The organism is Janthinobacterium sp. TB1-E2, from assembly GCF_036885605.1.
Taxonomy (GTDB): Bacteria; Pseudomonadota; Gammaproteobacteria; order Burkholderiales; family Burkholderiaceae_D; genus Janthinobacterium; species Janthinobacterium aestuarii.
In genome coordinates this window covers 5,772,892-5,830,562 of sequence record NZ_CP142523.1, presented here as the reverse complement: position 1 = coordinate 5,830,562, position 57,671 = coordinate 5,772,892, and the positions used below count along the sequence as shown (strand labels likewise).

Below are 57,671 nucleotides of genomic sequence, written 5' to 3'. Positions count from 1 at the left end.
GAGGCGCAGCAGGCGCTGCGCCACGATGCCGTTCAGGGCCGCCGCAAAGCTGTAGGCGTCGACGCCCATGTGCAGGAAGCGGCCCACCACATCAAAGACGTTGTTCGCGTGCACGGTGGTAAACACCAGGTGGCCCGTGAGCGCGGCTTGCACGGCGATCTGCGCCGTTTCATCGTCGCGGATTTCACCGATCATGATCTTATCGGGGTCGTGGCGCAGGATGGAACGCAGGCCGCGCGCGAACGTCAGCCCCTTCTTTTCGTTGACGGGAATCTGCAGCACGCGCGGCAAGCGGTATTCGACGGGGTCTTCGATGGTGACGATCTTGTCGCGTCCCGTATTGATTTCCGTGATGGCCGCGTACAGGGTGGTGGTCTTGCCGGAACCCGTGGGCCCCGTCACCAGCAGCATGCCGTGCGGCTTGGCGGCCAGGCGGCGGATCTGCTCGATGGCGTCCTCGTTCAGGCCCAGGCTTTCCAGGCGCAGCGCCTGCGCCGCCTCCGTCAGCGCGCGCCGGTCCAGCAGGCGCAATACGGCGTCTTCGCCAAAGATATTGGGCATGATGGAAACGCGAAAATCGATCTCCGCCCCTTTCACGCGCACCTTGAAGCGGCCATCCTGCGGGACGCGCCGCTCGGCGATGTCGAGATCGGCCATGACCTTGATGCGCGAGATGATCTGCTCGGCCATTTGTAACCCCTGCACCTGGCCCGCCTGCACCAGCACGCCGTCGACGCGGTATTTGATGACCAGGCTGGCCACGTCGCATTCGAGGTGGATGTCGCTGGCCTGGAATTTCAAGGCGTCGTAGATGGTGGAGTTCACCAGTTTGACCACCGGGCTGCTGTCTTCGCTGATGCGGATCAGCGAGATGTCTTCGATGCTCTGGTCCAGGCCCGGCACATCGTCCCCATGCTGCATTTCCTGCATCGCCTGCTGCACGCTTTCCTGCTGCAGCAGATAGGCGCCCAGGTCGTCCGGGTGCGCCAGCGCCACCGTAAAAGGCGTGGACAGGGCGAAGTCGGCCCACTGCAGCAAGTCTTCGGCAAACGGGTTGCCGATGACGAGCACGGGCGGCGCGCCGGGAACGCCAGGCTGCAGCAGCACGCAGTCGCGCTGGGCGCAATCCGTGTAGGGCAGCAGGCCGAAAGCGGGCAAGGCGGCCTGCAGCTCGGCCATCGTCCAGGCCGGGTAGCGGAACAGGGCGGCCAGCTGGCGCAAAAAGACTTCGGGCGGCAGGGCCGCCGTTTCCTGCAGCACGGCCATCTGCGGGCGCCCCTGTTCCAGCGAGCTGGCGTGGGCGCGGCGCAGCATGGCCGCATCGAGCACGGCCCGTTCTTCGTCGCGTGCGTTCATGGCATGCTCCTCACGATAAGCTCCCGGCCAGTTCAAAGATCGGCATGTACATCAGCACCACCACGCCGCCGATGACGACGCCGATGATGGTCATCAAGAGCGGTTCGAGCAGGCGCGACGCCCAGTCCACCCAGCGGGCGAATTCCTCGTCGTGGAACTTGGCCGAGCGTTCCAGCATGTCGCCCAGTCGGCCCGTGTTCTCTCCCACTTTCAGCAGCGATTGCGCCACCGGCGTGGCCATGCCGGCCTGTTCCAGTGCGGTGGAAAACGGCATGCCTTCCTGCACCGCGCGGCGGGCCTGCGCCAGTTGCTCCTGCTGCGCCGGCAGCAGCATGGGCGCCACCATGGCCAGTGCCTTGTGCAGGGGGATGCCGGCGTGCAGCAGCAGGCTCAGGGCGCGGTAGAAGCGGGCCAGGCGGAATTCCGCCGCCTTTGCTGCCAGCACGGGCAGGCGCAAGAGGCGCAGCACCAGCGCCATGCGCATGGCGCGGTTGGCGATGCCGAAGACCACGGCGCCGACCACGGCAGCCAGCGCGCCGGCGCACAGCAGCGGATGCGCGGCCAGGGTCTGGCCAAAGCCGAGCAGCATTTGCGACATCCACGGGATCTCGCGGCCCGAGCTTTCGTAGACGACGCTGAACTTGGGCACTACGTAGCCGAGCAGGAACAGGGTCACGAGGCCGCCGACGACGAGCAGCATGCACGGATAGATGGCGGCGGAAATGAGTTTTTTGCGGATGGCGTCGAACTGCAGCTGGTAGGCGACGAAGCGCGCCAGCGCCTCGGGCAGGTTGCCCGAGCGTTCGGCCGCGTGCACGGTGGCGATGTAAATGTCGGGGAAGATGTCGGGAAAACCGGCCAGGGTGTCGGAAAAGCTTAGGCCCTGCTGTAGGGTGAGCACGATGGCGGCCAGGGTGGCCTTGGCGCCCGCGCGCGTTTCCTTGTTGTGCAGGGTGGCCATGGCCTCGCCCAGGTTCAGGCCCGCTTCGAGCAGGGCCAGCAGCTCCTGGCTGAATTGCAGCAGGGGCAGGCCCTGCTTGCCGGGACGCAGCGCCGCGGCGCCCGTGTCTGACGTGGCGCCAGCGTCGACGGCCAGCACGCGCCAGCCGCCGCGCACGGCCGCGCGGATCGCCTCGGCCTCGCTGGCGGCGTCGATGGCCAGCGCCTGGCTGCCCGCCGGGCCCTGCACCTGGAGGTGGAACTGCATCGTCGGCTCAGGCGAGCATGGTGATGGCCTGGGGCGTGAAAATGGGGTGATGTGAAAAGGGGACAGCGCGTGCGGACAAGGTCGAAGTAGGCATCGGTCAGGAACAATCCAAAAAAAGTTCAATTCGTCGCGGGTACCGGCAGCAGGCAAGAGGCAATCACTGCCTCAGGGTAGACTGGAATTGCCAGGAAATCAATCGTGCCGTGCGGGCAAGCCTTGTATCGATGGCTTGCCCGCAATTCAGCCGCTTACTGGGTAACCAGGCTGACCTTGTCGATCACGAACGAGGTTTGCAGCGATGCATCCTCGGTCGCGGCAAACGAGATCTGCACGGTCTGGCCCTTGTAGGCGATCAGGTCGAAGGTGCGGATCTGGTAGCCGGCGGCCTTGTTCACGTTCGAATACGAGGCCAGGGTGCCCAGCACCGTACCGGCGCTGTTCTTCACGGTGACGACCAGCTTGTCGTACACGGTGCTGCCCGTTTCTGCCGTGTCGATATGCAGCGCGAAGCTCAAGCTGGCGGACGTGGCGGCGGCCGGAATGGCCACGCTTTGCGTCAGCGATTCGCTGGCCGTGATGCCATTGCCGCCCAGCCAGGCGTACTTCGTGCCTTCGTACGCGGTTTGGCCCGTGAAGGTGCCGATGGCGCCCGTAGTGCCGCTCCAGCCCGTGGCGCCGGACTCGAAGCCGCCGTTCGTCACGCGCTCGGTGGCGCTGCTCGTGCCGACCGTCAGGGTGGCGTTGTTCGACGTGGCCGTCACGGCGGGCGACGAGGAATCCGTCACCGTGGCCTTGAAGACGGCGCCGCTGTCGGCCGCTACGGCCGTGAAGCTGTAGGCCGGCGACGTGGCGCCACTGATCACGGCGCCGTTGCGGAACCACTTGTAGGTGTACGGTGCCGTGCCGCCGCCCGCGCCCACGGCGAACGAGGCGGTGGCGCCCGGTGCGACGGTGATGCTGGCCGGCTGGCTGGTGATCGTCACCGCGCCGCCCGTCGTCGATTCATCGACGTCGGCGCCCACGTTGATGGCCGCATATGCGCGCTTGACGGCGGTCGCCTCGGTGCTGCCCACGCCATACAGTTCCTCGGCTGCCTGCAGCACCTTGTTGCGCGCGTCGGCGTAGTTGGTCGACGAGGTGAACTTGGTGGTGGCTGCCTTGAACCAGATGCGGTAAGCCTTGTCGCTGCCGATACCGGTCATGGCCAGCGGGCTTTTGTTCAGGTAGGAGCTGTAGTAGTCGCTGCTGGACGTGGAGTTCGAACCTTGCGACAGGAAGTAGAACATGCGGTTGTTCGGGCCGCTGCTGTAGTGGACGTCGAGGTTCTTGATGGTGCTGCTCCACGCATTCGGGCTGCTGCCATCCTTGCTTGGCTTGTACAGCCAGCGCAGCGGCTGGCCATTCTTGGCGATTTCCTTGCCCGTCATCCAATCGTTGCCCGTGTTGGGAATCGTGGTGCCCGTGCCGCCGGCGCGCGCATACGCTTCCACCATTTCGCCGGCGATGTCCGAGCTCGATTCGTTCAAGCCGCCCGACTCCTGCGAGTAGATCAGGCCCGAGGTGGCGTCCGTGATGCCGTGGCCCATTTCGTGGCCGATCACGTCGATGGAACCGAGGTTGTTGAACGAGCTGCCGCCGTCGCCGATGTACATGCACTTGCAGCTGCTGTCGTAGTAGGCGTTGTCGTAGGCCGTGTTGACGTGGGCGGCGATGTGGGTGGCCGTGTTGTTGCCGTCCAGGCTGGACCAGCCCAGCACATTCTTGTGCGTGTCGTAGGTATTCATCAAGCCCCACATCGCGTTCACGGCCGCCGTCTGGCCGTTGGCGTTGGTGGTGCTGCCGCCGTTGATGTATTGCTGTCCGTCGCCCCAGGTATTGCTGGTGCTGCTGTACACGCTGCCCGAACTGGTGCCGTGGTTGGCATTCGTGATGGCCATGCCGCCGAAGCTGCCGCCCGTGCCGCGGCTCGGGTCCTTCATGGTGTAGGTGCTGCCCGTGAGCGTGGTGTTGAGCGGCACTTGGCCGTTGTACTGGCTGTTGCCGATGCCGGCCACGGTTTTCAGGGCTTTCCATTGACGCAGGATGCGGCCATCCTTGGCGCTGACGACGGTGTCGTAGTAGACCGGCTTGTTACCGCTGATCATGCGCGTCTGCACCAGGTAGGCCAGCTCGTAGTGGTCGACCACGTCCTGCACGTCGAGGGCGTTCAGCGCGGCTTCCGATTTGTTCTCGGCGCCGGCCACGCGCACGGTTTTCATGACGGGATAGATCAGCAGCTGCGCATGCGGCGGCACGTGGTCGACGGCCCGCACGCCGATGTTATTCACGGCGGCGGCGATGGCGGCTGCCGCGCTGATGGCGGGCGTGGTGTCGATATCGGTGGTGGCGCTGCGGGTGACGGAATTGACGCCGCCGCTACCGAGGCCGGACGCGCGGTCCGACACGGATTCGCTGACGATGTCGCCGGCGCTGTTGCTGACCACGACCGTTTCGGAACCGAAGACGGGCAAGCCCTTGTAGGTGTGCTGTACGCGGCTCACGCGCGTGCCGCTGACACCAGGATGCTGGGCGCCGACGGCAAAGCCATGTTCGGTATTCAGGCCACGGCTGCGCGCCTGCGCGGCCAGCTTGTTGACCAGGCTGGCGGTCTCTTGTGGAGAAGCCAGGGCGACCGGGGCGGCCATCAGGGTCTGTGGCAGCGGCGTGGCGGCGTCTGCCGTGGTGGCCATCAGCGGCAGGGCGGCGATGGATGCGGCAACTATTGTCAAACGTAAATTCATTTCTGCTCCAAGGTATCGGTTAAGGAAATGGTGAATGAGCTGGCCGCGATGCCTGATGGCCACCCCGGCGTGCCTGGCGGCGGGCGGATAGCCTGCCGTTTTGTTGTGGCATGACGCCGGGTAGGGGGACACTAAACTTGTCGAGATCGCCATGTCAAAAAATTCAAGAAATGGGTCACTCCGCGATTTTTTGTTAAGAATTGAACATTTATCGGCGTCGTATCGTTGGAAAGTTTGATCTACCACAAGCTGCAACTTTTGTTATGGACTACTTCCCCTAATGGAGCGTTCTGTTGGAAAAACACTGTTGCCTTTTCTAAATGTTGCGTTCTACACTAGCTCTTCGCGTTGTTCCCTGCGGACCACGCGAAGATAAAAAAAGCGCACGCGGCAATGACCGCGTCCAGATACAGCGCATCGGGAAAAAAATCGGGAGTTTCACATGACGTCAATTCTGTTTTCTGCTGTTGGTTTCAGCCATTTCCCCTCTGGAGCGGCATTCATGCTGCATCCGCCTTCCTAGCCGCCGCCAGCCGGCTTTTCCCCCGCGAGGGGGATCTTTTCCGCGAGTCCGACCGCGCCGCCCGGCGTGGCCGCTGGCGCAGTGCATCCTTTTTTCAGGAAGGGTTGCCGGCTCTTGGTGCGCGCACCGGAATCACCGGCCCGAAGAACTATGCTTTCGATAGCGACCAAAGTGGAACAGATCGTGATGGAATCGGCCTTTCTCAGCGAGGGATTGGGCCGTGGCTTGCTGAACCTGTCGGAACTGGCGCGCCAGCTGCAGCCGCAATTGCAGACCGACTTGTGGAAACCGGTGGGGCAGGCCGCCGTGGTGATGGCGCTGCGCCGGCTGGCCGAACGGATGCCGCAGCAGAAAAGCGGCGAGATCGTGCTGGCGCACCGCGCGGGAGAGCTCTCCACACGCAGCGAATTGATGATTTTTACCTACCGCTATTCCGACCAGACCTATGACTGCCAGCGCCAGTTGCTGGCGCTGGCGGCGCCCCAGCGCGGCACCTTTATCACGGTCACGCGCGGCGTCAACGAGGTGATGGTGATCTGCAGCCGTTCGTTGCATGCGCTGGTGGAAGAGGTTTTCGGCGAAGAGCAGGAACTGGCGCGCCTGGAGCGCGTGACGGCCGTGACCTTGCACCTGGCGCCCGAAACCTGCTATACGCCGGGCGTATATCACGCCATCCTCAAGCGCCTGGCGTGGGAGCGCATCAATTTGATCAACATCATCTGCACGTATACGGAGCTGACTTTGCTGCTGGAAGCGTCGCAGACGGGGGCGGCTTTTTCCGTGCTGTCGAAAATCGTCGCGCAATGAAAAACGCCCCGCTGCAGCGATGCAGCGTGGCGTCCGAAGGCGCAGGCGCCGTTTATTTTTCCAGCTGCGTACGCACGCGGGCGATCGCGGCGCGTACCTGGCGTGGCGCGGTGCCGCCCACGTGGTCGCGCGCGGCGACAGAACCTTCCAGGGTCAGCACGGCAAACACGTCTTCGTCCGTCAACGGGGAAAACGCGCGCAGCTGCTCGAGCGACAGGTCGGCCAGGTCGCAGCCGGCGTCGACGCAGGCGCGCACGGCCAGGGCCACCGCTTCATGGGCGTCGCGGAAAGGCAAACCCTTCTTGACCAGGTAGTCGGCCAGGTCGGTCGCCGTCGCGTAGCCCTGCAGGGCGGCCGCGCGCATCGCTTCCGGTTTCACCGTGATGCCGCCAGCCATGTCGGCGAAGATGCGCAAGGTGTCAATGACGGTGTCGACGGTGTCGAACAGCGGTTCCTTGTCTTCCTGGTTGTCCTTGTTGTAGGCCAGCGGCTGGCCTTTCATCAGGGTCAAGAGGCCAGTCAGGTGACCGTAGACGCGGCCCGTCTTGCCACGCGCCAGTTCCGGCACGTCCGGGTTTTTCTTTTGCGGCATGATCGACGAGCCGGTGCAGAAGCGGTCGGCGATGTCGATGAAGCCGATGCGTGGGCTCATCCAGATCACCAGTTCTTCGGCCATGCGCGACACGTGCATCATCAGCACGGCGGAGGCGGCGCAAAATTCGATGGCGAAATCGCGGTCCGAGACGGCGTCGAGCGAGTTGTGGCACACGTCGTCAAAGCCCAGCGTTTTTGCCACGCGCAGGCGGTCGATGGGGAAGGTGGTGCCGGCCAGGGCGGCAGCGCCCAGCGGCAGGCGGTTGACGCGCTTGCGGCAGTCGGCCATGCGCTCGGCGTCGCGGCCGAACATTTCGACATACGCCAGCATGTGGTGGCCGAACGTGATCGGCTGGGCTACCTGCATGTGGGTAAAGCCCGGCATGATGGTGTCGGCATGCTGCTCGGCCAGATCCGTCAGCGCGCTGCGGAAGGTCGCAAGCAGGGCGGTGATGTCGTCGATGGCGGAGCGCACGTACAGGCGGATGTCGGTGGCCACCTGGTCGTTGCGCGAGCGGCCCGTGTGCAGGCGCTTGCCCGCGTCGCCTACCAGTTCGGTCAGGCGTTTTTCAATATTCAGGTGGACGTCTTCCAGGTCCAGCAGCCATTCGAACTGGCCGGCGGCGATTTCCTGCGAGATTTGCGCCATGCCGCGCTGGATTTCCGCGTAGTCGGTAGGGCTGATGATGGCTTGCGCATGCAGCATTTCCGCATGGGCCAGCGAACCTTCGATGTCGAACAGCGCCAGGCGCTTGTCAAAAAATACAGAAGCTGTGTAGCGCTTGACGAGGTCCGAGACCGGTTCGGAAAACCGGGCCGACCAGGCTTCGCCCTTTTTGGAGAATTGATCAGTCATGAAAGAAGTCCTTTAGTGTACGGCGATTATAAACAAGGTTGGCCGGCGGTAGGGCTTTTAGGGGCTTGCAAGGCGCTGAAATGGCCAGGAATGGGGCCGGCAAGCCTCAAATGCCACGGCGATGGCCCGTTGCGCGTTTCATCCGGGCTGTTTGTATTCTGTCCTGCAAATCGTGCGTTTGGTCGCAATCCGATGGCAGTTCAGGGGGGATCGGCCTACAGTTCAATCATCGCAGCACACAACCAGCCACCCAAAGGACACCATCATGAACATCGCCAAAAACATGGAAGCCATCTTTGTTGCCATCATCGCCGTCGCCGCTGCCACCAGCCTGGCCACCGCCGCCGTGCCGAAGTTCCGCGCCGCGCCAGCCGCTTCCGCCGCCCTTGTCGCCAGCGCCGATCAAGCCACCATGCACACCGTGTACGTCAGCGCCAAGCGTTTGAACGCGGAAGAAAAAGCCGCCCTGTAAGCGCGGCCATGCAATCGAGGCAGAATCAGCAGCATCCGTAGTCACCATCACACCGGCAGCAAGCATTACAGCATCAGCGGCAATCGGAACGGGCGGCGCCCCCGTTTCCTTTTCAGCCCAGGCGGAACGCGAACTTCCCGCCATCCACAGCATTTTTCAACTCGCCATCGGCATTGGCCAATGGCGTGCTCCGTTTTACTGCCAGTGCATCAGGCACGGTGGTATCAATAGCAGCAGCGCCAGCACCAGGTAGATCAGCTGCAGCGGGATCATCCACTTGGCCCACGTGATCCACGGTACGCGCGCCAGCGCCAGCACGCCGACGGTGATGCCGGACGTGGGGATCATCGGCGTGGTGAATTCGCCGAACTGGAAGGCCAGAATGGCCGTCTGGCGCGTCACGCCCACCAGATCGGCCAGCGGCGCCATGATGGGCATGGTCAGCGCCGCCTGGCCGCTGCCGGAATGGATGAAGAAGTTGATCACCGACTGCATGAAGAACATCTTTTGCGCGGCGAAGACGGGGCTCGACGAGGCCACCAGCGGCGTCAATGCATGCAGCATGGTGTCGATAATCTGCGCATCGCGCGCCAGGATCATGGTGCCGCGCGCCAGCGCGATGACCAGCGCCACGCTGACCATGTCGCGCGCACCCTGCACGAACGACGCCACCAGGCTATCCATGTCGAGCCGGCCAACCAGGCCGACGACGATGGCCATCACCAGGAACAGGGCGGCGATTTCATCGATGAACCAGTCGTACTTGACGACGCCGACGACCATCGTCAGCAAGGTCGCCATGAAGATCCACAGCACGGCGCGGTGCGTGCGCGTCATGCCGGCAAAGCTGTCGAGGTCCATAGAGTGCTCGCTGCGCTTCTCGATATCGAGCAGGTAGGTCGGGCTTTTCTCCGGATGGCGCTTGATGCGCGCCGCGTACCACATCAAGAACACGATGCTGACCGCCGTGGCGATGGCCCACACGATCAGGCGGTAGCCGATGCCGGAAAAGATCGGCACGCCCGCGATACCTTGCGCGATGCCGACGTTGAACGGGTTCAAAAAGGCGGCGGAAAAGCCCACCTGCGAGCCGATGAAGGGAATCGACACGCCCGTGATGGTGTCATAGCCCAGGGCCAGGGCCAGCGGCACGAAGATCAGGATGAAGGGGATCGCTTCCTCGTTCATGCCGAAGGTGGCGCCTCCCAGCGAGAACATGGTGAAAAAGACGGGGATGATGGCGGCGCGCACGAAGCGCGAACTGGTGTGCGCCTTGGCGATGGCCTTGATCAGCGAATCGAAGGCTTCCGTTTTTTGCAGCACGGCGAAGGCGCCGCCGACGATCAGCACGAAGCCGATGATCAGGCTGGCGTCGACGAAGCCCTTGATGGGCGCCATCATCAGCGCGGCCAGGCCTTGCGGCTTGTTGTCGACATAGTGAAACGTGCCGGGGATGATCAACTGCTTGCCGTTCACCAGCTGGGTGTCGAATTTCCCGCCCGGCACCAGCCACGTGGCCACAGCGATCATGGCCAGGATGCCGCACAGCAGGACGAAGGTATTGGGGAGCTTGAATTTTCTCATGGGTGTCACTTATTGGCTCAGCAGGCTGCCGCCGCGGTAGGCGACGGCTCCGGCGACCTTGCCGACGTTCATGCCGCGCAGGACGTGGCGGTGGGCGCTGCGCGCAAAAAAGACACCGGCGACCGTGCAGCGCAAGGTCGTCGTCTCGCCGCTGACGGGGTCGATCAGGTCGGCCACCGCATCGCCGGCGGCCAGCACCTCGCCCATTTCGCGCAGGTAGACCAGCACACCGTGATGCGGCGCAAGGATCGGCTCCACGCCGGCCAGCGGCGTCGGCTCGCATTGCGGCGCGGGCAGGTTGTCGCCGGCGCCGTCGATCTCCAGCACGCCCTCGATGGCGAGAAAACGCAGCAGGGCGGCGGCGTCGCGTTCGGCCAGGGGGTAGCTCACTTCCACTTCGCCGCGCAGTTCGACGGTGGTCGACAGGCAGGCGGCGGGAATCGGATAGCGGCCGCCGAAGTGCGCGTCGAGATCCCACCACAAGCGGCTGCAGGCTTCGTCGAACGGCTCTTCGCCGGCCGCCAGTTCCAGCAGCACGGCGCGCGCGCCCAGGAGCGCGGACAGGGGCGCGATCTGCGCCGCCAGCGGCGTGCCCGTATAGATGTGCAGTGCGGCCTCGTTATCGCAGTGCAGGTCGAGCACAATGTCGGCGTCGATGGCCATGCCCAGCAGGGTTTTCTTCAAGGTTTCCGCATCCGTGCCCGGCCGCCAGGCGGCGATGGCGGCGCGCGCATGCTCGCGTATCAGCGCCACGTTGGCTTGCGCATCCTGTCCCAGCTGGCCAGCCAGCGTGATTTTCAGTTCATCGGCCACGTGGCGGTAGGCGCGGTTGAAATTGATGCCGGTGGTCAGGTCGAAGCGGCCGAACGGTGCGCCATGGATGGCTTGCGCCAGGCCGATCGGATTGGCAGCCGGCACTAGGATGATTTCGCCGTGGATCTTGCCCGCCGCTTCCAGCGCCAGCAGTTCGCGGCGCAAAAACTGCGACACCAGCATGCCCGGCACCTCGTCCGCGTGCAGGGCCGCCTGGATATACACCTTCTTGCCGCTGCGGCTAGTGGCGGCCGCGGCGCCGAAGTGGAAGCTGCTCAATTGGCACGACATGCTGGCGTGCGCGGTGGAGATGGGATGCTGTTGTACTTGCATGGTGGGCGCCCCGGAAAGGTGCATGGTTGATGGATTCCGGTCGATTATGTAGCAATATTTTCACGAAGTAAATCAATGAAAATCCTTTTACAAATATTTGTTGAGTTTTCTTTTTGATATGAGTACAGTAAGTTCCAGCGACCCGATTTCGCCTTCCACCAGTGATCCGCAGTGCCCAAGAATACAGGCCGCCAGTGATATGAGAGCATCCGCCAGTCCTGCCAGAAGCAACGCCCCCATGCCATTTGCCACCACGCTGGCGTCGCCCGATGCCGCGTTCGCGCAATCGCCGCTGGGGCAGGCGCTGCTGCACGTGCTGGCTGGCGGCTCGGCTTCGCAGCGGCAGATCGCCGATTACCTGCTGCGCAACCAGATGCGCGTGACGGCGCTGGGCATCGAGGAACTGGCCGACAGCTGCCAGGTGTCGACGGCCACCATCAGCCGCTTCGCACGCGATATCGGCCAGAAGAATTATTCTGCCATGCGCGGCGCCATGGCCGAAACCCTGCAATCGCTGTTGCAGCCGGTCGACAAACTGCGCCGCACGATAGAACGGCGCGCGCGCGCCACCTCGCCCATCACGCAAAGCCTCGAATATGCGGCCGCGAATATCGCCGCCACGTCCGATGCCCTGTCGCCGCCCGCCATGCAGGCCGTGGTGCGCCGACTGACGCGCGCCAGGGTGGTGTATGTGATGGGTTTTGGCCTGTCGGCCAACCTGGCGGGCATGCTGGTGCAGCACCTGCAACCGTTTTGCCCGCATGTGGTGGAAGTGGTGGGCATCGGCGGCTCGGAAGTAGCGGCCGGCCACCTGGTCAACCTGACGGCGCACGACGTGCTGGTGGTGATCGCGTTTCCCCGCTATACGCTCGACTGCATCGGCCTGGCCAGCTTCGCGCGCGACCGCGGCGCCTGCATCGTGGCGCTCACCGACTCGCCCGCGTCGCCGCTGGCCGAACTGGCCGACCACGCGCTGTACGCGCAAAGCACGCATCCTGTCCTGCCCAGCAGCGCCAGCACGGCGCTGGCCATGATCGAGGCGCTGGCCGTGGCGCTGATGGTATCGAACAAAAAGAACGTAGAAAAAGCGGCCCGCTTGAGCGACGTCATCGCCGCCTATCTATATGGCGGCGAACATGGCGTGCAGGGCCCACGAAAAACAGCGGCGAAGCAGCGCAAGGCAGTCCCAAAATCATTATAAAAATCAGACATCAACATCAGGGGGAGAGTGACAATGCAGATGAAAAGACAGGACGGCGCCTTGCCACGCGAGTCGGTGCTGGCGCAAGGCGTGCGCGTGGCGCTGGGCGCGCTGAGCGTATCGGCGGCGCTGGGCATGCTGGGCAATGGTGCGCAGGCGCAGGCGCAGGCGCAGGAGCAGGAGACAGAACCTGCACCGAAAAAAATGCAGCGCGTGGAGATCACGGGGTCGGCCATCAAGCGCCTGGAATCGGAAACGGCGCTGCCCGTGCAGATCATCACGCGCGCCGCAATCGAAAAGGCAGGCGTGACGACGGCGGCCGAGCTGATGGCGCGCGTGTCGGCCAACGTGGGCGGCCTGACGGACGGCGCCAGCATCAACGTGGGCGGCGACCAGCGCGGCTTCAACAGCGCCAACCTGCGCGGCGTGGGCACTTCGTCGACCCTGGTGCTGCTCAATGGCCGGCGCATGGCCAACTTTGCCTCGCCCGGCGACGATGCGGGCGTGGACCTGAACAACATCCCGGCCGCCGCCCTGCAGCGCGTGGAAGTGCTGCTCGATGGCGCCTCGGCCCTGTACGGCACGGACGCCATCGGCGGCGTCATCAATTTTATTACGCGCAAGGATTACCAGGGCGTGGAGCTGAACGTCTACGGCAGCCGCACCGATGAAGGCGGCGCGGGCAAGCGCACGGCCAGCATCACGGCCGGCACGGGCGACCTGGCTGCGGATGGCTACAATATCTTCGCCGTGGTCGACCTGCAAAAAACGGACGGCTTGCGCTCCTCGCAGCGCAAGTTCATCCCGAACCTGCAGATTCCGCAGCGCCTCGGGCATTTGCTGTCGAACTTTACCAGCCCGGCGAATATCCGCCTGTCCAGCGCCCAGCGCGAGCACCTGCAGGACAACGGCTTCCTGCTCAACGGCCAGCCGATCACCAACCGCCAGATCAATTTTGGCATTCCGAACTGCGCGCCGCCGGCCAATCTGTACCTGCCGGCGGGCACGGGTGGCGTCGATGCCTGTACCTATAACTATATGGGCGACACGGAGCTGTATCCGAAGACGGACAAGCAGAACCTGCTCACGCGCGGCGTGCTGAAATTGAATAACGATCACCAGCTGTATGCGGAAGTGGCGCTGAGCCGCTCGCGCAGCCATTACGTGGGGTCGTCGGCGCGCGTGATCGGCTACCTCGATTACAGCAAGGTGCCGCAGCTGGCCAATGCGGGTTTCGACACGCTGCTCGATGACGATGGCAAGCAGGTGGAGCGCGAACTGGAACTGCGCATGCGGCTGAACGAGGCGGGTATGCGCACCAGCCAGCTGACCAGCGAGAGCCAGCGTTACGTCGTGGGCGCCACCGGCACGCTCGCCGGCTGGGATTACGACGTGGGCTTTAATCACAGCGTCAATGTGGTGAAGGACCGCGATACCCACGGCTACGTCTTGTACGACAAGCTGCAGACAGGGATCGCCGCCGGCGACATCAATCCCTTCGGGCCTTCCGGCGCGAAAGGCCGGGCGCTGCTCGACAGCATCCAGGTCGACGACGAGGTGCGCCATGCGCGCGGCGTCATGGACTCGCTCGATTTCAAGGTGTCGCGCGCCTTGATGCCCATGGGCGGCGGCGACATGGCGCTGGCCGTGGGCGGCGAAGTGCGGCGCGAACGCACCGAGTTCCGTCCATCGGCGCTGCTCATGAGCGACAACATCAGCAACGATGCGGCGCCGGAAGGCGGCAGGGGTACCAGCGACAGCCGCAATGTACAAGCCGTCTATGGCGAATTGCTGCTGCCGTTGACCAGGCAATGGCAGGCGCAGTTGTCAGGCCGCTACGACCATTACGAGCAGGTGGGCGGCGCCCTCAGTCCCAAGGTCGGTCTGACCTACATGCCCAGCAAGCAGGTGCTGCTGCGCGCTTCGGCCGGCAAGGGCTTCCGCGCGCCGTCGATGTCGGACTTGCACCGTCCCACCGTCTACAGCAGTACGGCGACCCTGCCCGATCCCGTGCTGTGCGCCACCGTGGACAACAATTATGCCGATTGCGCGCAAGACTGGGATACGCGCCGCTACAGCAACGACAAACTGAAACCGGAACGCAGCCGCCAGTTCTCGGTGGGCCTGGTGCTCGAACCGAGCCGGCACTGGACCTTCAGTGCCGATTACTGGAACATCAGGCGCACGAACCTGATCAGCGAAATCGGCGACGACATCATCCTGGGCAACCTGGCCAAGTACGGCAACCTCGTGCACCGCAACGAGGACAATGAAATCGACTATATCGAGCTGCGCAAGGAAAACCGCGGTGCGCAAAAAGCTGCTGGCATCGATATCACGGCAGACCTGCATGGCGTGCAAACGGCGTGGGGACGCTTTGGCGGCCACCTGAGCGGCACGTATGTGCTGGGCTCAAAAATCCAGACCAGTCCCGGCGACGATTTCATCAGCAATCTCAATCGCTTCGTCACGGACGGCGTGGTGCAGCGCTGGCGCCACACGATCACACTCGATTGGGATAGCGGCCCGTATTCGGCCAGCCTGTCGAACACGTATTCGAGCGGCTACCGGGATCAGAACTCGGCCATCAACATCGATGACGGCAGCGTGGTCAAGCCGAACCGGGTGAAGGCGTACACCTTGTGGGACATGTCGGCGGCCTATGCGGTGAGCGAGCAGTTCAAGCTGCGCGCGGGCATACAGAATCTGTTCAATACCAGTCCGCCATACTCGAACCAGGCCTATTTTTTCCTGTCCGGCTATGATCCCAGCTACACGGACCCGCGCGGCCGGCGCTTCTATGCGAGCGCCAATTACAGCTTCAAGTAAAAAAAGTCGGGGATGCCGCAACAACGCTGTCATATGCGGCAGGTAGTATCGTCGTTCGGTGGAGTTGGGTTGCAAGCAGCAGTTTGGCAGCAAGGGCGCGCGCCGGTATCGACAAGTGCGCGCCACTTTTCTTGTATTCGAAAGGCACCATGAAATCATCTTCAAGCCTGTACCACACCTTCCGCGCCGCGCTGCTGTTCGTGCTGGCATTGTGCAGCGTCCATGCCGTGGCGGCGCCGGCCGGCAGCGCCATCGGCAGCGCGCCGCAGGGCACTCTCGTCATCATCGGCGGCGGCCTGCGCGCCGACAATGCCGAAGTCTGGCAACGTATCGTCAAGCTGTCGGGCGGGCCGGGCGCGCGCATCGCCGTGCTGGCGTCGGCCGCGATGAACCCGGAAAAATCCGGTGAAAACATCATCAAGAAACTCAATCAATATGGCGCCGAGGCCTTTTTCGTGCCGCTGGCCGTCAAGCTGGCCAATCGCGATTACCGCAAGGCGGCCGAAGACCCTGCCATCGTCACGCAGATCAAGTCGGCCACCGGCATCTATTTTGCCGGCGGCGACCAGGGGCGCATCACGCAAGCCCTGCTGCGCCCGGACGGCAGCCGCACGGCCGCGCTGGAAGCCATCTGGTCGGTCTACCGCAACGGCGGCGTGATCGCCGGTTCCAGCGCCGGCGCGGCCATCATGAGCACGACCATGTTCTACGATGCCAAACCCGTGCTCGACATGCTCAAGATGGGCGTGACGGATGGCCGCGAGATCGCGCCGGGCCTGGGCTTCATCGGCAGCGACGTGTTCGTCGACCAGCATCTGCTGGTGCGTGGGCGTTTTGCCCGCATGATTCCCGTGATGCTGAAAAAAGGCTATCACCTGGGGCTGGGCATCGATGAAAACAGCGCCATGGTGGTCGACGCCATGCGCGACGTGGAAGTCATCGGCTACAGCGGCGCCCTGCTGATCGACCTGTCGGGCGCCATCAGCGACCGTGGTGTGAAAAATTTCAATATCAGCAACGCGGCCATCAGCTATCTGGACCGTGGCGACAAATTCAATCTTGTCACGCGCGTGTTTACGCCGTCGCCGGACAAGGCCGACAACAAGCTCGATCCGAACCAGCCCGACATGCGCGAACCTGTGTTTACCAACGATATCCTCGGCAATAACGCCGTGCTGGACCTGATGGGCAATTTGATCGACAACGCCCAGCAGGAAGCCATCGGCATCGCCTTCGGCAATCCGCGCGACCCGTACCCGGACCTGGGCTTCGAGTTCCGCTTCAGTAAAACCGTCAACAGCGTCGGCTACAGCTCGACCGAGGCGGAAGCGTACTCGGTGCTGAAGCTGCGCCTCGATATCCGCCCGATCCAGCTGCGCCAGCCCCTGTACCGCTACAAGTAAGTGGCGCGTTAGCGCCGCCAGCGCGGCCACGCGGCGACCGTCAGGGCCCGCAGCAGCCACTCGACAGGGCCATAAGCGTGGCCGCGCAGCCACCAGCGGCTCAATGGCAGCTGCGCGCAAAAGATGATGGCGGCCAGCGCCAGGGTGCCCAGCGGCGAGACGCTGCCCATCAGCCGCGCGCCATACGCGAGGAACAGCACGGCGCAGATGGCCGACTGCAGCAGGTAGTTCGACAGGGCCATGCGGCCTGTATCGCCCAGCAGCGCAAACAGCGTGCCGTCGCGCAGACGCTCGAACAGAGATAGGGCTAATGCCAGGTAGGCGCCCGCCAGCAGCGGAGCGGTGGCCAGTCCCACGGCCAGTCCCGCCACCTGCCATGCCTGGCTGTCACCATACACGGAGGTCCACGCATAGAAGGCGGCGCCGGGCAATCCCGCCAGCGTGCCGGCCCGCAGCAGGCGGCCGCGCAGCGGCAGATAGTCGCTCGCATGCAGCAGCATCTCGCGCTTGCCGGCGGCCAGGCCGCACAGGAACATGGCCAGCGCACACGGGGCCTGCACCAGCAGCAGGACGAGCCAGATGTCATTGAGTTCGCGCAGGTGCTGATGGATGACGGCGGCTGGCGTGGCGCGGTAGGCGGCCAGCGCGCTTGCCGCCTTTTGCGCCATCGCCACGGCCAGCTGCGCGGCGTCGCCCGGCGGCTGCAGGCTTTGCAGCCAGGCCATGCCTGCCCAGAATGCGACGCAGACGGCGACGAGCACCAGCGCCAGGGACAGTGCCTGGCGTTCGCCGCAGCGGTGCAGCGCCAGCAGCATGATGCCCAGCAGAGCGTAGGTGGTCAGTATGTCGCCATGAAACAGGAACACGGCGTGCAGGGCGCCGATCAGCCACAGGCCCGCTTGCCGGCGCAGCATGCGCGGCACGAATGGCGCATCGGCGCGCGCGGCCGCCTGCAACTGCAGGGTGAAGCTGTAGCCGAACAAAAAAGAAAACAGCAGGTAGAACTTGGTTTCGAACAGCAGGGCGACGAGGAAGTGCGTGGCGCGGTCCACGCCGCCGTGAAAGGCGGGATCGGTCAGGCCCAGGCCGAACCAGGGCGTGGCGAAGGCGCCGATATTGACGACCAAAATGCCGAACAGGGCGCAGCCGCGCAGGGCGTCGACGTCGGCGATGCGCGCGGGCGGCGTACTCGGTGAGCGGCTCATGGCGGCGCTCATACCAGGGCAGGGCGCAGGAAGCGCGCCAATAACAGGTGCAGGCTGGCCCGCTGCGCCAGCGGCGCGTAATCGGGATCGACGGCGACGCGGTTGAAGATGCCATCGATCAGCGCGGCGATCCAGCCGGCCGTTTGCGCGGGGGCCAGCGCGGCGTCGACCTGGCCCTGCGCGGCCGCCTCTTCCAGCAAGGTTTGCACGCCGCCGCGCAGGCTGGCGTCGTTGCGCGCCACCCTGACCGCGATGTCCGTATCGCGCATCGCCTCGGCGGCAATGTCCAGCGCCAGTCCCGCAAAGTCCGCGTCGGCCGCCAGCGCCAGCACCAGGTCCATGAAGTCGAGCAGGGCGCCGTAGGCATCGGCACTGCCTTGCACGCCCGCGAAATAGGCGGCCGTCTCGCTGCCTTCCTGGTCGACGATGGCGGCGATGATCGCTTGCTTGGTGGGGAAGTAATGAAACAGGTTGCCGGGGCTCATGCCCGCCTGCGCGCAGATGGCGGCGGTGCTGGTCTGGTGAAAGCCCTTGTGCGCGAAGCAGTGGCGCGCGGCGGAGAGAATGGCGTCGCGGCGTGCCGCGTGTTTATCGGGATCGATGGTGCGCATGGACTTACCTTTAATTAATCGACTGGTCAGTCTAATATATGCCGATTGCCTTGCCGGGTCAAGCTGGCCACTTTGCACGTCCCCTTCCTGTCGCTACAATGTGCCGCAGCGGTTTTTCCCGCGCCTGCCGGCAGGCCCGCCGATTGTTTGGAAAACCGATCCCTTCACCTGTTTTTCTACCGTTTTAGGAATGACATGCAGCAGACCCCGATTCGATCCTTCCTCTGCGCGCTGGCGCTGGCCGCCGGCATCGCCCCTGCCGCGCAAGCGGCCAGTGCCGCCCAGCCGGCCACCATGCGCCTCGATTACCAGCACAGCGGCAATGCGCTGGGCGAGCATTATGCGGTCGAGCGCGTGCTGGTCGAGCCCCTGCCATGGGCGGGCAACCTGGCGCGCCCCATCGATGACAGCAACCGCGGCAACAATATGCTGGAAGTGGTCGACATCAAGTCAGGCAAGGTGCTGTATTCGCGCGGTTTTTCCACCATCTTCGGCGAATGGGCCAGCACGGATGAAGCGAAAACCACCACGCGCGCGTTCCAGGAATCTGTGCGCTTCCCGCAGCCCGAGCAGCCCGTGCGCGTGCGCATTCTCAAGCGCGACGAGCGCGGCCTGTTTTCCATTGTGTGGAGCACGGACGTCGATCCGGCCGCGCAGGACGTGATACGCAAGCAGCCGCCGGCGCCCGTCAAGCCGATACCGATCCGCATCAGCGGTCCATCGTCCGACAAGGTCGACCTCTTGATCATGGGCGATGGCTATACGGCGGCCGAAATGGGCAAGTTCGAAGCGACGGCGCGCAAATTGGCCGAGCATCTTTTCACGGTGTCGCCGTTCCGCGAGCGGGCCAATGACTTCAATGTGTGGGCCATGGCCGCGCCGACGCCGGAGTCGGGCGTGTCGCGTCCATCGACGGGCGTGCATCATGCGTCGCCCTTGGGCACGCGCTACGACATCTTCGGCAGCGAGCGTTATGTACTGACGGCGGACAACCGCGCATTGCGCGACCTGGCGCAGTACGCGCCGTATGAATTCATCGAAATCCTCGTCAATAACGATACCTACGGCGGTGGCGGCATCTTCGGCCAGTTCAGCACGGCGGCGGCCAACAGCGACTGGGCCAATTACCTGTTCGTGCACGAATTCGGCCACCATTTCGCCGGCCTGGCCGACGAGTACTACACTTCTCCCGTGGCCTATCAGTCGAATGGCGAACGCCAGGAACCGTGGGAGCCGAACGCCACGGCGCTGCGCGATCCGGCCAGGCTGAAATGGAAGAACCACGTGAAGGCGGGCACGCCGCTGCCGACGCCATGGCCGAAGGAGGCGTACGACAGCCATGCGCGCGAATACCAGAAGCAGCGCGCGGCTTTGCGCGCGGCCAACCGCCCGGAAAGTGAAATGAGCGGCTTGTTCAAGGCCGACCTGGCGTACACGCAGCAGCTTTTCTCGAAAGCGCCGCAGCGCCATGCGGTGGGCGCCTTCGAAGGCGCGCACTACGAGTCGTCCGGCTATTACCGGCCCGAGATGCAGTGCATCATGTTCGACCGCAGCGAGACGTTCTGCTCCGTATGCCAGGATGGCATCAGCACCATCATCGACCTGTATTCGCGTCCTGCATCGGCGCCGGTCAAATAAAGTCGCTCCTGTCATTCCAGTAGTGCATGGGGCCATGTTGCATCGCAATAGCATGGCCCCGATTTTTCCCGCTTCCCGCCTGGCGCCGCGCGCCAAGTCGCCCCACCGCTTGTTTTCCAGGCAATCCCCCTTCTTTTTGTGCGGCCGCTTTTCTGTGCGCCAGCCCCACGGAGTTATCAAAAAGGCACCGCGATTCGCTTGCTTGTCAATTAGTTCATTTAAATAATATTGATGTAGAATTTGATGTATATCAATGTTGCATTGCCGCAATCGCACTTATAGTTGACCTAGCTCAAAACGATAAGCATGCGGACCGGACTCATCGCGAATCACGTATCTAAATGCTGTAGAGTAATTTTCGCCCTGTACCAGTTCCCCGAGAATGCACTGGTGCCGGCCTCGAATTTCAGTAACGGAAGCCGATTCATGAAGATGCAGACCCCCGCGCCTGACGCGTGCAGTACCCTCCATCCCCACACTCCGATTGCCTTGCCGTATGCGCGCGCTGGCGGCGTTACGCTGGCCATGTGCGCCGCCGCCATGCGCGCCGGCGCCGTGCGTAGCGTGCAGGCGGCCACGCCGTGGCCCGCCCTGCGTCCAGTCCCGGCATGACGGCCCCCTTGCAGCAGCTGTCTTTGCAGGGCAAGCGGGGGCTGGTGGTGGGCATCGCCAATGCGCAAAGCATCGCCTGGGGCTGTGCCAACGCCCTGCGCGCGGCCGGCGCGGAACTGGCCGTCACCTGGCTCAATGACAAGGCGAGAACGCACGTGGAACCGCTGGCGCAGCAAGTGCAGGCGTCGATCATGGCGCCGCTCGACGTGGCCGTGCCGGGGCAATTGGAGGCGCTGTTCGCGCAGATCGAACGGCAGTGGGGGCGCATCGACTTCGTCGTCCATTCCATCGCCTATGCGCCGAAACACGATTTGCATGGCCGCGTGACGGACAGCTCCGCCGACGGCTTTGCGCAGGCGATGGATGTCTCCTGCCACTCCTTCATGCGCATGGCGAAACTGGCCGAACCGCTGATGCCGGACGGCGGCAGCTTGATGACCATGAGTTATCTGGGCGCCGAGGAAGTCATCGCCGACTACGGCCTGATGGGGCCCGTGAAGGCGGCGCTGGAAGCGTCCGTGCGTTACCTGGCCGCCGAACTGGGCCCGCAAGGCATCAGAGTCAACGCCATTTCGCCGGGGCCACTGGAAACGCGGGCCGCTTCCGGCATCGCCCATTTCGACCGCCTGATGGCCGACGCCATCGAACGTTCGCCCATGCGCCGCCTAGCCACCATCGAGGACGTGGGCGCGCTGTGCGCCTTCCTCGCCGGCGGCGGCGCGCGCGCCATCACGGGCGGCACCCTGTACGTCGATGGCGGCTACAACATTCTGAATTGACTGGAAGATGATGACCATGGCTGTTCTTACCTTGCCACACCACGCCATGCTGGCCGCACTGGCAGCCACGCTGGCCCTGGCCGGCTGCGCCTCGATGGCGCCGGCGTATGCGCCACCGCCGCTGCCCGTGGCGGCGCAGTATCCGGAAACCGATCCCGCCGGCGCGCATGCGCCCGACGTCGCCTGGCAAAGCTATTTTGCCGATCCACGTCTGCAGGCGCTCATTGCGCAGGCGCTGGCCAGCAACCGCGACATCCGCATCGCTGCCTTGCGCGTGGAAGAGGCGCGCGCCGCGTATGGCATCCAGCGCGCGGAGCAATTTCCCACTATCGCGCTGGGCGCCTCCGGCAGCCGCGCACGCATGCCAGATGACCTGAGTCCGACGGGCCGCGCCATGACGAGCGCGCAGTACCAGGCGGGCTTGAACGTGAGCGCCTGGGAACTCGATTTCTGGGGCAGGGTACGCAGCCTCAAAGACAGCGCGCTGCAAACCCTGCTGGCCAGCGACGAGGCGCGCCGCGCCGTCGGCGTGGCCCTCGTGGCGCAGGTGGCCAATGGCTACCTGGGCTTGCGCGAACTCGATGAGCGCGTGGAACTGGCGCGCGCCACGGTCGACAGCCGCGCCGAATCGCTGCGCATCTTCACCCGCCGTTTTGAAGTGGGGTCGATTTCCAAGCTGGACCTGACGCAGGTGGAAACCCTGCTCAGCCAGGCCCTCTCGCTGTCGGCTCAGCTGGAACAGGCGCGCGCCGTGCAGGCGCACGCGCTGGCCCAGCTGGTGGGCGGCCCCGTCGATCTGACGCCGGTGGCTGAGGTGCGCCGTTTCGACGACGCCAGCGTGCTGCAGCCGCTGCATGCGGGCTTGCCCTCGGCTTTACTCACGCAGCGTCCCGACCTGATCGCGGCCGAACACCAGTTGCGTGCCGCGCAAGCCAATATCGGCGCCGCGCGCGCCGCCTTCTTCCCGACGATTTCACTGACGGCCGCCTACGGCACGGCCAGCGCGGAATTGAACGGTTTGTTCGACTCGGGCAGCGGCGCCTGGAATCTCGCGCCGCGCATGGTGCTGCCGATCTTTGACGCGGGCCGTTTGCGCGCCAATATGGACTTGGCCGAGGTGCGCCGCGACGTGGCCGTGGCCAATTATGAAAAGAGCGTGCAGGGCGCGTTCCGCGAAGTGGCCGACGCGCTGTCGAACCGGCGCTGGCTGGCGCTGCAGGTCGACATCGGCAAGACGACGTTGGCGGCGCAGAGCGAACGGGCGCGCCTGGCCAAGCTGCGCTACGACAATGGCGCCGCACCCTACCTGGAAGTGCTCGATGCGCAGCGCGACTTGCTGACGGTCGAGCAGCAGCTGGTGCAGACGCGCCGCGCGCTGCTCTCGAGCCAGGTCAGCCTGTATGCGGCCCTGGGCGGCGGCGCGCCCGTCGCCTCCGCCGCCGCTTCCACCCACTAATTTGATCGCCCCGATACCATGAATGCTCAATTGAAGAAAAAACTCATCCCCGCGGCGCTCGTCGTGGCCGTTCTCGTGCTCGGCTATGTGGCCTGGCAAAAAATGCGTCCCACCGGTCCTGGCGAAGGTTTTGTCAGCGGCAATGGCCGCATCGAGGCGACGGAAATCGATGTCGCCACCAAGCTGGCCGGCCGGGTCAAGGAGATCCTCGTGCGCGAAGGCGACTTCGTCAAGGCCGGCCAGCCGCTGGCAACCATGCAGGTGGACTCGCTGGCGGCCCAGCGCGACGAGGCGCGCGCGCGCCAGCAGCAGGCATCCGATGCGGTGGTCGGCGCGCAGGCGCAGGTGGCCGTGCGCGAGAGCGACAAGGCGGCCGCGCTGGCCATGGTGGCGCAGCGCGAAAGCGAACTCGATGCGGCCAAGCGCCGCCTGGCCCGCTCCGAAACCCTGTCGAAAGAAGGCGCTTCCTCGGTGCAGGAACTCGACGACGACCGCGCCCGCGTGCGCAGCGTGGCCGCCGCCCTGAATGCGGCCAGGGCGCAGGTGACGGCGGCGCAGGCGGCCATCGACGCGGCCAAGGCGCAGGTGGTCGGTTCGCGTTCCGCCGTCGTGGCGGCCGAGGCGACGACGGCGCGCATCGACGCCGACCTGGCCGATGGCCAGCTGGCGGCGCCGCGCGACGGCCGCGTGCAATACCTGGTGGCGCAGCAGGGCGAAGTGCTGGCCGGCGGCGGCAAGGTGCTCAACCTGGTCGACCTGTCCGACGTCTACATGACCTTCTTCCTGCCCGAGACGGCGGCCGGCAAGGTGGCGCTGGGCGGCGAAGTACGCATCATCCTCGACGCGGCGCCCCAGTACGTGATTCCCGCGACGATCTCGTTCGTCGCCGCCAGCGCGCAGTTCACGCCGAAGACCGTGGAAACGGCCAGCGAACGCCAGAAACTGATGTTCCGCGTGAAAGCGCAGATCAGCCGCGAGCTGCTGCAAAAGCATCTGGCGCTGGTGAAAGTGGGCTTGCCTGGCGTGGCCTGGGTGCGTCTCGACGGGAAGCAGGCCTGGCCCGCTGAACTGACGGCGAAGGTTCCGCAGTGACTGTGGCTTCCACTTCCCCTGTCGTCAGCATCCGCGGCGTCAGCCAGCATTACGGCAAGACGGTGGCGCTGGACGGCATCGACCTCGATGTGCCGGCCGGCCGCATGGTGGGCTTGATCGGTCCCGATGGCGTGGGCAAATCGAGCTTGCTGTCGCTGGTGGCGGGCGCGCGCGCCGTGCAGCAGGGCACAGTGATGGCGCTGGGCGGCGACATGCGCGATGCGCGCCACCGCGACGACGTCTGTCCGCGCATCGCCTACATGCCGCAAGGCCTGGGCAAGAATCTGTATCCGACCCTGTCGGTCGAGGAAAACCTGCAGTTTTTCGCGCGCCTGTTCGGCCACGACGCGGCCGAGCGCCGCCGCCGCATCGACCAGCTGACCCGCAGTACGGGTTTGCAATCGTTCCTCGCGCGCCCGGCCGGCAAGCTGTCGGGCGGCATGAAGCAGAAGCTGGGCCTGTGCTGCGCGCTGATCCACGATCCCGACCTGCTGATTCTCGACGAGCCGACCACCGGCGTCGATCCGCTGGCGCGCGCCCAGTTCTGGGACCTGATCGCCGGCATCCGCGTGCAGCGCCCGCAAATGAGCGTGATGGTGGCCACGGCCTACATGGACGAGGCGCAGCGCTTCGATTGGCTGGTCGCCATGGATGACGGCAGGGTGCTCGATACGGGCACGCCGGCCGAACTGCTGGCGCGCACGGACAGCGGCAACCTGGAAGCGGCCTTCATCAAGCTGCTGCCGGAAGCGAAGCGCGCGGGCCACCAGCCCGTCGTCATCACGCCGCTCGATGCCGCCAGCGCGCAGGACGTCGCCATCGAGGCGCAGGACCTGACCATGCGCTTCGGCGATTTTACGGCCGTCGACCATGTGAATTTCCGCATCGGCCGCGGCGAAATCTTCGGCTTCCTGGGCTCGAACGGCTGCGGCAAGTCGACCACCATGAAGATGCTCACGGGCTTGCTGCCCGCGACCGAGGGCAAGGCCTGGCTGTTCGGCAAGCAGGTCGATTCCAGCGATATCGACACGCGCCGGCGGGTCGGCTACATGTCGCAGGCGTTCTCGCTGTACAGCGAACTGACGGTACGCCAGAACCTCGTGCTGCACGCGCGCCTGTTCCACGTGCCAGAGGGCGAGATACCTGCGCGCATCGACGAGATGGCGCAGCGCTTCGACTTGGGTGCGGTGATGGACGACTTGCCCGACAGCCTGCCGCTGGGCATACGCCAGCGGCTGTCCTTGGCCGTGGCCATGGTGCACAAGCCGGAAATGCTGATCCTCGACGAGCCGACGTCCGGCGTCGACCCCATCGCGCGCGACAATTTCTGGCGCCTGATGATCGAGCTGGCGCGGCGCGACCACGTCACCATTTTCATCTCCACCCACTTCATGAACGAGGCCGAGCGCTGCGACCGTATCTCGCTGATGCATGCGGGTAAAGTGCTGGTCAGCGATGCGCCGGCCGAACTGGTGCGCAAGAAGGGCGCGCCCTCGCTGGAAGCGGCTTTCATCGCCTACCTGGAAGAGGCGGGCGGCGGCACGGCGCCGGCGGCGCAGGAAAGCGAGGCGCCCGTGCAGAAGGCGGAAGCGGTCGCACCGCAACAGGAGCGTAGGCGCAGCCGTTTCAGCCTGGGCCGCATGCTCAGCTACATGTGGCGCGAAACGCTGGAATTGCGCCGCGATCCCGTGCGCCTGACCCTGGCGCTGGGCGGCTCCGTGCTGCTGCTATTCGTTATCGGCTTCGGCATCAGCCTCGATGTGGAAGACTTGAGTTACGCGGTGCTCGACCACGACCAGACGACGTTGAGCCAGAATTACACGAACAACCTGGCCGGCTCGCGCTATTTCATCGAACGCCCGCCGCTGCGCGACTATGCCGATATCGACAAGCGCATGCGCAGCGGAGAACTGTCGCTGGCCATCGAGATCCCGCCCGGCTTCGCGCGCGACGTGCAGCGCGGCGCGCCGGCCCAGGTGGGCGCGTGGATTGACGGCGCCATGCCGATGCGCGCGGAAACCGTGCAAGGCTACGTGCAGGGCATGCATCAGCTGTGGCTGGCCGACCAGGCCTTGCACCGCTATGGCATCACGATGAGCAACCCCGTCGCCATCCAGACGCGCTACCGCTACAACCCCGACGTGAAAAGCCTGCCGGCCATGGTGCCGGCCGTGATTCCCCTGCTGCTGCTGATGCTGCCGGCCATGCTGGCGGCGCTGTCCGTCGTGCGCGAAAAGGAACTGGGTTCCATCATCAACCTGTACGTGACGCCCGTCACGCGCCTGGAATTCTTGCTCGGCAAGCAGGTGCCCTACGTCGTGCTGGCCATGTTCAACTTCCTTCTCATGGCGCTGCTGGCGGTGACCGCTTTTGGCGTGCCGGTCAAGGGCAGCCTGGCGACCCTGATCGGCGCCACGTTCATCTTCAATATCTGCGCCACCGGCATCGGCCTGTTCGCCTCGACCTTTACGCGCAGCCAGATCGCGGCGCTGTTCGTGACCATGATCGGCACCATGATCCCGGCCATCCAGTTTTCCGGCCTGCTCAATCCCGTTTCGTCGATGGAAGGCGTGGGCAAGGCCATCGGCCTGATGTACCCGGCCACGCACATGCTCAATATCAGCCGGGGCGTGTTCAACAAGGCGCTGGGACTGGGCGACCTGCACGCTTCGTTCTGGCCGTTGATCGTGGCGATCCCCGTGATTCTCGGCGTGACCGTGGCGCTGCTGAAGAAGCAGGAGAGCTGATATGCGCCACCTTGAAAATATCTACCGCCTGGGCGTGAAGGAAATCTGGAGCCTGATCCGCGATCCGATGATGCTGATCCTGATCCTCTACACGTTCACACTGGCGATCTACGTGGCCGCCACGGCCAAGCCGGAAACGCTGCACATGGCGTCGATCGCCATCGTCGACGAGGATGGCTCGCCGCTGTCCGGGCGCATCGCCTCGGCCTTCTTCCCGCCCCAGTTCACGCCGCCGGCCATGATCAACCAGAGCCAGGTCGACGCGGGCCTCGACGCGGGACAGTACACCTTCGTGCTGACGATTCCGCCCAAGCTGCAGGCCGACGTGCTGGGCGGACGCCAGGCGGAACTGCAGCTGAACGTGGACGCCACGCGCATGAGCCAGGCTTTCAGCGGCAGCGGCTACATCCAGCAGATCGTCGCCGGCGAGATATCGGAATTCGCCAAGCGCTACCGGGGCGCAACCGTCTCGCCCGTGGAGCTGGTGATGCGCGCGCGCTTCAACCCGTCGCTGAGCCAGGCCTGGTTTGGCTCGCTGATGGAGCTCATCAACCAGGTGACGATGCTGTCGATCATTTTGACGGGCGCGGCGCTGATACGCGAGCGCGAACACGGCACCATCGAGCATTTGCTGGTGATGCCCGTGACGCCTGCCGAAATCATGCTGGGCAAGGTATGGTCGATGGGCCTCGTGGTGCTGCTGGCCGCCGCCCTGTCGCTGAACCTGGTGGTGCGCGGCATGCTGCACGTGCCCATCGAAGGCTCGATCGCGCTGTTCCTGTGTGGCGCGGCCCTGCACCTGTTCGCCACCACGTCGATGGGTATTTTCCTCGCCACCGTGGCGCGCAGCATGCCGCAGTTCGGCATGCTCCTGATCCTCGTGCTGCTGCCGCTGCAGATGCTCTCGGGCGGCAGCACGCCGCGCGAAAGCATGCCTGAACTGGTGCAGAACATCATGCTGATCGCCCCGACCACGCATTTCGTCGAATTGAGCCAGGCGATCCTGTACCGGGGCGCCGGCATCGACGTGGTGTGGAAACCGTTCCTGGCCCTGCTGGCCATCGGCACGGCCCTGTTCACGTTTGCCCTTGCCCGTTTTCGCAAGACCATCAGCCAGATGGCGTAGCTCCCGCGCCGGAATGGTCCGGCGTTTTTTGCATGAAAAGGATAGCCATGAAGACTGAAGCTGCACCATTTTTCTCCACCGGCGGCTTGCCGTCGCTGGGCGTGCTGGGCGACTATGCGCGCGATTCGTGGCAGCGCATTGTGCTGTACGCGGACGTGATGCGCCGGCGCGGCAATCAGTACCAGGAGCACATGGCCGAGGAAGTGCCGAATGTGCTCGACTTCCCCGCCGAACTGGTGATGTCGGGCCTGGAACTGGCGCGTCCCGTCAACTACGGCCTGGCGCGCATCCTGACGCCCGATGCGCCCGAACCTGATCCCTCGAAGCGGCCATTCGTCGTCGTCGATCCGCGCGCCGGCCATGGTCCCGGCATCGGCGGCTTCAAGGCCGAGAGCGAGATCGGCGTGGCCCTGCGCGCAGGCCATCCGTGCTACTTCATCGGCTTCCTGCCCGATCCCGTGCCGGGGCAGACGGTGGAAGACGTGATGCACGCCGAGGCGGCCTTCCTGGAAAAAGTCATCGCCCTGCATCCGCACAGCGAGGGGAAACCCGTCGTCATCGGCAATTGCCAGGCGGGCTGGCAAATCCTCATGACGGCGGCCATGCGCCCGGAATTGTTCGGTCCCATCATCGTGGCAGGCGCGCCCGTCTCGTACTGGGCCGGCTGGCATGGCCGCAATCCGATGCGCTACGCGGGCGGCCTGATGGGCGGCAGCTGGGCCACGGCGCTGGCGGGCGACCTGGGCAACGGCCGCTTCGACGGCGCCAGCCTGGTGCAGAATTTCGAAAAACTGAACCCGGCCAACACGCTGTGGAGCAAGCAGTACAACTTGTACGCGAACATTGATACGGAAGCGCCCCGTTACCTGGAATTTGAAAAATACTGGGGCGGCCACGTCTTCCTCAACGACGTCGAGATGCAGTACATCGTCGACAATCTGTTCATCGGCAACCGCCTGGCCACGGCCGAATTGATCACCTCCGACGGCGTGCGCCTGGACTTGCGCAATATCCGTTCGCCCATCGTCGTGTTCTGCTCGAATGGCGACAACATCACGCCGCCGCCGCAGGCGCTGGGCTGGATCACGGACCTGTACCGCGACGACAAGGACGTGCTGATGCACGACCAGACCATCGTGTATGCCGTGCACGACAGCATCGGCCACCTGGGCATCTTTGTATCGGCCAAGGTGGGGCACAAGGAACACCAGAAATTCGCCAGTAATATCGACCTGATCAACCTGCTGCCGGCCGGCATCTACGAAGCGCGGATCGTCGACAAGACGCCCGATACGCCGAACGCGGACCTGGCCAGCGGCGACTACGTGCTGCAGGTCGAGCACCGCGGCATCGACGACGTGCGCGCCATCGTGCAACCGAGCGTGGAAAACGACCGCAAGTTTGCCGCCGCCGCGCGCGTGTCCGAAGTGAACCTGGCCCTGTACCGCACGTTTGCGCAGCCGTGGGTGCGCGCCATGGTCACGCCGCAGACGGCGCGCTTCCTGCAGCTGGCACACCCGCTGCGCGTGTCGTACGAGCGCTGGACCGACCATAATCCGCTGGCCAGGCTGGTGGCCAGGGAGGCGGAAAAAGTGCGCGCCCAACGCCAGCCGGTAGCGCCCGACAACCCGCTGCTGGCCATGCAGGAAGCCATTTCCGGCGCCATCACGGCCGGCTTGAACGGCTGGCGCGACTGGCGCGATACGGTACAGGAAACCACCTTCGACCTGGTGTACGGTTCGCCGCTGGTGCAGGCGCTGACGGGACAGGCCATCGGCGATACGACGCCGCCGCGTCCCCATCCCGGCATCTCGCCCGAGCATTGCGAATACGTGCGCTGCGAAACGCGCAAGATGGACGAGGACATGCAGCGGGGCGGCCTGGTGGAAGCGGCCGTGCGCGCGCTGTTCTATATCTACCGCTTCCGCATGATCGCCGACGAGCGCAGGGTCAACCTGGCCCTCAAACTGATCAAGCCGCAATACCGGCAGGACGTCGGCATGGAGGAGTTCCGCGGTATCGTGCGCCAGCAGGCACGCCTGATGCTGCATGATTTCGATGCGGCCATCGCCGCCTTGCCGGCCTTGCTGTCGCGCGCCGACCCTGACGACATCGGTGCGCTGGCCGAGTGGCTGCAGCAAGTGCTGCAAGTGCCCGAGGCGCCGACGCCGGACGAGGAAGCGAGCCTGCAGCAGATGCTGGATGTTTTCGACCGCGCGGTCAAGGCACAGGCGAAGGCGCTGCCGCCGGACGCGCGCCCATCCGCTACCGGCCCCAAAGCCAAACCGGCCAAACACATTACCCCTGTATAGAAGACCACGATGACTACTTCCCAAGACGATGATTTGAATATCGTACGCAACCGCACCTTCGACCAGATCGCCATCGGCGACACGGCCAGCATCACGCGCACCCTGAGCATGGACGATATCGCCCTGTTCGCGGTGATGTCGGGCGATGACAACCCGCAGCACCTCGATACGGAATTTGCCGCCGCCACCCGCTACCAGGGCGTGATCGCGCACGGCATGTGGGGCGCTTCCCTCATTTCCGCCGTGCTGGGCACGCGCCTGCCCGGCGCCGGCACCGTCTACACGGGCCAGACCCTGCGCTTTTTGCAACCGGTGCGCGTGGGCGATACCCTGGCCATCAGCGTCACCGTCACGGCGCTGGAACCGCGCAGCCGCCACGTGACCCTCGCTTGCCGCTGCGTCAACCAGCATGGCGCTGTGGTGCTCGAGGGCGAGGCGCAGGTGATCGCGCCCGCCGAGCAGATCGAGCGGGCGCGCGCCACCTTGCCCGAAGTGCGCCTGCATAACGGCGACGGCACGCGCCGCCTGCTCGAGCACGCGCGCACCCTGGGCCCGATCAGGGTAGCCGTGATCCATCCTTGCGATGAACTGAGCCTGTCCGGCGCGCTCGACGCGCATGCGGCCGGCCTGATCACGCCCGTGCTGGTGGCCCCGCGCGCGCGCCTGGAAGCGGTGGCGGCCGAAGCGGGCCTGAGCCTGGACGGCATCGCCATCGAGGACGTCGAGCATAGCCATGCGGCCGCCGCGCGCGGCGCCGAACTGGCGGGCAAGGGCGAAGTGGAAGCCTTGATGAAGGGCAGCCTGCACACGGATGAACTGATGTCGGCCGTGCTGTCGGCCAGCGCCGGCCTGCGCACCAAGCGCCGTATCAGCCACTGTTTCCTGATGCAGACGCCCGCGTATCCGCGCCCCTTCATCATCACGGATGCGGCCATCAATATCGCACCGAACCTGGCCATGAAGGCCGACATCGTGCGCAACGCCATCGACCTGGCCCACGTGATCGGCGTGGCCTGCCCGCGCGTGGCCATCCTGGCCGCCGTGGAAACGGTGAACGCGGACATGCCGGCCACCCTGGACGCGGCCGCCCTGTGCAAGATGGCCGACCGTGGCCAGATCACGGGGGCCATCCTCGACGGCCCGCTGGCGTTCGACAACGCCGTGTCGATCGCCGCCGCCACCGTCAAGGGCATCGTCTCCGAGGTGGCGGGCCGCGCCGATATCCTGCTGGTGCCGGACCTGGAAAGCGGCAACATGCTGGCCAAGCAGCTCGAATACATGGGCGACGCGGACAGCGCCGGCATCGTGCTGGGCGCGAAAATTCCCGTCATCCTCACCAGCCGGGCCGACTCGCGCGCCAGCCGCATCGCTTCGTGCGCCATCGCCGTGATGCTGGCCAACCATTACCGGAGCACGCCGCCATGAACGCAGCAGTCCAACATGCCGATGGCACCCTGATCCTCGTGCTCAATTGCGGTTCGTCGAGCATCAAGTTCGCTCTGTTCGAGCAAGCGGGCGGCGTGCTGCCGCAGCAGGCGCAATGGAGCGGCAAGGTCGAAGGCATCGGCCGCGAAAACGCCACCTACCGCGCCGGCGGCCTGCCTGCCGTCGGCCTGCAGCTCGATCCGCAGCAGCCGCATCATGCGGCGCTCGAATACATCCGCGCGCAAGTGGTGGCGCAGCTGGACGGGCGTCCGCTGCGCGCCGTGGCGCACCGCGTGGTGCATGGCGGCAGCAAATATTTCGCCCCCGTGCGCATCGATTTTTCCGTGCTGGCCGACCTGAAAAGTTATGTGCCGCTCGCGCCCCTGCACCAGCCGTTCGCGCTGGAAGCCATCGAGGTGCTGCTCGAATCGCGGCCCGACATCGCCCAGGTGGCGTGCTTCGACACGGCCTTCCACCACACGGTGCCGCAGGTCGAGCAGATGCTGGCCCTACCTTACGATGCGTGGGAACGGGGCTTGCGCCGCTATGGCTTCCACGGCCTGTCATACGAATACCAGTCGCTGGTGCTGGAGCAGCGTTTTGGCGCTGCCGCGCGCGGCAAGGTTATCGTGGCCCACCTGGGCAGCGGCGCCAGCCTGTGCGCGATGGAGAATTTGCACAGCGTGGCCACCACCATGGGCTTTTCGGCGCTCGATGGCCTGATGATGGGCACGCGCTGCGGTTCGCTCGATCCGGGCGCCGTGATCTACCTGATGGAGATCGAAAAACTGTCGCTGGAAAAAGTGGCGCACGTGCTGTACCACGAGTCGGGCTTGCTGGGCGTATCGGGCGTGTCGGCCGACCCGCCCATCTTGCTGGCGCAGCAGGACCGGCAGGATGCGACGGGAGAACGCATCCGCGCCGCGCTGGCTTTATATATCCGCCGCATCGTGCGCGAGATCGGCGCCCTGACGGCCGTGCTCGGTGGGCTGGACATGCTGGTGTTTACGGCCGGTATCGGCGAGCACAGCGCCGAGCTGCGCCAGCGCATCTGCGACGAGCTGGGGTTTATCGGCCCCGTGCTTGACGGGGAGGCGAATGCGCGCAATGCCAGCCGCATTTCCACCGATGCCAGCCGCATCGTGGTCGGTGTGGAGCCGGCCAACGAGGAATGGGTGGCTGCCCGCCACGCGGCGCTGGCCGTGGGCGCATGAGGCTATGAGACCTGCATCGCACCCAGTGGGAAATTTGCTGATTTGCACATATTTTCCGTTGAGTGCGCTAACGCACTGTGTGGTTTGCCAGATATCTTTACTATGAAGTCATGCCATTGCGCTACATCAAGAAACAGCGCGATGCCTGGCAAATTTTGAGCATTTTGCCCGCCTTTAGTAAGAATAAAATTAAACCATATTGAAAGGTCTCATCATGAACAAATTACTCGCCACCCTGATCGCTACCCTGTTTGCCACCGCTGCCATCGCGCAAACGTCGCCAGTGACCCCAGCCGTTGCCAGCGCCCAGGCGTCTGCGCAGCATGACATCAACAAGGCTGCCAACAAGGAAGCCAAAGTCGATGCCAAGGCTGACGCCAACGTGGCCAAGGCCGAAATGAAGGCCGACGAAAAGAAAGCCGACGCCCAGCACAAGGCAAATAAAACCAAGGCCAAGGCCCACGACAAAGTGGTCGACGCCGATCCGGAAGACAAGATGAAGGCGCAAGCCAAGGCTGACAAAGCTGCCGCCAAGGCCGATGCGAAAGCGGGCAAAACCTCCGTGAAAGCGGACGCCAAGGTCGCCAAGGAAAAAGTGGAAGCGAACGCCGATAAAGCCATCGCCGCCACCAAGACGGAAGAAGCCAAGGCCAAGGCCGACGCTGAAGTCAAGGCCGCCGCCGCCAAGTAATGCACCGTTTGCGGGCTTCGGCCTGCAAGCCAAAAAGACAGCTTCGGCTGTCTTTTTTTTCGTCCGCCACTTTTCCCTGGCGCCGCTTGCCAGCCTTGATCTCGCGCAAGTGCTCCTCTTTTCGCCGTGCCATAGTGAATTGGCAAATAGACGAAGGAGACATCATGAGCACCGCTAAAACGAAAAAAACGCCGGCCACCAGTTCGGCCGAAAGCATGCCAGCCATGCCGGTCGAGGGCGATGTGCAGGCCGATGCCCAGGCGGCGGATTCCATGCCGGGGCCGCGCCTGGGCGTGTCGTACGCGGACCAGGCGGCGCTCACCCAGGGCGCGGCAGCCGTGTATGCCGGTGCCATGCCGGGCGGCGGCATGCAGCAGCCATCGCAGGGCATGGCGGGCGCCAGTTGCATGCAGGTGGGCGTTGGCGGTGGCATGGGAGGCGATGGTGGCGGGAGTGGCGGCATGGGCGGTGATGGAGGACAGGGCGGCGGGCAGGGGGGCGGCACTCCGCAGAAGCGCACCTGCGCCACGATGGACGTGCATCGCCGCCTGCTGACCGAAGATCCGGCGTACGCGAACGTGCGCGCCGATATTGAAAACCTGGCGGGACTGTACGAGGGCGACGCCAGCATTGCCGGGCGTTCCGGCGTGACGCACATTCCGGTGGTGGTGCACGTGGTGTGGAATACGGCCGAGCAGAATATCTCGAATGCGCAGATCGCCAGCCAGATCGATGTGCTCAATCGCGACTTCCGGCGCGTCAACCCCGATGTCAACAGCACGCCGGCGCCATTCCTGCCGTTGACGGCCGATGCGCGCGTGGAGTTCGCGCTGGCCACGACCGATCCGCATGGCGCGGCCACCAGCGGCATCGAGCGGCGCCAGACGACGGTGGCCTCGTTTGGCGCGGACGATGCGGTCAAGTCGCAGGCGACGGGCGGCATGGATGCCTGGCCGGCCGACAGTTACCTGAATATCTGGGTGTGCCAGCTCGGTGGCGGCTTGCTCGGTTACGCGCAGTTTCCTGGCGGCCCGGCCGCCACCGATGGCGTGGTGATCCTGCAATCGGCCTTTGGCACGACGGGCACGGCGGCGCCGCCGTTCCACCTGGGGCGCACGGCAACGCATGAAATCGGCCACTGGCTGAACCTGAACCATATCTGGGGCGACGACGGCACCGGATGCTCGGGCACGGACAACGTGGCCGACACGCCGAACCAGGGCGGGCCGAACACGGGCCAGCCTTCGTTTCCCCAGGTGTCATGCAATAACGGACCGAATGGCGACATGTTCATGAACTACATGGATTACGTCGACGATCCCGCCATGTTCATGTTCACGGCGGGCCAGGTGGCGCGTATGCAGGCTTGCCTCGATGGCCCGCGCGCCAGCATCGGCACGGGCGGTACTGGCGCAGGCGCCACGCCACGCCAAAGCTCCTCTCCCGTCGTGGCCTGGGGGGCAAGCCGCCTCGATGTCTTCGTCGTTGGCATGGACCGCGCCCTGTATCACAAGGCCTGGAATGGCACGGCCTGGGCGCCGTCCGTCAGCGGCTATGAAGCCCAGGGCGGCATTTGCACCAGTGCGCCGCAAGTGGTGTCGTGGGGGCCGAACCGGCTCGACGTGTTCGTCACGGGCACCGACAGCGGCTTGTTCCATAAGTGGTGGAACGGCACGGCCTGGGGACCGTCACTGACCGGCTATGAAGCGATGGGCGGCCTGTGCGTGGGCGACCCGCGCGCCGTGGCCTGGGGGCCGAACCGCCTCGACGTGTTTGTCGTCGGCACGGACCGCGGCCTGTATCACAAATGGTGGAACGGATCGGCCTGGGGGCCGTCGCTGACCGGGTACGAAGCCATGGGCGGCATCTGCCTGGGCCAGCCGGAAGCTGTGGCCTGGGGGCCGAACCGCCTCGATGTCTTCGTCGTCGGCATGGACCGGGCCCTGTACCACAAGTGGTGGGACGGCACGGCCTGGGGACCGTCGCTGACGGGCTATGAACGGCTGGGCGGCATCTGCACCTCGTCGCCGAAGGCCGTGGCGTGGGGACCGGACCGCCTCGACGTCTTTGTCACGGGTACCGATGGCGCGCTGTACCATAAATGGTGGGATGGCGCGAAATGGGGGCCTTCCAACGATGGTTTCGAGCGCCTGGGCGGTATCTGCGTGGGCGAGGTGGAAGCCGTGTCGTGGGCGCCGGACCGGCTCGACCTGTTCGTCATCGGCACGGACAGCGCCCTGTATCACAAGGCCTGGAACGGCACGGCCTGGTCGCCTTCCCTGACGGGCTTTGACAACCTGGGCGGCGTGTGTACTTCGCGTCCGCGCGCCACGGCCTGGGCGCCGGACCGCCTCGACGTGTTTGTCACGGGCACGAATGGCGCGCTGTTCCACAAGGCTTGGAACGGCGGGGCCTGGTCGCCCTCCGTGAGCGGCTATGAAAACCTGGGCGGCGTGGTATCGTGCTTTTGAGGGAGGGATCGCCATGCATGGCATGACAACGGCACTGCCCAGCGGCAGCTGGACGCACTCGTTCGAGGAGGATGCGGACGGCATCGAGGTGTACCGGCCCACGGCCACGTTCGTCTTTCCTCCCAGCCGCAAGGGGCGCAAGGTGCTCGAATTCGGCGCGCCCGCCGGCGCCATGGCGCAAGGGGCGGCGACCTTGACGCCGATGGCGCCCGGCCCCGACGACCGGCCCCGCGCCGGCCCCGTGACCCGGCTTGTACCCCTGGGCATGGGCCGCTATGCGCTCGGTGATGGCGCCGGGGCACAGGACGTGATCGATATCGTCGAAGCGACGCCCGACGTGCTGCGCCTGTCGCGGCGCTAAGGCTGGCCGCGCAGCTTGTGCGCAAGCGCCGTGCGGTTACCCACGTCCAGCTTCTGATAGATCGCGTGCAGCTGGTTGCGCACGGTGGCCGGCGACTTGCCCAGTTCCCTGGCGATGCTTTTGTAGGGCAGACCTTCGGCCGCCATGGCCGCCACCAGCCGCTCGGCCGGGGTCAAACGCTGCATGGCGGCCTGCCTGAAACGTTGTTTGTCATCGCTGTTCTCCTGTCCGTGGGTGGCATGCCGGTGGCATGCCTGCAGGGATAACGGGAGCACGGGTCGTATCTGTAAAACTATTTTTCCTGCTTCGATACGCTGTGATAGGCGAAAAAAAAGACAGGCGAACCTGTCTTTTCGTGTGGCGCGATGGTGATCAGCCGATGGCCGCCATCGACACCGGTTTCAGCTTGGCCGCCAGCGCCTTGCCTTTCTTGGCGCGCTTGCCGAAGTGGTCGGCCAGGGCCGTGGCGCCCAGCGACGCATCCTGCGGTTTCGACGCCCGGCCGATGCCGGAGACGACCACGCCACGCTGGGTGATCGGCTGCACTGCCAGCAGCTTGTCCTTGGCATCGAGGTCGATCAGCTTGACGCCGGTGCCGCCCTTGGACAGGGTTTTCATTTCATCGAGGCCGAACACGAGCAAGCGCGCGCCTTCCGTCAGGCAGGCCAGGGCGCTGGCCGCTTCGGCGATGACCTTCGGTTCGAGCGGCATGTCGCCGTCATCGAGGGTGATGAAGGCCTTGCCGCCTTTCAGACGGCTGACCATGTCGCCCGCCTTGGCGATGAAGCCGTAGCCGGCGCTCGACGCCAGCAGCAAATTGGTGGCGCCATTGCCCGCAAAGTAGTGCAAGATGCGCACGGCATTGCCCGGGGTACCGCCGCTCAGGTCGCACAAGGTCGTGATCGGCACGCCGTCGCCGCGCGCGTTGGGCAGCGCCGAGACGGGAACCGAGTAAATCTTGCCGTTGTTGCCAAAGCCCAGCAGGGTGTCGACCGTGCGGCATTCGAAGGCGCCATGCAGGCTGTCGCCGGCCTTGAACGTGAACTGCGCCGCATCGTGGCCGATACCGGTACGCGCGCGCACCCAGCCTTTTTCCGAAATGATGACGGTGACCGGTTCATCGACGACCTTTTGTTCCGCCACGGCTTTTTGCGCTTCCTCGATCAGGGTGCGGCGTGCGTCGCCGAACTGCTTGGCGTCCGCTTCGATTTCGCGGATGATGGCGCGCTTCATCGAGCCCGGGTTGTCGAGCAGGTCTTGCAGCGACTTTTCTTCCTTGCGCAGCTCGGCCAGCTCCTGCTGGATCTTGATCGTTTCCAGGCGCGCCAGCTGGCGCAGACGGATTTCCAGGATGTCGTCGGCCTGGCGTTCGGACAGATTGAACGCGTCGATCAGGGCCGCCTTCGGTTCATCCGAATTGCGGATGATCTGGATCACCTTGTCGATATTGAGCAGGATCGCTTCGCGCCCTTCCAGGATATGGATGCGGTCCTTGACCTTGCCCAGTTTATAGCCGGTGCGGCGCGTGACGGTCTCGAAGCGGAAGTCGATCCACTCGCGCAGGATGTCGCCCAGGCCCTTTTGGCGCGGACGGCCATCGCCGCCTATCATCACCAGGTTGATCGAGGTCGACGATTCCAGCGAGGTGTGCGCCAGCAGCATCAGCATGAATTCTGTCTGGTCCTGGTTCTTCGACTTCGGCTCGAACACGAGGCGCACGGGCGCGGCGCGGCCCGATTCGTCGCGGATGGTGTCGAGCGAATTGAGGATCAGCGCTTTCAGGGCTACCTGGTCCGGCGACAGCGCCTTCTTGCCCAGTTTGATCTTCGGATTCGTCAACTCCTCGATTTCTTCCAGCACCTTTTGCGAGGAAGTACCGGGCGGCAGTTCCGTCACGACGGCTTGCCACTGGCCGCGCGCCAGCTCTTCGATCTTCCAGCGTGCGCGCACCTTCATGCTGCCACGGCCGCTCGCGTACATGTCCTGGATCTGCGATGGCGGCGTGATGATCTGGCCGCCGCCGGGGAAGTCGGGGCCGGGAATGATGGCCATCAGCTCGGCGTGCGTCATCTTCGGATCGCGGATCATGGCGACGGCCGCTTTCGCCACTTCCGCCAGATTGTGCGACGGGATTTCTGTCGCCAGCCCCACGGCGATGCCGGAGGCGCCGTTCAGCAGCACCATCGGCAGGCGCGCCGGCAGCAGCTTCGGTTCTTCCGTCGAACCGTCGTAGTTGGGCTGGAAATCCACCGTGCCCATGCCGATTTCATCCATCAGCAGCTTGGCGATCGGTGTCAGACGCGCTTCCGTGTAGCGCATGGCCGCCGCGCCGTCGCCATCGCGCGAGCCGAAGTTGCCCTGGCCGTCGATCAGCGGGTAGCGCAAGGAGAAATCCTGCGCCATGCGCACCAGCGCGTCGTACACGGACTGGTCGCCGTGCGGATGCAATTTACCGAGCACGTCGCCGACCACGGCCGCCGATTTGCGCGGCTTCGCCGTGGAGTTCAGGCCCAGCTCGTTCATCGCATACAGGATGCGGCGCTGCACGGGCTTCTGGCCGTCGCACACGTCGGGCAGGGCGCGGCCCTTGACGACGGAGATGGCGTAATCGAGATAGGCGCGCTCGGCAAAGGTGGACAGGGTCAGCGCTTCGCCGTCGAATACCGGTTCATCCGGCTCGATTGGCTCAGGCTGGGCATCGTCAAATAAATTCGTTTGTGTGGACATGGCGCTTGTTTCGGTGTTGAGTGGTTGCGGTTGAATTCGTGGGGCTGATTATGACAGCCCGGATTTGGAAAAGGACTTGCCGTACGTCAGATACATATAGCGCAAAGTCAGATACAGCACGGCCAGGGCCAGTTCGACGCTGTGATCCATCATCGGCATGGCGCGGATGGCCGGGGCATGGCCGGCCAGCACGACGCTGGCGAGGGACGGCACCAGCACCACCGGCCAGATCGTCTTCCATTTGAAATCGGTGGGGGAAAACAGCAAGCCGGCGCACGACCAGGCATACAGCGCGGCGCCGACGAGGGCGGCCGGCAGCAATTGCAAATACAGTTGTAACAGCAAGCCTGCGCAGCCGATCAGCCATGCGGCGCGCAGGCGGGGCAAGAGCGCCTCGGGGAAGCCGCAATCGCCATACAGGCCGGTGGCGCAGCGCAGGGCCAGCGCCGCCAGGCAAAACATCATCGGCATGGCATCGCCGATGGCCAGCGCCGACGGGCCTTTGCCGCTCATGAACATGGCCGCGAACAGCGACAGGCCCAGACACAGGAGCAGCAGCATGCCATGCAGCAGCTGGCGGTTCATCGCATACGCGAGCAGGGCCGACGCGCACAAGCCGGCCGCGGTGACGAGGCGCATGGTGTCGCTGCGTTCGGGCAGGAACAGCAGCAAGGCCAGCACGAGGTAGGGCGCGATCCAGCCCAGTTGCCGCAAGCCGGGCCGCTGCCACAGCGCGGGCAGGCGTTCCTGCAGCGCTTCCTGCAGCGAGTCGAGCCGCGTGAACAGGGCCGCCGGCCAGCGCAAGGCATGCATGGCCAGCAGGGAAAAGGCCAGCGCCTGGAAGCCCAGCAGGCTGGCATAGGCCGCCGTGTCGCCGAGCTTGAAGCCGGCCGCATCGAGCATGCCCGCGAGCATGAAGTGCAGCACGAAACCGAGGCCGCCCGAGGCCAGCGCCGTCTGCTTGAAGTAGCGCTTGGCATGGACGGCGTGTTCCCATTGCTCGAACAGGTCCGTATCGAGCTTCCAGGCCAGCATCTCGCCGTGCTGCCAGCGTATCGTGTGCAGCAGTTCGCGCAGCTGCAGCGTGAATTTTTGGTCGAACAGCTGGCGCGCGTAGGCCGAAGGCGGCTGCTGCGACATGATGCAATCGAGGCCCGGGTAGCTGTCGCGGTTATCGCTGAAGTGGGCGAACGAGCGGTCGGCCCGGTAGCGCTGCACGGCGCTGCGCACCAGATCCCCATGGCTGCGCGCCAGATAGGAAAAATCGTGGTCCCAGCCCAGCTGCTCGAACAGGGCCTGGCGCAGCGCCATGTCATAGCCGGCGCTGGCGCAGTAGCGCAGCGCGCACAAGTCGAATTCCTCGCGCACGTCGAGGTTGAGCATGGCGTCGTCCTGCAGGATGCCGGCCACTACCTCACCGCCATCCGTGTGCCGAGACTGTTCCAGGAATGCCTGCCACAGGCTGGCCGCTTCCTGTGCCGGATCGATGGCGACCACGCCCCATAGTTCCGGCGGCGGTGCGGGCTCCTGGGCAATGACGCCCCACAGTTCCGCAGGCGGCTCCTGCGCTTCCTGCGCGGGTTCGTCGATGACGCCCCACAGCTCGGCCGCTTCGATGGCCGGCGCTTCTGGCGCTTCGACCTCTTGCGGTTCCGGAAACTCCTCGGCAAACAGGTGCGCATGGCGCAGCGCGTATTCATATGCGTCGCGCAGCTCCTGGAAGGCGGCAGGATCGTCTTCGGGGCGCGTCACCTTCAGGCGCTTCGCATACGCGCGTTTGAGCGCGCGCTCGTCGCCGGTCGGCTCCGTGCCCAGGATTGCCCACAGGCTGCGCTGTCCCTTGTCCATGCCGCCGTCCATTTACAGGAAGCTCTCGCTCTCGACCTGGCGCAGCACCTCGTCGAGCGCCTGGCGCGCCTTGCGGATGGTGTTCGGGTCCTGCGTTTCCAGCGCGGCCTGGAAATTGGCCGTGTGCGCAGCCAGGTACTGGCGCACGTCGCCCAGCGACTGTTCGTACAGGCGGTCGGCGCGTGTGACCAGGGTGCGGTTTTCCAGCTGCTCGCGCGGGTGGATCTTCAGGTCGGCCAGTTCCGCAAAGCGCTGCTCGATCTGCTCCGGCGTCATCACGCCCGCGTTGTCGCTGATGATCATCTTGTGGCGTTCCTGCGTGGCCAGTACCGTCACTTCCGCTTCCAGCACGCCGCTGATGTCATAGGTGAAGCGCACGTCGATGCCGATCTCGCCCGCTTTTTTCGCGGGGATCGGGAAGCTGATCTTGCCGAGGAAGACGTTGTCGGCCACCAGGCGCGATTCGCCCTGGAAGATCGCCACGTTGATTTCCTTCTGGTTGTCGTAGATGGTGGTGATGTTTTCCGTGCGCGAGACGGGCACCACGGAATTGCGCTCGATGATGGGCAGGTAATGCCCGCCTTCATACTGGTTTGCACCGACCTGGCGCGAAATGGAAATGCCGAGCGAGTATGGCGCCACATCCGTCATGACCACTTCGTCGAGGGCCGCGTCGCGCATCTTGAGGCCCGCCTGCACGGCGGCGCCCAGCGCCACTGCTTCGTCCGGGTCCAGGTGGATGGCGGGGAAGCGGCCGAACATGCGCGAGACGAGTTTGCGCACCAGCGGCATGCGCGTGGCGCCGCCGGCCAGCACCACTTCATTCAATTCCGCAGCGCGGATGGTGGCGTCGCGCAGCGCCCGTTCCACTGGCAGGCGCAGGCGGGCCAGCAGGGGCTCGCACAATTGCGCCAGCTTGTCTTCGCCGATCTCCCAGCTGTATTCCTTGTCTTGGTAGCGCGTGGCCATGCGCACGGACGGCTGCTCCGACAGCAAACGCTTGACGCGCTCGGCTTCATCGCGCAGCAGCTGCTGCTGGCGCGGGTCGAGCAGGCGGCTGCCGACGGCGTCGCGCAGGCCGCTGCCTTCGAGGAAGGCGTCGACCAGCACGGTGACGAAGTCTTCCCCGCCGAGGAAATTGTCGCCGGCCGAGGCGCGCACTTCCATCACGCCTTCGAACAGCTCGAGGATCGACACGTCGAACGTGCCGCCGCCCAGGTCGAAAACGAGGAATTTGCTTTCCTGTTCCTTGTCGCGGATGCCATAGGCCAGCGCGGCGGCCGTCGGCTCGTTGAGCAGGCGCTCCACGCGCAAGCCCGCCAGCTGGCCGGCGATGCGCGTGGCCTTGCGCTGCGCATCGCTGAAATACGCGGGCACGGTGATGATGGCTTCCTCGACCTTGTGGCCGAGGAAGGCTTCGGCATCTTCCTTCAGCGCGCGCAGCACCATCGACGACAGTTCTTCCGGGCGGAATTGCTGCGTGCCGAGGGCGATCTTCTTTTCGCTGCCCATGTAGCGCTTGAAGACGGCCGCCGTCAGTTGCGGGTGCGTCTGCAGGCGCTCGCGCGCGGCGCGGCCCACGAGCACAGTGCCGTCGTCATCGATGCTCACGCATGATGGCGTCAGGTGTTCACCGAGCGCATTCGGGATGATGGAAGCCTTGCCGTCGCGCCAGATGGCGACCAGGCTGTTGGTGGTGCCCAGGTCGATGCCTATGATCATCAGATATCCGCCTCCGCCTCATTGCCGTGTTCTTCGATCCAGGCGCGGCGTCCGGCCGCTTCGCCCTTGCCCATCAACATATTGAAACGCAAGGCCGAAGCCATGTGGTCGACTTCACCGAGCGTGACGGGCAGCAAACGGCGCGTGTCCGGGTTCATCGTCGTTTCCCACAGCTGCTCGGCGTTCATCTCGCCCAGGCCCTTGAAGCGCGAGATCGACCAGGCGCCCTGTTTCACGCCTTCCTTGCGCAGCTTGTCCTCGATGGCCACCAGTTCGCCGTCGTCGAGTGCGTAGATTTTCTGGATCGGCTTTTTGCCGCGCGCGGGCGCGTCGACCCGGTACAAAGGCGGGCGGGCGATGCAGATGTGGCCCTTGTTGATCAGGACCGGGAAGTGCTTGAAGAATAAGGTCAGCAGCAGTACCTGGATGTGCGAGCCATCCACGTCCGCATCGGACAGGATGCAGATCTTGCCGTAGCGCAGGCCGGACAGGTCGGGTGTATCGCCCACGCTGTGCGGATCGACGCCGATGGCCACCGCGATATCGTGGATTTCGTTATTGGCGAACAGGCGGTCGCGGTCCGTCTCCCACGAGTTCAAGACCTTGCCGCGCAGGGGCAGAATCGCCTGGAATTCCTTGTCGCGGCCCATCTTGGCCGAACCGCCCGCCGAGTCGCCCTCGACGAGGAACAGTTCATTGCGCGCGATGTCGGACGATTCGCAGTCGGTCAGCTTGCCGGGCAGGACGGCGACGCCCGACGATTTTTTCTTTTCCACTTTTTGCAGCGAACGCTGGCGCGACTGCGCCTGCTTGATCACCAGCTCGGCCAGCTTCTTGCCGTAGTCGACGTGCTGGTTCAGCCACAGTTCCAGCGGCGGCTTGGTAAAGGTAGAGACGAGGCGCACGGCGTCGCGCGAGTTCAGGCGTTCCTTGATCTGGCCCTGGAATTGCGGGTCCAGCACCTTGGCCGACAACACGAACGAGGCGCGCGCGAACACGTCTTCCGGCAGCAGCTTCACGCCTTTCGGCAGCAGCGAGTGCATTTCGACGAAGTTTTTCACGGCGCCGAACAGGCCGTCGCGCAAGCCCGATTCGTGCGTGCCGCCATTCGAGGTGGGAATCAGGTTGACGTACGATTCGCGCACGATGGCGCCTTCTTCCGTCCAGGCCACCACCCAGGCCGCGCCTTCGCCTTCGGCAAAGCCTTCCGAGTCCGGGCCCGCGTACTGCGCGCCCTCGAACAGGGGAATCAGGGTTTCGCCATTCGATACCTGCGCCAGCGTTTCGGTCAGGTAGCCGCGCAAGCCTTCCGCGTACTGCCACGTCTGCGTGTCGCCCGTCTTCGCGTTGGTGAGTGTGACGGTGACGCCCGGCAGCAGCACGGCTTTCGAGCGCAGCAGACGTTGCAGCTCCGTTTGCGAGATGTTCGGCGAATCAAAATATTTTGCATCGGGCCAGGCCGTGACGCGCGTGCCCGACTTCTTGCCGTCGCGTGGGGCGGGGCGGGAATTCAATGGCTCGATCACGTCGCCATTCGCAAACACCATGTGGTGCAAGCCGTTGCCGTCGCTTTCCTTGCGCCAGACGGTGATTTCCAGGCGTGTGGACAGCGCATTGGTGACGGACACGCCGACGCCGTGCAGACCGCCCGAGAACGCATAGGCGCCGCCCGAACCCTTGTCGAACTTGCCGCCCGCGTGCAGCCTTGTAAACACGATTTCCACGGTCGGCACGCCTTCTTCCGGGTGCAGGCCGACGGGAATGCCGCGGCCATTGTCTTCCACGGTGATGCTGCCATCCGTGTTTTGCGTGACGGCGATGTGCGTGCAATGACCGCCCAGTGCCTCGTCGGAGGCATTGTCGATCACTTCCTGAATGATATGCAGCGGATTTTCAGTGCGGGTGTACATCCCCGGGCGCTGCTTGACGGGTTCCAGTCCTTTCAGGACACGGATGGATGATTCGCTGTAGTCGGATGCTGGTTTTTTAGTGGCCATACGTGTTCAAGCTAAGTAAAGACAGTGGTTGGAACGCCAGGCCAGGGCACTGCGGGCGCAATGACAGCGGCGGTGATAACTGTATGAATATACAGTATATCCCGTCCAGCGTCACTGGGGGAGGGCAGTGCGGCAGGCCAGGCGTCCTTGTGCGGACGCTCGCGCATTCTATCTTGTCCCGCGAGCAATAGCGCTACTCCAGGGCAACAACAGTGCGCCTCAGGCGTGGTTTTGCGCCAATTGTGCTGGATTTTATGCGGTAAAGCCCCCGTTTTTACATCTTGTTTACATGCGCCTCCCCAGTCTTTACGAATTTTTTAGACCCTTTTGGCTAATCTGCTCACTATCAAAACAAACCTGAATGAGGGTGGGAATGGATCTCGTGTATCTCGGCTTGATTGCCGTGTTTTTCGTCCTGGCGGCCGGCTTCGCCGTCGCCTGCGACAAATTAGGGAGCGTCAAATGAACGCGTTTTATGTGCTGGGCGCCGTCGTCTCGGCTGGTTTGCTCGTCTACCTGCTGGTGGCGCTGCTGAAGGCGGAGGAACTGTGATGACGACGCAATCGATACTGTTATTGGTGGCTTTCCTGGCCGTGCTGCTGGCCGCCGGCTATCCGCTGGGCCTGTACATGGCCAAGGTGGCCGGCGATGCGCCCGTGCGCGGCCTGGGCTGGCTGCAAAAGCTGGAAAACCTGCTATACCGCTGGTCCGGCCTGCCCGACGACAAGGCCATGGGCTGGAAAAGCTATGCCATCGCCCTGATCGTCTTCAATACCGTGGGCGCCGTCTTCGTCTACGGCCTGCAGCGCCTGCAGGGCTTTTTACCGTTGAATCCACAGGGCCTGGGCGCCGTCAGCCCCGATTCCTCGTTCAATACCACCGTCAGCTTCGTCGCCAATACCAACTGGCAGGGCTACGGCGGCGAACAGACCATGAGCTATCTGACCCAGATGCTGGGCATGGCATGCCAGAACTTCTTTTCGGCTGCCACCGGCATCGCCGTGATCTTCGCGCTGGTGCGCGGCTTCGCCTCGCGCTCGGGCAAATCGATCGGCAATTTCTGGGTCGACCTCGTGCGCTCGACCCTGTACATCCTGCTGCCGTTGTCGCTGGCCCTGTCCGTCGTCTTCATGGGCGAAGGCATGATCCAGAATTTTTCCGCCTACAAGGAAGTGACCCTGCTCGATCACGTGGCGTATGAAACGCCGAAGGTGACAGCCGACGGCCAGCCCGTGCTGGATGCGGCCGGCAAGCCCGTGATGGAAGCGCAAGTGGCGGCGACGCAGACGATCGCCATGGGCCCCGTCGCGTCGCAGGAATCGATCAAGCTGCTGGGCACGAATGGCGGCGGCTTCTTCAACGCCAATTCCTCGCACCCGTATGAAAACCCGACCGTGCTGTCGAACTTCCTGCAGATGCTGGCCATCTTCCTCATTCCCGCCGGCCTGTGCTTCACCTTCGGCCGCATGGTGGGCGACCTGCGCCAGGGCTGGGCAGTGCTGGCCGCCATGACCGTGATCTTTGTCGTCATGACGGCCGGCGTGATGAGCGCCGAGCAGCAAGCCAATCCATCCTTGCAAGCGCTGGGCGTGGACCAGCAGGCCAGCAGCCTGCAATCGGGCGGCAATATGGAAGGCAAGGAAACGCGCTTCGGCATCAGCTCCTCGACCCTGTTCGCGGCGGTGACGACGGCCGCATCGTGCGGCGCCGTCAATTCCATGCACGACTCGTACATGCCTTTGGGCGGGATGGTGCCGCTGCTGTTGATGCAGTTCGGCGAAGTGATTTTCGGCGGCGTGGGCACGGGCCTGTACGGCATGCTGATGTTCGCCATCCTGGCTGTCTTCATCGCCGGCCTGATGATAGGCCGCACGCCTGAATACCTGGGCAAGAAAATCCAGGCCTATGAAATGAAGATGGTCTCGCTGGCCATCCTGATCACGCCAGCCCTGGTCTTGACGGGCACGGCGATCGCCGTGATGGTCGAACCGGGCAAGATCGGCGTGGCCAATCCGGGCGCGCATGGTTTTTCCGAAATCCTGTACGCGTTCACATCGGCCGCCAACAACAACGGCAGCGCGTTTGCCGGCCTGTCCGCCAACACGCCGTTCTACAACGTGATGCTGGCGATCGCCATGTGGTTCGGCCGCTTCGGCGTGATCGTGCCCGTGCTGGCGGTGGCCGGTTCGCTGGCGGCCAAGCAGCGCCTGTCGGCCAATGCCGGCACCATGCCCACGCACGGCCCCATGTTCATCGGCCTGCTGATCGGCGTCGTCGTGCTCGTCGGTGTATTGAATTACGTTCCCGCGCTGGCCCTGGGCCCGATCGTCGAACACCTGCAACTTTTCATCAAATAAGAGGCTACCATGTCACGCACAAGCCTGACTTTGTTCGATTCCGCACTGATCGGCCCCGCCGTCGTCGATGCGTTCAAAAAACTCGACCCCCGCACGCAGTGGCGCAGCCCCGTGATGTTCGTCGTCTACGTGGGCAGCATCATCACGAGCCTGCTGGCGACCCAGGCCGGGATCAGCGGCGGCCAGGGCGAAGCGCCATTCGGCTTCATCGTCGCCGTCGCCGTGTGGCTGTGGTTTACCGTGCTGTTCGCGAACTTCGCCGAAGCGCTGGCCGAAGGCCGCAGCAAGGCGCAGGCGGCCTCGCTGCGCGCCCTGAAGCAAACGGTGATGGCAAAGAAAATGCAAACGCCGAAATACGGCACTTCCTGGCTGCCCACGCCGGCCACCGACCTGCGCAAGGGCATGACGGTGCTGGTCGAAGCGGGTGACGTGATTCCCGCCGACGGCGAAGTGACGGCCGGCGTGGCTTCCGTCGATGAAAGCGCCATCACGGGCGAATCGGCGCCAGTCATCCGCGAATCGGGCGGCGACTTTTCCGCCGTGACGGGCGGCACCCGCGTGCTGTCCGACTGGCTGCTGGTGCGCGTCTCCGTCAACCCCGGCGAAGCCTTCATCGACCGCATGATCGCCATGGTGGAAGGTGCCAAGCGCCAGAAGACACCGAACGAGATCGCCCTGACGATTCTGCTCGTGGCCCTGTCGATTGTCTTCCTGATCGTCACCGTGACCCTGTTGCCATACTCGCTGTTTTCCGTGGCGGCGGCTGGCACTGGCACGCCCGTGACGATCACGGTGCTGATCGCGCTGCTCGTGTGCCTGATTCCGACCACCATCGGCGGTTTGCTGTCCGCCATCGGCGTGGCCGGCATGAGCCGCATGATGCAGGCCAATGTGATCGCCACGTCGGGCCGCGCCGTGGAAGCGGCCGGCGACGTGGACGTGCTGCTGCTCGATAAAACGGGCACCATCACCCTGGGCAACCGCCAGGCGTCGAGCTTCGTGCCTGCGCCCGGCGTGACGGAGCAGCAGTTGGCCGACGCGGCGCAACTGGCCTCGCTGGCCGATGAAACGCCGGAAGGGCGCAGCATCGTCGTGCTGGCCAAGCAGAAGTTCAATATCCGCGAACGCGAGATGGCCAGCCTGCACGCTACCTTCGTACCGTTCACGGCGCAAACGCGCATGAGCGGCGTCGATATCGCGGGCGAACAGCAGGTGCGCCAGTTGCGCAAGGGCGCGGCCGATTCCATGAAAAAGTATGTGGAAGCGCTGGGCCAGCCGTATCCCGATGAAGTGGCGCGTGCCGTCGACGACATCGCGCGCCGCGGCAGCACGCCGCTGGTGGTGGTCGACGATGGCAAGGTCATGGGCGCCGTGGAGCTGAAAGATATCGTCAAGGGCGGCATCAAGGAGCGCTTCGCGGAATTGCGCCGCATGGGTATCAAGACCGTCATGATCACGGGCGACAACAAGCTGACGGCTGCCGCGATTGCGGCCGAGGCGGGCGTGGACGATTTCCTCGCCGAAGCGACGCCGGAAGACAAGCTGAAACTGATACGCAGCTACCAGTCCGAAGGCCGCCTGGTGGCGATGACGGGCGACGGCACCAACGACGCGCCCGCGCTGGCGCAGGCCGACGTGGCTGTGGCCATGAATTCGGGCACGCAGGCGGCGAAAGAGGCGGGCAATATGGTCGACCTCGATTCGAACCCGACCAAGCTGCTGGAAATCGTTGAAATCGGCAAGCAGATGCTGATGACGCGCGGCTCGCTGACGACGTTCTCGATTTCGAACGACATCGCCAAGTACTTCGCCATCATCCCGGCCGCCTTCGTGGGCACCTATCCACAGCTGAAGGCGCTGGACATCATGCACCTGGCCAGCCCTGCGTCGGCCATCATGTCGGCCGTGATCTTCAATGCCCTGATCATCGTCGTGCTGATTCCGCTGGCCCTGAAAGGCGTGCAATACCGGGCCATCGGCGCGGCGAGCCTGTTGCGCCGCAATCTGCTGATCTATGGCCTGGGCGGCATCGTCCTGCCCTTCATCGGCATCAAGCTGATCGACATGCTGCTGTCCGCACTCAATTTAGTCTAAAGGAACCATCATGAGCACCATCGTACGTCCCGCCCTGGTCCTGTTTGCCGCGCTGACCGTGATCTGCGGCGTCGTCTATCCATTCGCCACGGCCGGCATCGGGCAGCTGGCTTTCAGCGATGAAGTCAACGGCAGCATCGTCGAGCGTGGCGGAAAACCCGTCGGCTCGACCCTGATCGGCCAGTCCTTCACGTCGCCCAAATACTTCTGGGGCCGTCCATCGGCCACCGCGCCGATGGCCAATAACGGCGCCGGTTCGGGCGGCTCGAACCAGGGACCGACCAATCCGGCCCTGGTGGACGCCGTCAAGGCGCGCATCGCCGCCCTGAAGGAAGCGGATCCCGGCAACACGCGCGCCATCCCCGTCGACCTGGTAACGGCGTCGGGCAGCGGCCTGGATCCGGAAATCAGCCTGGCCGGCGCGCTCTATCAGGCGCCACGCGTGGCCCGCGTGCGCGCCATGCCGCTGGCGCAGGTGGAAAACGCCATCGCCAAGGTGCAGAAAACCGCATATATCGGCTTTTTCGGCGAACCGTGCGTGAATGTGCTGGAACTGAACCTGGCGCTCGATGCGATGGCAAAGTAAGCTGGCGACGGCGCGTAGGTCGGCGTAGGTCGGCTTAGCGCAGCGTAAGCCGACACCACCACCAGCCAGGCCAACAATGTCGTCGGATTACGCGCAAGCGCTAATCCGACCTACGTGCTTACGTCGCCGCTTGACGCCACAGCAAAATAACAAGATAGCATTACGCAGGAAGATTAAAATACAACATGCTCCCCAACGACAGCCAACGCCCCGACCCTGATGCCCTGCTGGCGCAAGTGCAGGCGCAGGAAAAGAAAGCCGCGCGCGGCCGGCTGCGCATTTATTTTGGCGCTTCGGCCGGCGTCGGCAAGACCTATGCGATGCTGGCGGCCGCGCGCAAATTGCTGGCCGATGGCCAGGACTTGCTGGTGGGCGTGGTGGAGACGCATGGGCGCCAGGATACGGCCGCCCAGCTTGACGGCTTGCCCGTGCTGCCCCTGAAGGCCATCGAGTACCGGGGCAAGACCCTGTATGAGTTCGACCTCGACGAAGCGCTGCGCCGCGCGCCGCCTTTGATACTGATGGATGAACTGGCCCACTCGAACGTGGCCGGCTCGCGCCATCCGAAGCGCTGGCAGGATGTCGAGGAATTGCTGGCCGCCGGCATCGACGTGCTGTCGACCGTCAACGTGCAGCACCTGGAAAGCCTGAACGACGTGGTGGGGGGGATCACGGGCGTGCGCGTGGCCGAAACCCTGCCCGACACGGTATTCGACCGTGCCGATGAAGTGGTGCTCGTCGATATCCCCGCCGATGAACTGCTGCGCCGCCTGAAGCAGGGCAAGGTGTATCAGCCGCTGCAGGCCGAGCGGGCGTCGCAGCATTTTTTCCGCAAGGGCAATCTGATCGCCCTGCGCGAACTGGCCTTGCGCCGCACGGCGGACCGGGTACAGGACGATGTGCAGGCTTACCGCGTCGAGAAATCGATCAACCCCGTATGGAAGACGGGCGCCGCGCTGCTGGCCTGCGTGGGGCCGCACGCGGGAGGCGAGCACGTAATCCGCAGCACGGCGCGCCTGGCCAGCCAGCTGAATGCGGAATGGCATGCGCTGTACGTGGAAACGCCGCGTTTGCAGCGCCTGCCGGCGGGTCAGCGCGAACGCATCCTGAAAACCCTGAAACTGGCGCAGGACCTGGGCGCGCGCACGGCCATTGTGCCGTCGGCCGACATCGCCGGCGCCGTGGTCGAGTATGCGCGCAGCGCGAATATCTCGAAAGTCATCGTGGGCCGAGGCCGCACCAATGCGCTGGCGCGCCTGTGGCATGTGCCGCCGGCCGCGCGCATGGCCAGCCTGGCGCCCGATATCGATCTGATCGAGGTGGGCTTGCCGCCAGCCGATGCGGCGCCCCGGCGCGCAAGCGGCGACGATGCGGAAGCGCCACGCCGGTCCTCGCGCCATTGGCGCTACATCGTGGCCGCCGGCGTCAGCCTGGCCACGGCCCTCGCCTCGGTTCCATTGCAACCGTACCTGGACCTGGCCAATATCGCCATGCTGTCCCTGCTGACGGTGGTGCTGGTGGCTGTGCGCCTGGGGCGCGGGCCTGCGGCGCTGGCCAGCCTGGTGGGCGTGGCCAGCTTCGATTTCATCTTCGTGCCGCCCCGTTTCTCGTTTGCCGTGGGCGATTTCCAGTATGTGATCACGTTTGGCGTGATGCTGGCCGTGGGCCTGATCACGGGCCACCTGACGGCCGGCCTGCGCTTCCAGGCCCGCGTGGCTTCGCACCGCGAGGCGCGCGCCCGCGCCCTGTACGAATTTTCGCGCGAGCTGTCCGGCGTGCTGCAGACGGAGCAGATTTTCGACATCACGAAAAGCGCCATCGAGCGGGCTTTCCGCGCACGCGCAACCTTGCTGTTGCCCGATGACGAAGGCAGCTTGCAAGTCCCTAACGGCGGCGAGGCGCTCGATATCGGCATCGCCCAGTGGGCCTTCGACCATGCGCAGGCGGCGGGAACGGGCACCGACACCTTGCCGGCGTCGCCCATTTTCTACCTGCCGCTGATCGCACCCATGCGCACGCGCGGCGTGCTGGCGCTGCTGCCGCTCGAGGGTGCGCAGCGCGGGCGCTGGCTGCTGGTACCGGAACAGCGCCAGCACCTCGATACCTTTGCCGCTCTGGCGGCCATCGCCCTCGAGCGCGTGCACTACATCGACGTGGCCCAGGGCGCGCTGCTGCAGATGGAGTCCGAGCGGCTGCGCAATTCGCTGCTGGCGGCTCTGTCGCACGATTTGCGCACGCCGTTGACGTCGCTGGTGGGCCTGGCCGAATCGCTGGTTTTGTCCCGGCCTGCGCTGTCGCCCGCGCAGCTGGACATGGCGCGCTCACTGCAGTCCGAAACCGTGCGCATGAGCGCCCTGGTGGCGAACTTGCTGGACATGGCACGCATCGAGAGCGGCCAGGTGCGCCTGAACCTGCAATGGCAGGCGCTGGAAGAAGTGGTGGGCAGCGCGCTGCGCGCCAGCGGCCCGCAATTGCAGCAGCATGCCGTGCAGACGCAGCTGGCGCCAGACTTGCCGCTGGTGCGCTACGACGCCGTGCTGGTCGAACGCGTGCTGTGCAACCTGCTGGAAAACGCGGCCAAGTATACGCCGCCCGGCAGCACCATCACGGTCGCGGCTGGCGTACACGGCCAGTTCCTGCAGGTGACGGTGCTGGACGATGGCCCGGGCTTGCCTCCCGGCCGCGAAGAAGCCATCTTTGAAAAATTCACGCGCGGCGAACGCGAATCGAACAAGCCGGGCGTCGGCCTGGGGCTGGCCATTTGCCGCGCCATCGTCGAAGCCCACGGCGGCAGCATCCACGCGCAGCCGCACGCGCCGGGACAGGGCGCCGCCATCGTCTTCAGCCTGCCGCTGGGAACGCCGCCGGCGCCGCCCGAGATCGAGCTCGATGACGCCAACGACCATGAAACAGGAAAACCAATATGAACGAACCTTCCGCCACCGCCTTGCTGGTCGAGGATGAACCGCAAATCCGCCGCTTCGTGCGCGCCGCGCTGGAAGACGAGGGCTGGCAGATTTTCGAGTCCGCCACCATGCAGCGGGGCCTGATCGATGCCGGCACGCGCCGGCCCGACCTGATCGTGCTGGACCTGGGGCTGCCCGACGGCGACGGCATCGATTTCATCGCCGACATCCGCAAATGGTCGGCCGTGCCCATCATCGTGCTGTCGGCGCGCGTCGACGAGCAGGACAAGATCCGCGCGCTCGACGCGGGCGCCGATGACTACTTGACCAAGCCGTTCGGCGTGGGCGAATTGCTGGCCCGCGTGCGCGCCACCTTGCGCCGCCAGCGCCAGCCCGCCGCCAGCGACGATGGCGTGGTGCAGTTTGGCGACGTGCGCGTCGACCTGAAGGATCGGCTGGTGACGCGCAACAAGCAGCTGGTGCACATGACGCCGACGGAATTCCGCTTGCTGTCCGTGCTCGTGAAGAACGCGGGCAGGGTGGTCACCAATCCGCAGCTGCTGCGTGAAGTGTGGGGGCCGTCGAACAGCGAAAACGGCCACTACCTGCGTATCTACATGGGCCATCTGCGCCAGAAGCTGGAAGCCGATCCGGCCCAGCCGCAGTACCTGCTGACGGAAACGGCCGTCGGCTACCGGCTGCTGCTGCCGCTCTAGCCAACTTTATATCCCCTGTTTGAAAACAGGCGCCGCGCGCGCCAGGGGGACGCTTTACTTAAAATTTTTGCAGCGATTTTTTGCAGCGGCGGGCCAGCTGCGCCATGTTGGCAAAGGCCCATACCACCGATGAAGAAGAACAACCATGAACAAAATGCTACTTGCACTTGCCGTCGCCACAGCCTTGACGGGCAGCCTGGCCCACGCGGACGAGGCCAAGCCCGATAATGAAGTGAGCTTCAACGTGGCCGGTGTGTCCGACTACCGTTACCGCGGCATCTCGCAGACGCGCTTGAAACCGGCGCTGCAGGGCGGCGTCGACTATGTCAACAACCCCACTGGCCTGTACGCGGGCGCCTGGGCCTCCACCATCAAGTGGACCAAGGACGCGGGCGGCAGCGGCGACGTGGAAGTGGACCTGTATGCGGGCAAGCGCGGCCAGTTGGGCAGCGATGTTGGCTATGACGTGGGCGTGCTCGCCTATGTGTATGCGGACAACGGCTTGAAGCACGTCGCCGGCCTGGCCGACGCGGACACGCAGGAAGTCTACGGCCAGCTGTCGTATGGCCCCGCCTATATCAAGTATTCGCACGCCGTTTCGAACCTGTTCGGCATCGTCAACAGCAAGAACAGCGGCTACCTGGACATCGGCGCGAATATCGACCTGACGAACGGCTGGACCGGCAACCTGCACGCGGGCCACCAGAAGGTCAGGAACAATGATGCATCGAGCTATACGGACTGGAAAGTGGGCGTCACGCGCGACTTTGGCATTGTTTCGGGCGCGCTGGCCGTGATCGGCACGAACGCGGGCAAATCGGCCTATGCCTCGCCCGTGAATGGCAAATTCATGGGCAAGACGGCGCTGCAGCTGACGGTCAGCAAGACGTTTTAATTGACAGAGAAGAAGGCGGCGCATGCGCCGCCTTTTTTTGCGTGCCCGGCCAGGCTAAGTAGGCAGGTTGAAAACGGCGCAGTACAGCTGTCCCAGGCTGACCACGCGGGCGGCGGGAATCTGCGCGGCCAGGGCATGGGCGGGCGCCGCTTGCGTGTCCGTTGCCAGCAGCACGCGCAGGCCCGGATTGATGCTGCGCGCATGTGCGATGCGGCGCGCCAGGCCCGATTGCGCGGCGGCGTTGACGACACCGTCGAGCGGCACCACCAGTACGCGCGCGGCGACCAGGGCCGAACGGCTGCCCATGGAGTCGCGGCCTTCGCTGTCGATGACGATGTCGTGGTAGCAGTGCACCAGGTGTTCCAGCTCCGGCTGCAAACCCTTGGCGCTGATGGCGCGCGCCATCAGGCGCGGCCGCGTCAGGCTGCCGTGCATAGCGCCGTCGTGCATATTCCTCGCCTGCGCCATGGCGCCCTGGCGCGGATCGGCATCGAGCAGCAATACCTTGCGTCCGGCCAGCGCGCGCGAAGCGGCCAGCCGCCCGGCCAGGATGGATTTCTCCATCCCTCCGCGTTCATCCGTGATGGCGATGATCATCTTGGCGCACGGCTGGCATGATGTTGGCAGGGGAAACCAGCTGCAGCAGGCAGCCTTCGCGCGGCTCGTCCCTGTCGCTGGCCGTCCATACGGGCAGTTCCAGCAGGGGCTCGAGGGCCGCGGCCAGGGCGGCCTGGCCGGCGGCCGACATGGGCGTCATCGGCAGGCGCAAGGCGTTGCGCACCTTGCCCTGCATGGCCAGCGCTGCTTTGACGGGAGCGGGATTCGGTTCGGCAAACAGCAGGCGGATGACGGGCAGCATGGTCTTGAACAGGGCGCCGGCGGCGCCGTGGCGGCCCTGCCTGACGAGGTGGTACAGCTGAGCGTACAGGTCGGGGCGCACCTGGGCGGCGGCCGACATGGCGCCATGGCCACCCATGGACAGGCTGGCCAGCAGCAGCGCATCGTCGCCGCACAAGACGTCCAGGCGCGTGTCGAGCAGCAGTTCGCCCAGCTGTTGCAGCTTGCCGCCCGCTTCCTTGATGGCGACGAAGTGCGAGTCGCGCGCCAGCAGGGCGGCCGTCTGCGGTTCGATATTGACGCCCGTGCGGGCCGGCACGTTGTACAGCACGATGGACTGGTCGGTGGCGCCGGCGATGGCCTGGAAGTGGCGCACGATGCCCTCCTGCGACGGGCGCACATAGGCGGGGGCGGAGACCAGCAGGCCGGCCAGCGGATGGTCGTTGTAGCGCTGCACCGTGGCGACGACATTGCGCGTATCGCTGCCGCCTATTCCCATCACGACGGGGAAGCGTGGACCGACGGCTTCGAGCACGCTGTCTAACAGCATGGTCTGTTCGGCGGCGCTCAGCATGGCCGCTTCGCCCGTGGTGCCGCACACCACGAGGCCATCGATGCCGCTGGCGGCCAGTTCGCACGCGAGCTGCTGGGCCGCGTCGAAGTCGATGTCGCCGTCGCCATCGCGGAAGGGCGTGACCATCGGCACCCAGATGCCCTGGAAGTGCGTGGTGATGCGCATCGAGGACATCGCCTGCTCGCACGAATACTGGTTCATAGCGATTTCCCCTGGCTGATGCGGCCAAATTCCGCCGCCGGCAGCAGGCGCATGACGGCGTCCATCGTCAGGCGCAGGGCAGGTTCCGTCACGCACAGCCAGACTTTCATGCGCTCGGCGTGGTCGACCGCCTCGACGCGCATGAACGACAGCATGCCGCCGCACGTCCTGACGACCAGCTGGCGCAGCTCGGCCAGGCAGGCTTTGTCGACCGTGATATGCATGAGGAAAGTGGGCAGGCGCGGGTGGCGGTGGGGCAGGGCTTGATGTGCGGACAGGCGTGAATGGGGTTCCATGGTGGCTTTGCAGCGGTGGTTGAGGTACGTTCAAGATTAGCAGCGGGGGCGTAAAGATTCTCTAAAAAGCGGGGCCGCCAGCGTAAACGGGGCGTATGCGTTTGCCGCCGGCGTGTTGCGTGGATGCCCCGCAGGTATGCTTTTGTTACAAAATTGAATCGTGCTTTTGAAGGCAGGGGTTTATATTGAAACCGTTCTCCGCTTTCAGTCAGCCCCGCCATGTCAGACGAAAAAGATCCCCAGCAGTCCCCGTCCACCGACCCAGCGCCGCCAGAGCCAGCACCGGCGCGGCCCGACCGGGTCGGCCGCCGGGCACCCGATGACGAGCACCGCGCGCGCGACGCCGCCCCCCGCTACCTGAAGGATAACGACACGCCGCTGGCGCTGGCCTGGCGGGTGATCTCGTCGCGCTACCGCTCCATGCGCGACAAGGCCAGCCGCGATTTCATGCGGCGCACCCTGCGCATCGGCATCTCGGCACGCATTTTCCACCCCGAGCCGGGCGCCACTGGCCTGCGCAGCAAGAACCTGCAATACCTGGAAGAGTCGATCGCGCAGTGGGTCATGTCGCGCGACGTGCTGGTGTTCATGATCCCGACCGTCAATACCAACGGCCAGCTACACCCGAGTAACATCACCCTGCGCCACTATGCGCGCCACCTCGACGGCCTGGTGCTGCAGGGTGGCGCCGATGTTTCGCCGCAGACGTATTCCGAGGCAGCCACGCGGCCCGAATGGAACGGCGACCGCGCGCGCGACCTGTACGAACTGGAACTGCTGCACGAATTCGTCGACGCGGGCAAACCCGTGCTGGGAATTTGCCGCGGCTGCCAACTGATCAACGTGGGTTTTGGCGGTACCCTGTATCAGGACATCGCTTCGGACGTGGAAGGCGCCACCTCGCACGTCAACGACCTGTATGACCGCCACCGCCACACCATCGTCTTCCCGAAAGGCTCGTCGCTGGCGGGCATGTTCCCGAAGGCGGGCGAGGCGCTCGTCAATTCCATCCACCACCAGTCGGTCAAGGACCTGGGGCGCGACGTCACCGTGGAAGCGTATTCGCAAGGGGACAACATCGTCGAAGCCATCCGCTACCAGCGGGCGCGCTTCGTCATGGGCTTGCAGTGGCACCCGGAATTCCATTCGGCGGGCGGCGTCGAGCTGCTCGATTGCACGCCCATCCTCGATAATTTCTTGCGCGCGGCGCGGGAGACGCGGTTTTGAGTGCGCACCTGATCCGCCGGCGTACGCTGCTGGCCGGCCTGCTGGCACTTCCCCTGGCGGGCTTGCGCGCGGCGCCGCGTCCGCACGACGGCCCGCTGGCGTTTGCGTTGACCTCCGCCGCGCGGGCCCGCACGCTCAAGGCGCAGGTGGCGCCGGCCATCGCCGAACAGGTGCTCAAGGCGGCGCGCAA

Annotated in this window: 43 protein-coding genes (2 of these 43 only partly in view); 27 read left to right on the top strand and 16 right to left on the bottom strand. The window is 64.8% G+C overall.

Going from position 1 to position 57,671, the window contains the following annotated elements; all coding sequences use genetic code 11:
• The 3 genes from OPV09_RS26240 to OPV09_RS26230 all read right to left on the bottom strand — a co-directional run.
• Positions 1-1,356: the 5' portion of a GspE/PulE family protein gene (locus OPV09_RS26240; RefSeq protein WP_338679803.1), read on the bottom strand. It extends 342 nt beyond the left edge of the window; the window shows 1,356 of its 1,698 coding nt (coding positions 1-1,356); it begins with the start codon at positions 1,354-1,356; its stop codon lies beyond the left edge, outside the window.
• Between the two features lie 10 nt (positions 1,357-1,366).
• Positions 1,367-2,563: a type II secretion system F family protein gene (locus OPV09_RS26235; RefSeq protein ID WP_338679802.1), complete on the bottom strand. Its 1,197-nt coding sequence runs from the start codon at positions 2,561-2,563 to the stop codon at positions 1,367-1,369.
• Between the two features lie 248 nt (positions 2,564-2,811).
• Positions 2,812-5,343: a M4 family metallopeptidase gene (locus OPV09_RS26230; protein WP_338679801.1), complete on the bottom strand. Its 2,532-nt coding sequence runs from the start codon at positions 5,341-5,343 to the stop codon at positions 2,812-2,814.
• 673 nt (positions 5,344-6,016) lie between these two features.
• On the opposite strand from OPV09_RS26230, the gene OPV09_RS26225 reads away from it, so the two are divergent.
• A complete protein-coding gene (locus OPV09_RS26225) occupies positions 6,017-6,673 on the top strand; it encodes a hypothetical protein (protein WP_034746413.1) in 657 nt (218 codons plus the stop codon).
• 52 nt (positions 6,674-6,725) lie between these two features.
• Here OPV09_RS26225 and argH read toward each other — a convergent pair whose 3' ends face one another.
• Positions 6,726-8,123 (bottom strand): argininosuccinate lyase, encoded by a 1,398-nt coding sequence (argH, locus tag OPV09_RS26220; RefSeq protein WP_072455006.1) that lies wholly within the window; start codon positions 8,121-8,123, stop codon positions 6,726-6,728.
• 265 nt (positions 8,124-8,388) lie between these two features.
• Here argH and OPV09_RS26215 point away from each other — a divergent pair, with 265 nt between their 5' ends.
• On the top strand, positions 8,389-8,595 hold the full coding sequence (locus OPV09_RS26215; RefSeq protein WP_034746421.1) for a hypothetical protein: 207 nt from the start codon (positions 8,389-8,391) through the stop codon (positions 8,593-8,595).
• A gap of 195 nt (positions 8,596-8,790) precedes the next feature.
• Here OPV09_RS26215 and OPV09_RS26210 read toward each other — a convergent pair whose 3' ends face one another.
• The gene (locus tag OPV09_RS26210) at positions 8,791-10,179 is read right to left on the bottom strand and encodes a YfcC family protein (protein WP_034746426.1); all 1,389 of its coding nucleotides are present in this window, start codon (positions 10,177-10,179) and stop codon (positions 8,791-8,793) included.
• 9 nt (positions 10,180-10,188) lie between these two features.
• Positions 10,189-11,325, bottom strand: a complete 1,137-nt coding sequence (locus tag OPV09_RS26205) for a succinylglutamate desuccinylase/aspartoacylase family protein (RefSeq protein WP_338679799.1) — start codon at positions 11,323-11,325, stop codon at positions 10,189-10,191.
• 238 nt (positions 11,326-11,563) lie between these two features.
• On the opposite strand from OPV09_RS26205, the gene OPV09_RS26200 reads away from it, so the two are divergent.
• The 3 genes from OPV09_RS26200 to OPV09_RS26190 all read left to right on the top strand — a co-directional run bounded on the left by OPV09_RS26200 (position 11,564) and on the right by OPV09_RS26190 (position 16,758).
• Entirely contained in the window at positions 11,564-12,526 is a 963-nt protein-coding gene (locus OPV09_RS26200) for a MurR/RpiR family transcriptional regulator (RefSeq protein ID WP_219327956.1), read from the top strand.
• A 33-nt stretch (positions 12,527-12,559) separates the two neighbouring features.
• Positions 12,560-15,355, top strand: coding sequence for a TonB-dependent receptor (locus OPV09_RS26195; RefSeq protein WP_338679796.1), 2,796 nt, complete (start codon positions 12,560-12,562; stop codon positions 15,353-15,355).
• Between the two features lie 149 nt (positions 15,356-15,504).
• Positions 15,505-16,758 (top strand): cyanophycinase, encoded by a 1,254-nt coding sequence (locus OPV09_RS26190; RefSeq protein WP_070301465.1) that lies wholly within the window; start codon positions 15,505-15,507, stop codon positions 16,756-16,758.
• An 8-nt stretch (positions 16,759-16,766) separates the two neighbouring features.
• On the opposite strand, the gene OPV09_RS26185 is transcribed toward OPV09_RS26190, so the two are convergent.
• Together OPV09_RS26185 and OPV09_RS26180 are read right to left on the bottom strand one after the other, a co-directional pair.
• Entirely contained in the window at positions 16,767-17,963 is a 1,197-nt protein-coding gene (locus OPV09_RS26185; RefSeq protein ID WP_338679794.1) for a DUF418 domain-containing protein, read from the bottom strand.
• A gap of 8 nt (positions 17,964-17,971) precedes the next feature.
• Positions 17,972-18,574 carry a TetR/AcrR family transcriptional regulator gene (locus OPV09_RS26180; RefSeq protein WP_070301157.1) on the bottom strand — a complete coding sequence of 201 codons (603 nt, stop codon included), beginning with the start codon at positions 18,572-18,574 and terminating at the stop codon, positions 17,972-17,974.
• A 195-nt stretch (positions 18,575-18,769) separates the two neighbouring features.
• On the opposite strand from OPV09_RS26180, the gene OPV09_RS26175 reads away from it, so the two are divergent.
• From OPV09_RS26175 to OPV09_RS26115, 13 genes are all read left to right on the top strand, one after another.
• Positions 18,770-20,212 carry an IgA Peptidase M64 gene (locus OPV09_RS26175; RefSeq protein WP_338679793.1) on the top strand — a complete coding sequence of 481 codons (1,443 nt, stop codon included), beginning with the start codon at positions 18,770-18,772 and terminating at the stop codon, positions 20,210-20,212.
• Between the two features lie 426 nt (positions 20,213-20,638).
• Entirely contained in the window at positions 20,639-20,824 is a 186-nt protein-coding gene (locus tag OPV09_RS26170) for a hypothetical protein (RefSeq protein WP_046684276.1), read from the top strand.
• Positions 20,821-21,603, top strand: a complete 783-nt coding sequence (gene fabI, locus OPV09_RS26165; RefSeq protein ID WP_338679792.1) for an enoyl-ACP reductase FabI — start codon at positions 20,821-20,823, stop codon at positions 21,601-21,603. The genes OPV09_RS26170 and fabI overlap by 4 nt, the downstream gene beginning before the upstream one ends.
• 10 nt (positions 21,604-21,613) lie before the next feature.
• On the top strand, positions 21,614-23,059 hold the full coding sequence (locus OPV09_RS26160; RefSeq protein ID WP_338682378.1) for an efflux transporter outer membrane subunit: 1,446 nt from the start codon (positions 21,614-21,616) through the stop codon (positions 23,057-23,059).
• A gap of 18 nt (positions 23,060-23,077) precedes the next feature.
• Positions 23,078-24,151, top strand: a complete 1,074-nt coding sequence (locus tag OPV09_RS26155) for an HlyD family secretion protein (protein WP_338679791.1) — start codon at positions 23,078-23,080, stop codon at positions 24,149-24,151.
• Positions 24,152-24,153: 2 nt separating this feature from the next.
• Positions 24,154-26,898 (top strand): ribosome-associated ATPase/putative transporter RbbA, encoded by a 2,745-nt coding sequence (gene rbbA, locus OPV09_RS26150; protein ID WP_338679790.1) that lies wholly within the window; start codon positions 24,154-24,156, stop codon positions 26,896-26,898.
• A gap of 1 nt (position 26,899) precedes the next feature.
• Positions 26,900-28,024, top strand: coding sequence for an ABC transporter permease (locus tag OPV09_RS26145; protein ID WP_034746452.1), 1,125 nt, complete (start codon positions 26,900-26,902; stop codon positions 28,022-28,024).
• A 47-nt stretch (positions 28,025-28,071) separates the two neighbouring features.
• Positions 28,072-30,336, top strand: coding sequence for a DUF3141 domain-containing protein (locus OPV09_RS26140; protein ID WP_338679788.1), 2,265 nt, complete (start codon positions 28,072-28,074; stop codon positions 30,334-30,336).
• 9 nt (positions 30,337-30,345) lie between these two features.
• Positions 30,346-31,761, top strand: coding sequence for a bifunctional enoyl-CoA hydratase/phosphate acetyltransferase (locus OPV09_RS26135; RefSeq protein ID WP_338679787.1), 1,416 nt, complete (start codon positions 30,346-30,348; stop codon positions 31,759-31,761).
• Positions 31,758-32,975, top strand: a complete 1,218-nt coding sequence (locus OPV09_RS26130; RefSeq protein WP_338679785.1) for an acetate/propionate family kinase — start codon at positions 31,758-31,760, stop codon at positions 32,973-32,975. Before OPV09_RS26135 ends, OPV09_RS26130 begins: the two co-directional genes overlap by 4 nt.
• Positions 32,976-33,189: 214 nt before the next feature.
• Positions 33,190-33,666: a hypothetical protein gene (locus OPV09_RS26125; RefSeq protein WP_338679784.1), complete on the top strand. Its 477-nt coding sequence runs from the start codon at positions 33,190-33,192 to the stop codon at positions 33,664-33,666.
• 164 nt (positions 33,667-33,830) lie between these two features.
• Positions 33,831-36,137: a M43 family zinc metalloprotease gene (locus OPV09_RS26120; protein ID WP_338679783.1), complete on the top strand. Its 2,307-nt coding sequence runs from the start codon at positions 33,831-33,833 to the stop codon at positions 36,135-36,137.
• A gap of 13 nt (positions 36,138-36,150) precedes the next feature.
• Positions 36,151-36,498 (top strand): hypothetical protein, encoded by a 348-nt coding sequence (locus OPV09_RS26115; RefSeq protein ID WP_034746469.1) that lies wholly within the window; start codon positions 36,151-36,153, stop codon positions 36,496-36,498.
• Here the strand turns inward: OPV09_RS26115 and OPV09_RS26110 are convergent.
• The 5 genes from OPV09_RS26110 to OPV09_RS26090 all read right to left on the bottom strand — a co-directional run bounded on the left by OPV09_RS26110 (position 36,495) and on the right by OPV09_RS26090 (position 44,792).
• Complete coding sequence (locus tag OPV09_RS26110; protein WP_034746472.1) at positions 36,495-36,683, bottom strand: helix-turn-helix domain-containing protein; 189 nt, start codon at positions 36,681-36,683, stop codon at positions 36,495-36,497. The genes OPV09_RS26115 and OPV09_RS26110 overlap by 4 nt on opposite strands.
• A gap of 187 nt (positions 36,684-36,870) precedes the next feature.
• Positions 36,871-39,225 carry a DNA topoisomerase IV subunit A gene (gene parC, locus OPV09_RS26105; protein WP_338679782.1) on the bottom strand — a complete coding sequence of 785 codons (2,355 nt, stop codon included), beginning with the start codon at positions 39,223-39,225 and terminating at the stop codon, positions 36,871-36,873.
• A 48-nt stretch (positions 39,226-39,273) separates the two neighbouring features.
• Positions 39,274-41,073 (bottom strand): J domain-containing protein, encoded by a 1,800-nt coding sequence (locus OPV09_RS26100; protein WP_338679781.1) that lies wholly within the window; start codon positions 41,071-41,073, stop codon positions 39,274-39,276.
• A 12-nt stretch (positions 41,074-41,085) separates the two neighbouring features.
• Positions 41,086-42,795 carry a molecular chaperone HscC gene (locus tag OPV09_RS26095; RefSeq protein ID WP_338679780.1) on the bottom strand — a complete coding sequence of 570 codons (1,710 nt, stop codon included), beginning with the start codon at positions 42,793-42,795 and terminating at the stop codon, positions 41,086-41,088.
• On the bottom strand, positions 42,795-44,792 hold the full coding sequence (locus tag OPV09_RS26090) for a DNA topoisomerase IV subunit B (RefSeq protein ID WP_034746481.1): 1,998 nt from the start codon (positions 44,790-44,792) through the stop codon (positions 42,795-42,797). The genes OPV09_RS26095 and OPV09_RS26090 overlap by 1 nt, the downstream gene beginning before the upstream one ends.
• A 462-nt stretch (positions 44,793-45,254) precedes the next feature.
• Here OPV09_RS26090 and kdpF point away from each other — a divergent pair, with 462 nt between their 5' ends.
• The 7 genes from kdpF (at position 45,255) to OPV09_RS26055 (ending at position 54,346) form a co-directional block, all read left to right on the top strand.
• The gene (kdpF, locus tag OPV09_RS26085) at positions 45,255-45,344 is read left to right on the top strand and encodes a K(+)-transporting ATPase subunit F (RefSeq protein ID WP_034746483.1); all 90 of its coding nucleotides are present in this window, start codon (positions 45,255-45,257) and stop codon (positions 45,342-45,344) included.
• Positions 45,344-47,149, top strand: coding sequence for a potassium-transporting ATPase subunit KdpA (gene kdpA / locus OPV09_RS26080; RefSeq protein ID WP_338679779.1), 1,806 nt, complete (start codon positions 45,344-45,346; stop codon positions 47,147-47,149). The genes kdpF and kdpA overlap by 1 nt, the downstream gene beginning before the upstream one ends.
• A gap of 9 nt (positions 47,150-47,158) precedes the next feature.
• Positions 47,159-49,243, top strand: a complete 2,085-nt coding sequence (kdpB, locus tag OPV09_RS26075; protein ID WP_034746488.1) for a potassium-transporting ATPase subunit KdpB — start codon at positions 47,159-47,161, stop codon at positions 49,241-49,243.
• Positions 49,244-49,253: 10 nt separating this feature from the next.
• Positions 49,254-49,829, top strand: a complete 576-nt coding sequence (kdpC, locus tag OPV09_RS26070) for a potassium-transporting ATPase subunit KdpC (RefSeq protein WP_338679777.1) — start codon at positions 49,254-49,256, stop codon at positions 49,827-49,829.
• Between the two features lie 185 nt (positions 49,830-50,014).
• The gene (locus OPV09_RS26065; protein ID WP_338679776.1) at positions 50,015-52,756 is read left to right on the top strand and encodes a DUF4118 domain-containing protein; all 2,742 of its coding nucleotides are present in this window, start codon (positions 50,015-50,017) and stop codon (positions 52,754-52,756) included.
• Positions 52,753-53,451, top strand: a complete 699-nt coding sequence (kdpE, locus tag OPV09_RS26060; RefSeq protein WP_034746496.1) for a two-component system response regulator KdpE — start codon at positions 52,753-52,755, stop codon at positions 53,449-53,451. Before OPV09_RS26065 ends, kdpE begins: the two co-directional genes overlap by 4 nt.
• A 145-nt stretch (positions 53,452-53,596) precedes the next feature.
• Positions 53,597-54,346 (top strand): TorF family putative porin, encoded by a 750-nt coding sequence (locus tag OPV09_RS26055; RefSeq protein WP_338679773.1) that lies wholly within the window; start codon positions 53,597-53,599, stop codon positions 54,344-54,346.
• Positions 54,347-54,400: 54 nt separating this feature from the next.
• Here the strand turns inward: OPV09_RS26055 and OPV09_RS26050 are convergent, their stop codons facing one another.
• From OPV09_RS26050 to OPV09_RS26040, 3 genes are read right to left on the bottom strand one after another with little or no spacing between them, the layout of a single operon-like run.
• The gene (locus tag OPV09_RS26050) at positions 54,401-54,910 is read right to left on the bottom strand and encodes a cobyrinic acid ac-diamide synthase (RefSeq protein WP_338679772.1); all 510 of its coding nucleotides are present in this window, start codon (positions 54,908-54,910) and stop codon (positions 54,401-54,403) included.
• A 10-nt stretch (positions 54,911-54,920) separates the two neighbouring features.
• Positions 54,921-55,958: a 4-hydroxy-tetrahydrodipicolinate synthase gene (dapA, locus tag OPV09_RS26045; RefSeq protein ID WP_338679771.1), complete on the bottom strand. Its 1,038-nt coding sequence runs from the start codon at positions 55,956-55,958 to the stop codon at positions 54,921-54,923.
• Positions 55,955-56,254: a hypothetical protein gene (locus OPV09_RS26040; RefSeq protein ID WP_230518844.1), complete on the bottom strand. Its 300-nt coding sequence runs from the start codon at positions 56,252-56,254 to the stop codon at positions 55,955-55,957. Before OPV09_RS26040 ends, dapA begins: the two co-directional genes overlap by 4 nt.
• Positions 56,255-56,473: 219 nt before the next feature.
• Between OPV09_RS26040 and OPV09_RS26035 the strand changes: the two genes are divergently transcribed.
• Together OPV09_RS26035 and OPV09_RS26030 are read left to right on the top strand one after the other, a co-directional pair.
• Positions 56,474-57,481: a type 1 glutamine amidotransferase gene (locus OPV09_RS26035; RefSeq protein ID WP_338679770.1), complete on the top strand. Its 1,008-nt coding sequence runs from the start codon at positions 56,474-56,476 to the stop codon at positions 57,479-57,481.
• Positions 57,478-57,671: the start of an alginate lyase family protein gene (locus OPV09_RS26030; protein WP_338679769.1), read on the top strand. 886 nt of this gene lie beyond the right edge of the window; only the first 194 of its 1,080 coding nucleotides appear in the window; its start codon is at positions 57,478-57,480; its stop codon lies off the right edge, out of view. Before OPV09_RS26035 ends, OPV09_RS26030 begins: the two co-directional genes overlap by 4 nt.

Bases quoted from the DNA above. Each gene is read 5' to 3' on its own strand.
- OPV09_RS26235 (WP_338679802.1), bottom strand. From the start codon at position 2,563: ATGCAGTTCCACCTCCAGGTGCAGGGCCCGGCGGGCAGCCAGGCGCTG.
- OPV09_RS26230 (WP_338679801.1), bottom strand. From the start codon at position 5,343: ATGAATTTACGTTTGACAATAGTTGCCGCATCCATCGCCGCCCTGCCG.
- OPV09_RS26225 (WP_034746413.1), top strand. From the start codon at position 6,017: ATGCTTTCGATAGCGACCAAAGTGGAACAGATCGTGATGGAATCGGCC.
- argH (WP_072455006.1), bottom strand. From the start codon at position 8,123: ATGACTGATCAATTCTCCAAAAAGGGCGAAGCCTGGTCGGCCCGGTTT.
- OPV09_RS26215 (WP_034746421.1), top strand. From the start codon at position 8,389: ATGAACATCGCCAAAAACATGGAAGCCATCTTTGTTGCCATCATCGCC.
- OPV09_RS26210 (WP_034746426.1), bottom strand. From the start codon at position 10,179: ATGAGAAAATTCAAGCTCCCCAATACCTTCGTCCTGCTGTGCGGCATC.
- OPV09_RS26205 (WP_338679799.1), bottom strand. From the start codon at position 11,325: ATGCAAGTACAACAGCATCCCATCTCCACCGCGCACGCCAGCATGTCG.
- OPV09_RS26200 (WP_219327956.1), top strand. From the start codon at position 11,564: ATGCCATTTGCCACCACGCTGGCGTCGCCCGATGCCGCGTTCGCGCAA.
- OPV09_RS26195 (WP_338679796.1), top strand. From the start codon at position 12,560: ATGCAGATGAAAAGACAGGACGGCGCCTTGCCACGCGAGTCGGTGCTG.
- OPV09_RS26190 (WP_070301465.1), top strand. From the start codon at position 15,505: ATGAAATCATCTTCAAGCCTGTACCACACCTTCCGCGCCGCGCTGCTG.
- OPV09_RS26185 (WP_338679794.1), bottom strand. From the start codon at position 17,963: ATGAGCCGCTCACCGAGTACGCCGCCCGCGCGCATCGCCGACGTCGAC.
- OPV09_RS26180 (WP_070301157.1), bottom strand. From the start codon at position 18,574: ATGCGCACCATCGATCCCGATAAACACGCGGCACGCCGCGACGCCATT.
- OPV09_RS26175 (WP_338679793.1), top strand. From the start codon at position 18,770: ATGCAGCAGACCCCGATTCGATCCTTCCTCTGCGCGCTGGCGCTGGCC.
- OPV09_RS26170 (WP_046684276.1), top strand. From the start codon at position 20,639: ATGAAGATGCAGACCCCCGCGCCTGACGCGTGCAGTACCCTCCATCCC.
- fabI (WP_338679792.1), top strand. From the start codon at position 20,821: ATGACGGCCCCCTTGCAGCAGCTGTCTTTGCAGGGCAAGCGGGGGCTG.
- OPV09_RS26160 (WP_338682378.1), top strand. From the start codon at position 21,614: ATGACCATGGCTGTTCTTACCTTGCCACACCACGCCATGCTGGCCGCA.
- OPV09_RS26155 (WP_338679791.1), top strand. From the start codon at position 23,078: ATGAATGCTCAATTGAAGAAAAAACTCATCCCCGCGGCGCTCGTCGTG.
- OPV09_RS26145 (WP_034746452.1), top strand. From the start codon at position 26,900: ATGCGCCACCTTGAAAATATCTACCGCCTGGGCGTGAAGGAAATCTGG.
- OPV09_RS26140 (WP_338679788.1), top strand. From the start codon at position 28,072: ATGAAGACTGAAGCTGCACCATTTTTCTCCACCGGCGGCTTGCCGTCG.
- OPV09_RS26135 (WP_338679787.1), top strand. From the start codon at position 30,346: ATGACTACTTCCCAAGACGATGATTTGAATATCGTACGCAACCGCACC.
- OPV09_RS26130 (WP_338679785.1), top strand. From the start codon at position 31,758: ATGAACGCAGCAGTCCAACATGCCGATGGCACCCTGATCCTCGTGCTC.
- OPV09_RS26125 (WP_338679784.1), top strand. From the start codon at position 33,190: ATGAACAAATTACTCGCCACCCTGATCGCTACCCTGTTTGCCACCGCT.
- OPV09_RS26120 (WP_338679783.1), top strand. From the start codon at position 33,831: ATGAGCACCGCTAAAACGAAAAAAACGCCGGCCACCAGTTCGGCCGAA.
- OPV09_RS26115 (WP_034746469.1), top strand. From the start codon at position 36,151: ATGCATGGCATGACAACGGCACTGCCCAGCGGCAGCTGGACGCACTCG.
- OPV09_RS26110 (WP_034746472.1), bottom strand. From the start codon at position 36,683: ATGCAGCGTTTGACCCCGGCCGAGCGGCTGGTGGCGGCCATGGCGGCC.
- parC (WP_338679782.1), bottom strand. From the start codon at position 39,225: ATGTCCACACAAACGAATTTATTTGACGATGCCCAGCCTGAGCCAATC.
- OPV09_RS26100 (WP_338679781.1), bottom strand. From the start codon at position 41,073: ATGGACAAGGGACAGCGCAGCCTGTGGGCAATCCTGGGCACGGAGCCG.
- OPV09_RS26095 (WP_338679780.1), bottom strand. From the start codon at position 42,795: ATGATCATAGGCATCGACCTGGGCACCACCAACAGCCTGGTCGCCATC.
- OPV09_RS26090 (WP_034746481.1), bottom strand. From the start codon at position 44,792: ATGGCCACTAAAAAACCAGCATCCGACTACAGCGAATCATCCATCCGT.
- kdpF (WP_034746483.1), top strand. From the start codon at position 45,255: ATGAACGCGTTTTATGTGCTGGGCGCCGTCGTCTCGGCTGGTTTGCTC.
- kdpA (WP_338679779.1), top strand. From the start codon at position 45,344: ATGACGACGCAATCGATACTGTTATTGGTGGCTTTCCTGGCCGTGCTG.
- kdpB (WP_034746488.1), top strand. From the start codon at position 47,159: ATGTCACGCACAAGCCTGACTTTGTTCGATTCCGCACTGATCGGCCCC.
- kdpC (WP_338679777.1), top strand. From the start codon at position 49,254: ATGAGCACCATCGTACGTCCCGCCCTGGTCCTGTTTGCCGCGCTGACC.
- OPV09_RS26065 (WP_338679776.1), top strand. From the start codon at position 50,015: ATGCTCCCCAACGACAGCCAACGCCCCGACCCTGATGCCCTGCTGGCG.
- kdpE (WP_034746496.1), top strand. From the start codon at position 52,753: ATGAACGAACCTTCCGCCACCGCCTTGCTGGTCGAGGATGAACCGCAA.
- OPV09_RS26055 (WP_338679773.1), top strand. From the start codon at position 53,597: ATGAACAAAATGCTACTTGCACTTGCCGTCGCCACAGCCTTGACGGGC.
- OPV09_RS26050 (WP_338679772.1), bottom strand. From the start codon at position 54,910: ATGGAGAAATCCATCCTGGCCGGGCGGCTGGCCGCTTCGCGCGCGCTG.
- dapA (WP_338679771.1), bottom strand. From the start codon at position 55,958: ATGAACCAGTATTCGTGCGAGCAGGCGATGTCCTCGATGCGCATCACC.
- OPV09_RS26040 (WP_230518844.1), bottom strand. From the start codon at position 56,254: ATGGAACCCCATTCACGCCTGTCCGCACATCAAGCCCTGCCCCACCGC.
- OPV09_RS26035 (WP_338679770.1), top strand. From the start codon at position 56,474: ATGTCAGACGAAAAAGATCCCCAGCAGTCCCCGTCCACCGACCCAGCG.